The organism is Streptomyces sp. NPDC052040, assembly GCF_044548405.1.
GTDB lineage: Bacteria > Actinomycetota > Actinomycetes > Streptomycetales > Streptomycetaceae > Streptomyces.
On sequence record NZ_JBIUBV010000017.1, the window covers coordinates 111,954 to 158,858 of the forward strand.

At 71.8% G+C, this 46,905-nt stretch carries 44 protein-coding genes and 1 rRNA gene (1 of these 45 cut by a window edge); 19 read left to right on the plus strand and 26 right to left on the minus strand.

Features of this window, described 5'->3' with window-relative positions:
- Both ACIHAA_RS27085 and ACIHAA_RS27090 read right to left on the minus strand, forming a co-directional pair.
- On the minus strand, window positions 1–1,066 hold the 5' portion of the coding sequence (locus tag ACIHAA_RS27085) for an LLM class flavin-dependent oxidoreductase (protein ID WP_399821559.1). The gene continues 35 nt to the left of window position 1, outside the view; only the first 1,066 of its 1,101 coding nucleotides appear in the window; its start codon is at window positions 1,064–1,066; the stop codon falls past the left edge of the window.
- Window positions 1,067–1,205: 139 nt separating this feature from the next.
- Complete coding sequence (locus tag ACIHAA_RS27090; RefSeq protein ID WP_399821562.1) at window positions 1,206–1,661, minus strand: hypothetical protein; 456 nt, start codon at window positions 1,659–1,661, stop codon at window positions 1,206–1,208.
- 204 nt (window positions 1,662–1,865) lie between these two features.
- On the opposite strand from ACIHAA_RS27090, the gene ACIHAA_RS27095 reads away from it, so the two are divergent.
- On the plus strand, window positions 1,866–2,201 hold the full coding sequence (locus ACIHAA_RS27095) for a YnfA family protein (protein WP_399821564.1): 336 nt from the start codon (window positions 1,866–1,868) through the stop codon (window positions 2,199–2,201).
- Window positions 2,202–2,374: 173 nt separating this feature from the next.
- Window positions 2,375–3,154 (plus strand): SDR family NAD(P)-dependent oxidoreductase, encoded by a 780-nt coding sequence (locus ACIHAA_RS27100; RefSeq protein WP_399821566.1) that lies wholly within the window; start codon window positions 2,375–2,377, stop codon window positions 3,152–3,154.
- Window positions 3,155–3,184: 30 nt separating this feature from the next.
- On the opposite strand, the gene ACIHAA_RS27105 is transcribed toward ACIHAA_RS27100, so the two are convergent.
- Window positions 3,185–4,378 carry an RtcB family protein gene (locus ACIHAA_RS27105; protein WP_399821568.1) on the minus strand — a complete coding sequence of 398 codons (1,194 nt, stop codon included), beginning with the start codon at window positions 4,376–4,378 and terminating at the stop codon, window positions 3,185–3,187.
- A 192-nt stretch (window positions 4,379–4,570) separates the two neighbouring features.
- Here ACIHAA_RS27105 and ACIHAA_RS27110 point away from each other — a divergent pair, with 192 nt between their 5' ends.
- The 5 genes from ACIHAA_RS27110 (at window position 4,571) to ACIHAA_RS27130 (ending at window position 9,506) form a co-directional block, all read left to right on the plus strand.
- Entirely contained in the window at window positions 4,571–5,458 is an 888-nt protein-coding gene (locus tag ACIHAA_RS27110; protein ID WP_399821570.1) for a DUF3558 domain-containing protein, read from the plus strand.
- Window positions 5,459–5,583: 125 nt separating this feature from the next.
- Entirely contained in the window at window positions 5,584–6,531 is a 948-nt protein-coding gene (locus tag ACIHAA_RS27115; RefSeq protein WP_399821572.1) for a DUF3558 domain-containing protein, read from the plus strand.
- A gap of 181 nt (window positions 6,532–6,712) precedes the next feature.
- Window positions 6,713–8,020 (plus strand): DUF2637 domain-containing protein, encoded by a 1,308-nt coding sequence (locus tag ACIHAA_RS27120; RefSeq protein ID WP_399821574.1) that lies wholly within the window; start codon window positions 6,713–6,715, stop codon window positions 8,018–8,020.
- A 131-nt stretch (window positions 8,021–8,151) separates the two neighbouring features.
- On the plus strand, window positions 8,152–9,324 hold the full coding sequence (locus ACIHAA_RS27125) for a hypothetical protein (protein ID WP_399821576.1): 1,173 nt from the start codon (window positions 8,152–8,154) through the stop codon (window positions 9,322–9,324).
- Window positions 9,321–9,506, plus strand: a complete 186-nt coding sequence (locus ACIHAA_RS27130; protein ID WP_399821578.1) for a hypothetical protein — start codon at window positions 9,321–9,323, stop codon at window positions 9,504–9,506. The genes ACIHAA_RS27125 and ACIHAA_RS27130 overlap by 4 nt, the downstream gene beginning before the upstream one ends.
- Before the next feature lie 54 nt (window positions 9,507–9,560).
- Here ACIHAA_RS27130 and ACIHAA_RS27135 read toward each other — a convergent pair whose 3' ends face one another.
- The 5 genes from ACIHAA_RS27135 to lysS all read right to left on the minus strand — a co-directional run bounded on the left by ACIHAA_RS27135 (window position 9,561) and on the right by lysS (window position 16,095).
- Window positions 9,561–10,592, minus strand: coding sequence for a serine hydrolase domain-containing protein (locus ACIHAA_RS27135; protein WP_399821580.1), 1,032 nt, complete (start codon window positions 10,590–10,592; stop codon window positions 9,561–9,563).
- Window positions 10,589–11,902 (minus strand): UDP-N-acetylglucosamine 1-carboxyvinyltransferase, encoded by a 1,314-nt coding sequence (locus ACIHAA_RS27140; RefSeq protein WP_399821582.1) that lies wholly within the window; start codon window positions 11,900–11,902, stop codon window positions 10,589–10,591. The genes ACIHAA_RS27135 and ACIHAA_RS27140 overlap by 4 nt, the downstream gene beginning before the upstream one ends.
- A gap of 2 nt (window positions 11,903–11,904) precedes the next feature.
- On the minus strand, window positions 11,905–12,645 hold the full coding sequence (locus ACIHAA_RS27145; RefSeq protein WP_399821584.1) for a hypothetical protein: 741 nt from the start codon (window positions 12,643–12,645) through the stop codon (window positions 11,905–11,907).
- Between the two features lie 222 nt (window positions 12,646–12,867).
- Complete coding sequence (locus ACIHAA_RS27150) at window positions 12,868–14,175, minus strand: helix-turn-helix domain-containing protein (RefSeq protein ID WP_399821586.1); 1,308 nt, start codon at window positions 14,173–14,175, stop codon at window positions 12,868–12,870.
- Between the two features lie 174 nt (window positions 14,176–14,349).
- The gene (gene lysS / locus ACIHAA_RS27155) at window positions 14,350–16,095 is read right to left on the minus strand and encodes a lysine--tRNA ligase (RefSeq protein WP_399821588.1); all 1,746 of its coding nucleotides are present in this window, start codon (window positions 16,093–16,095) and stop codon (window positions 14,350–14,352) included.
- 232 nt (window positions 16,096–16,327) lie between these two features.
- On the opposite strand from lysS, the gene argS reads away from it, so the two are divergent.
- Window positions 16,328–18,091, plus strand: coding sequence for an arginine--tRNA ligase (gene argS / locus ACIHAA_RS27160; RefSeq protein WP_399821590.1), 1,764 nt, complete (start codon window positions 16,328–16,330; stop codon window positions 18,089–18,091).
- 101 nt (window positions 18,092–18,192) lie between these two features.
- Here the strand turns inward: argS and ACIHAA_RS27165 are convergent, their stop codons facing one another.
- Window positions 18,193–19,776 (minus strand): helix-turn-helix domain-containing protein, encoded by a 1,584-nt coding sequence (locus tag ACIHAA_RS27165; protein WP_399821592.1) that lies wholly within the window; start codon window positions 19,774–19,776, stop codon window positions 18,193–18,195.
- Between the two features lie 210 nt (window positions 19,777–19,986).
- Between ACIHAA_RS27165 and ACIHAA_RS27170 the strand changes: the two genes are divergently transcribed.
- Window positions 19,987–20,712 (plus strand): DUF4232 domain-containing protein, encoded by a 726-nt coding sequence (locus ACIHAA_RS27170; protein ID WP_399821594.1) that lies wholly within the window; start codon window positions 19,987–19,989, stop codon window positions 20,710–20,712.
- On the opposite strand, the gene ACIHAA_RS27175 is transcribed toward ACIHAA_RS27170, so the two are convergent.
- Window positions 20,702–21,133 carry an ATP-binding protein gene (locus ACIHAA_RS27175; RefSeq protein WP_399821596.1) on the minus strand — a complete coding sequence of 144 codons (432 nt, stop codon included), beginning with the start codon at window positions 21,131–21,133 and terminating at the stop codon, window positions 20,702–20,704. The two genes, ACIHAA_RS27170 and ACIHAA_RS27175, sit on opposite strands and share 11 nt — an antisense overlap.
- Before the next feature lie 113 nt (window positions 21,134–21,246).
- On the opposite strand from ACIHAA_RS27175, the gene ACIHAA_RS27180 reads away from it, so the two are divergent.
- From ACIHAA_RS27180 to ACIHAA_RS27210, 7 genes are all read left to right on the plus strand, one after another.
- Window positions 21,247–22,074: a Scr1 family TA system antitoxin-like transcriptional regulator gene (locus ACIHAA_RS27180; protein ID WP_399821598.1), complete on the plus strand. Its 828-nt coding sequence runs from the start codon at window positions 21,247–21,249 to the stop codon at window positions 22,072–22,074.
- Window positions 22,071–22,310, plus strand: coding sequence for a DUF397 domain-containing protein (locus ACIHAA_RS27185; protein ID WP_399821600.1), 240 nt, complete (start codon window positions 22,071–22,073; stop codon window positions 22,308–22,310). The genes ACIHAA_RS27180 and ACIHAA_RS27185 overlap by 4 nt, the downstream gene beginning before the upstream one ends.
- A 35-nt stretch (window positions 22,311–22,345) precedes the next feature.
- Window positions 22,346–23,188 carry a DUF4253 domain-containing protein gene (locus ACIHAA_RS27190; protein ID WP_399821602.1) on the plus strand — a complete coding sequence of 281 codons (843 nt, stop codon included), beginning with the start codon at window positions 22,346–22,348 and terminating at the stop codon, window positions 23,186–23,188.
- Between the two features lie 196 nt (window positions 23,189–23,384).
- Entirely contained in the window at window positions 23,385–24,317 is a 933-nt protein-coding gene (locus ACIHAA_RS27195) for a phosphotransferase family protein (RefSeq protein WP_399821604.1), read from the plus strand.
- Window positions 24,318–24,553: 236 nt separating this feature from the next.
- Window positions 24,554–24,763, plus strand: coding sequence for a hypothetical protein (locus tag ACIHAA_RS27200; protein ID WP_399821606.1), 210 nt, complete (start codon window positions 24,554–24,556; stop codon window positions 24,761–24,763).
- Window positions 24,764–24,839: 76 nt separating this feature from the next.
- Window positions 24,840–26,531 (plus strand): Ig-like domain repeat protein, encoded by a 1,692-nt coding sequence (locus ACIHAA_RS27205; protein WP_399821608.1) that lies wholly within the window; start codon window positions 24,840–24,842, stop codon window positions 26,529–26,531.
- Between the two features lie 32 nt (window positions 26,532–26,563).
- The gene (locus ACIHAA_RS27210) at window positions 26,564–27,760 is read left to right on the plus strand and encodes an amidase family protein (RefSeq protein WP_399821610.1); all 1,197 of its coding nucleotides are present in this window, start codon (window positions 26,564–26,566) and stop codon (window positions 27,758–27,760) included.
- A gap of 24 nt (window positions 27,761–27,784) precedes the next feature.
- Here ACIHAA_RS27210 and hemB read toward each other — a convergent pair whose 3' ends face one another.
- From hemB to ACIHAA_RS27240, 6 genes are all read right to left on the minus strand, one after another.
- Window positions 27,785–28,777: a porphobilinogen synthase gene (gene hemB, locus ACIHAA_RS27215; RefSeq protein WP_399821612.1), complete on the minus strand. Its 993-nt coding sequence runs from the start codon at window positions 28,775–28,777 to the stop codon at window positions 27,785–27,787.
- Between the two features lie 167 nt (window positions 28,778–28,944).
- Window positions 28,945–30,651: a uroporphyrinogen-III synthase gene (locus ACIHAA_RS27220; RefSeq protein WP_399821614.1), complete on the minus strand. Its 1,707-nt coding sequence runs from the start codon at window positions 30,649–30,651 to the stop codon at window positions 28,945–28,947.
- A complete protein-coding gene (hemC, locus tag ACIHAA_RS27225; protein ID WP_399821616.1) occupies window positions 30,648–31,682 on the minus strand; it encodes a hydroxymethylbilane synthase in 1,035 nt (344 codons plus the stop codon). The genes ACIHAA_RS27220 and hemC overlap by 4 nt, the downstream gene beginning before the upstream one ends.
- On the minus strand, window positions 31,679–33,493 hold the full coding sequence (locus ACIHAA_RS27230) for a glutamyl-tRNA reductase (protein WP_399821618.1): 1,815 nt from the start codon (window positions 33,491–33,493) through the stop codon (window positions 31,679–31,681). Before ACIHAA_RS27230 ends, hemC begins: the two co-directional genes overlap by 4 nt.
- A complete protein-coding gene (locus tag ACIHAA_RS27235) occupies window positions 33,490–34,254 on the minus strand; it encodes a redox-sensing transcriptional repressor Rex (protein ID WP_399821620.1) in 765 nt (254 codons plus the stop codon). Before ACIHAA_RS27235 ends, ACIHAA_RS27230 begins: the two co-directional genes overlap by 4 nt.
- Before the next feature lie 288 nt (window positions 34,255–34,542).
- Complete coding sequence (locus ACIHAA_RS27240) at window positions 34,543–34,839, minus strand: glutaredoxin family protein (protein WP_399821622.1); 297 nt, start codon at window positions 34,837–34,839, stop codon at window positions 34,543–34,545.
- A 172-nt stretch (window positions 34,840–35,011) separates the two neighbouring features.
- Here ACIHAA_RS27240 and ACIHAA_RS27245 point away from each other — a divergent pair, with 172 nt between their 5' ends.
- The 3 genes from ACIHAA_RS27245 (at window position 35,012) to ACIHAA_RS27255 (ending at window position 38,748) form a co-directional block, all read left to right on the plus strand.
- Window positions 35,012–35,968 carry an HAD family hydrolase gene (locus ACIHAA_RS27245; protein WP_399821624.1) on the plus strand — a complete coding sequence of 319 codons (957 nt, stop codon included), beginning with the start codon at window positions 35,012–35,014 and terminating at the stop codon, window positions 35,966–35,968.
- A gap of 446 nt (window positions 35,969–36,414) precedes the next feature.
- A complete protein-coding gene (locus ACIHAA_RS27250; protein ID WP_399821626.1) occupies window positions 36,415–37,188 on the plus strand; it encodes an ECF subfamily RNA polymerase sigma factor, BldN family in 774 nt (257 codons plus the stop codon).
- Between the two features lie 336 nt (window positions 37,189–37,524).
- Window positions 37,525–38,748 carry a DUF5667 domain-containing protein gene (locus ACIHAA_RS27255; protein ID WP_399821628.1) on the plus strand — a complete coding sequence of 408 codons (1,224 nt, stop codon included), beginning with the start codon at window positions 37,525–37,527 and terminating at the stop codon, window positions 38,746–38,748.
- Window positions 38,749–38,820: 72 nt separating this feature from the next.
- Here ACIHAA_RS27255 and ACIHAA_RS27260 read toward each other — a convergent pair whose 3' ends face one another.
- The 10 genes from ACIHAA_RS27260 to rrf form a co-directional block, all read right to left on the minus strand.
- Window positions 38,821–39,867 (minus strand): lysophospholipid acyltransferase family protein, encoded by a 1,047-nt coding sequence (locus ACIHAA_RS27260; RefSeq protein WP_399821630.1) that lies wholly within the window; start codon window positions 39,865–39,867, stop codon window positions 38,821–38,823.
- Window positions 39,868–39,881: 14 nt separating this feature from the next.
- The gene (locus ACIHAA_RS27265) at window positions 39,882–40,943 is read right to left on the minus strand and encodes an NAD-dependent epimerase/dehydratase family protein (RefSeq protein ID WP_399821633.1); all 1,062 of its coding nucleotides are present in this window, start codon (window positions 40,941–40,943) and stop codon (window positions 39,882–39,884) included.
- 318 nt (window positions 40,944–41,261) lie between these two features.
- Window positions 41,262–41,360, minus strand: a complete 99-nt coding sequence (locus ACIHAA_RS27270; RefSeq protein WP_003948845.1) for a 30S ribosomal protein bS22 — start codon at window positions 41,358–41,360, stop codon at window positions 41,262–41,264.
- A 142-nt stretch (window positions 41,361–41,502) separates the two neighbouring features.
- Window positions 41,503–41,715, minus strand: a complete 213-nt coding sequence (locus tag ACIHAA_RS27275) for a helix-turn-helix domain-containing protein (RefSeq protein WP_004984898.1) — start codon at window positions 41,713–41,715, stop codon at window positions 41,503–41,505.
- 129 nt (window positions 41,716–41,844) lie between these two features.
- The gene (locus ACIHAA_RS27280) at window positions 41,845–42,660 is read right to left on the minus strand and encodes a phosphatase (protein ID WP_399821635.1); all 816 of its coding nucleotides are present in this window, start codon (window positions 42,658–42,660) and stop codon (window positions 41,845–41,847) included.
- A 191-nt stretch (window positions 42,661–42,851) separates the two neighbouring features.
- Window positions 42,852–44,024 (minus strand): acetoin utilization protein AcuC, encoded by a 1,173-nt coding sequence (locus ACIHAA_RS27285; protein ID WP_399821637.1) that lies wholly within the window; start codon window positions 44,022–44,024, stop codon window positions 42,852–42,854.
- On the minus strand, window positions 43,975–45,186 hold the full coding sequence (locus ACIHAA_RS27290; protein ID WP_399821639.1) for an MFS transporter: 1,212 nt from the start codon (window positions 45,184–45,186) through the stop codon (window positions 43,975–43,977). The genes ACIHAA_RS27285 and ACIHAA_RS27290 overlap by 50 nt, the downstream gene beginning before the upstream one ends.
- An 85-nt stretch (window positions 45,187–45,271) precedes the next feature.
- A complete protein-coding gene (locus ACIHAA_RS27295; RefSeq protein ID WP_399821641.1) occupies window positions 45,272–46,000 on the minus strand; it encodes a VC0807 family protein in 729 nt (242 codons plus the stop codon).
- Between the two features lie 93 nt (window positions 46,001–46,093).
- Entirely contained in the window at window positions 46,094–46,750 is a 657-nt protein-coding gene (locus ACIHAA_RS27300; RefSeq protein WP_399821643.1) for an HAD family hydrolase, read from the minus strand.
- A gap of 62 nt (window positions 46,751–46,812) precedes the next feature.
- Window positions 46,813–46,905: ribosomal RNA gene (gene rrf, locus ACIHAA_RS27305) — 5S ribosomal RNA — on the minus strand; the annotation flags it as partial.

Sequence of the window (46,905 nt, forward strand, 5' to 3'; positions counted from 1 at the left end):
CCTTGTCTCCCCCGGACTGGTGGGTCGGCGCCTCCGGTACGTCCGCCGGGCGGCCGACGGCGAACTCCTTGCGCAGCACGGGTACGACCTCCTCGCCCAGCAGATCGAGCTGTTCGAGCACGGTCTTCAGCGGCAGCCCCGCGTGGTCCATCAGGAACAACTGGCGCTGGTAGTCACCGGCGTACTCACGGAAGCCCAACGTCTTCTCGATGACCTGCTGCGGGGAGCCGACCGTCAGCGGGGTCTGCTCGGTGAAGTCCTCCAGGGACGGCCCGTGGCCGTACACCGGCGCGTTGTCGAAGTACGGCCGGAACTCCCGCACCGCGTCCTGCGAGTTCTTCCGCATGAACGCCTGTCCGCCCAGGCCGACGATCGCCTGCTCCGGGGTGCCGTGCCCGTAGTGGGCGTACCGCTTCCGGTAGAACTCGACCATCCGCTTGGTGTGGTCGGCCGGCCAGAAGATGTTGTTGTGGAAGAAGCCGTCACCGTAGTACGCGGCCTGCTCGGCTATCTCGGGCGAACGGATCGAGCCGTGCCAGACGAACGGCGGGACCCCGTCCAGCGGACGCGGGGTGGAGGTGAAGCCCTGGAGCGGGGTGCGGAACGTGCCCTCCCAGTCCACCACGTCCTCGCGCCACAGGCGGTGCAGCAGGGCGTAGTTCTCCACAGCGAGGTTGATGCCCTCGCGGATGTCCTTGCCGAACCAGGGGTAGACCGGGCCGGTGTTGCCGCGCCCCATCATCAGGTCCATCCGGCCGTCCGCGAGGTGCTGAAGCATCGCGTAGTCCTCGGCGATCTTCACCGGGTCATTGGTGGTGATCAGGGTGGTCGAGGTGGAGAGGATCAGCTTCTCCGTCCTCGCGGCGATGTATCCGAGCATCGTGGTCGGCGAGGACGGCACGAACGGCGGGTTGTGGTGCTCACCGGTCGCGAAGACGTCGAGACCGACCTCCTCCGCCTTCAGCGCGATGGCGACCATGGCCTTGATCCGCTCGCGCTCGGTCGGGGTCCGGCCCGTGGTCGGGTCCGGGGTGACGTCGCCGACGCTGAAGATCCCGAACTGCATGTTCGCTCACACCCTCCGAATAGTTGACGATTCAACTATACCCCTGAACCGCACCACTGCCCCCGGTATTCCGAACCCCCCACCCCGCACCCCCTGACCCCTCACAGGCGGCGCCCCCGCCGCCGCCCGCGATCCCCGTTCAGAACGTGTACCGGTCCCCCGTCCCCAGAACCAGCACCTGCTGGGCGCTCGGGGTGCGGTCCGCGGCGCCACCGGACCCCACGGAGTCGATCTCCATCCGCACCCCGTCCGCCGAGGTGTCGGTCAGTTGCACACGCAGATGGATCTCCCTGCCCTGGGCCAGCGGGGCGACCGCCCCCGTGCGGCACAGCACGGTGGTCGTGTCATAGCGCGCACAGGCCGCGGGCAGCAGTTGCTCGTCCGCCAGCGGCTTGGACCAGCGCAGCCGCACGGCGGCGTCCTGGACCCGGGAAACTCCGTGGTTCCGCGGGGTGATCCGTACGTTGACCTCGCCGCGGCCCATGGTCACATAGCCGTGATAGGCGAGCCCGGCCTCGGCGGGCAGGGCGGTGGCGGGCAGCGCCGCGCCCACCACGACGGCGGCGCCCAGTGCGCCCGCAATCCACTTCCTCATGGTCACTTCCTCCACATCGGGCCCGACAACACCGCATGTATGCCACGTGCGGCCCGCCCCGGGCACCGCCGGGCAGGTGACCCGGCCGCTCTCCGCGGCGCGCCGTGCGAGGGTGCGGCCGCCCCGGGCGCTCCCCCGCGGCGCGCCCGGCGAGGTGCAGGTGCCCCGGCCGCTCTCCGCGGCGCGCCGTGCGAGGGTGGCCGCATGATGGTCCTCCGCTCCGCAGCCCTCTTCGTCGTCGCCGCGCTCTTCGAGATCGGCGGCGCCTGGCTCGTCTGGCAGGGTGCGCGCGAACACCGCGGCTGGCTGTGGATCGGCGCGGGCGTCATGGCGCTGGGCGTCTACGGCTTTGTCGCCACCCTCCAGCCGGACGCGAACTTCGGCCGGATCCTCGCCGCGTACGGCGGGATCTTCGTGGCCGGGTCGCTCGCCTGGGGCGCGGTGGCGGACGGCTACCGCCCGGACCGCTGGGACATCACCGGCGCGCTGATCTGCCTCACCGGAATGGCCGTCATCATGTGGGCACCACGAGGCCACTGAGAACGGCCGCCCCGCGAAGACACCGGGCACCCCGAACCACCAGCGGCCAGGCACCGGGCACGCCGGGCGCTCGGGACCCCCGTCCGCCCCGGGACCTATCCTGGGCGCACGCCGCCCGCGCCAGCGCGCGCGGTGGCGCGTACACCCCAGCCCGTCGTCCGAGGAGCCTCGCCATGACCGCCGCAGCACCCTCCGCCGCCTCCCGCATCGCCGTTGTCACGGGCGCGAGCAGCGGCATCGGCGCCGCGACGGCCCGTGGGCTCGCGGCCGCCGGGTACCGAGTGGTTCTCACCGCCCGCCGCAAGGACCGGATCGAGGCGCTCGCGAAGGAGCTGACGGCCGCGGGCCACTCGGCGACGGCCTACGCCCTGGACGTCACCGACCGGGCGGCGGTCAACGAGTTCGCCACGGCCTTCCGGACCATCGGCGTCCTGGTGAACAACGCGGGCGGCGCGCTCGGCGCGGACCCCGTCGCCACCGGGGACCCCGAGGACTGGCGCCGGATGTACGAGACGAATGTGCTGGGCACCCTCCATGTCACCCAGGCCCTGCTGCCCGCGCTGACCGCGAGCGGCGACGGCACCGTGGTCGTGGTCTCCTCCACCGCCGGGCACGGCACCTACGAGGGCGGCGCGGGCTATGTCGCCGCCAAGCACGCCGAGCACGTCCTCGCCGAGACCCTCCGCCTGGAGATCGTCGGCACTCCGGTACGGGTGATCGAGATCGCCCCCGGCATGGTGAAGACCGACGAGTTCGCGCTGACCCGCTTCGGCGGCGACACCGCGAAGGCGGCCAAGGTCTACGAGGGCGTCGCCGAACCCCTGTCGGCGGACGACGTGGCCGAGACGATCACCTGGGCGGTCACCCGCCCCAGCCACGTCAACATCGACCTCATGGTGGTCCGCCCCCGGGCCCAGGCCTCCAACACCAAGGTCCACCGGGACGCGCGCTGACCCCGGGCGCCCGGCCGGGCGCCCCCTTCGTCAGCCCTTCACACAGACGATCTGCTTCAGTCTGGCCACCACCTGCACCAGGTCGCCCTGCTGCTCGATGACCTGCTCGATGGGCTTGTACGCGCCGGGGATCTCGTCCACGACACCGGAGTCCTTGCGGCACTCCACCCCGCGCGTCTGCTCCTCCAGGTCCTTCGCGGTGAAGCGGCGCTTCGCCGCGTTCCGGCTCATACGGCGGCCCGCGCCGTGCGACGCCGAGTTGAACGACTTCTCGTTGCCGAGGCCCTTCACGATGTACGAGCCGGTGCCCATGGAACCCGGGATGATGCCGTACTCCCCGGTCCTGGCGCTGATCGCGCCCTTGCGGGTGACCAGCAGGTCCATCCCCTCGTAGCGCTCCTCGCTCACATAGTTGTGGTGGCAGGAGATCTCGGTCTCGAAGGACGGCCGGGCCTTCTTGAACTCCCGGCGGACGACGTCCTTCAGGAGCGCCATCATCAGCATCCGGTTGTAGCGCGCGTACTCCTGCGCCCAGTACAGGTCGTGGCGGTAGGCCGCCATCTGCGGGGTGTCCGCGACGAAGACCGCCAGGTCGCGGTCGATCAGCCCCTGGTTGTGCGGAAGCTTCTGGGCCACACCTATGTGGTGTTCGGCCAGTTCCTTGCCGATGTTCCGGGAACCGGAGTGCAGCATCAGCCAGATCGATCCGTCGTCATCGGTGCACACTTCGACGAAGTGGTTTCCGGATCCAAGCGTTCCCATCTGCTTTTCGGCACGCTCGTGACGGAATCTGACCGCCTCGGCCACCCCCTCGAACCGCCCCCAGAACTCCCCCCACCCCGCCGTCGCCGTCCCGTGGAAGTGGACGGGGTCGACCGGGCTGTCGTGCATTCCGCGGCCCACCGGGATGGCCTGCTCGATCTTCGAGCGGAGGCGGGAGAGGTCGCCGGGGAGGTCGTTGGCGGTCAGGGAGGTCTTGACCGCCGACATTCCGCAGCCGATGTCCACGCCCACCGCCGCCGGGCACACCGCGCCCCGCATCGCGATCACCGAGCCGACCGTGGCGCCCTTGCCGAAGTGGACGTCCGGCATCACCGCGAGGCCCTGGATCCACGGCAGCGTCGCCACGTTCCGGAGCTGCTGCATCGCGGCGCCCTCGACCGTCGACGGGTCCGTCCACATACGGATCGGGACGGCGGCACCCGGCACCTCTACGTACGACATATCAATCACTTTCCCCCGGAAAAGTACATAAGTCACTCATCGCAAAACCGGCGCCAAGGTCGACGTAACGGACAACGGACCGGCGTCCACGGCAGTGCGTGCGATAGACATTGTCTCCAGGGAGCCGCCCCGCGCGGCAAACGATTAAGCAGCGGACCCCGCGTCCGCAGAACCGTCGAGAGGAGCCTCACCGTGCTGCGGAAGGCGTATGTACCGGGCGCCGCGGTGCTCCTCGCAGCTCTGCTGGCCGCCTGCTCCTCGGGCTCCGGGGGCGGTGGCGCGGCCGAGGACTCCAAGGCGGGTGACTCCACCGCGAGCGCCGCGGCCGAGCCCGGCAAGTACCGCACCCTCGCCGACGCCTGCGGCGCGGTGAGCCGCGCCTCCCTCGACTCGCTGCTGCCGGGCATCCGGCAGATAGCGGACCAGGAGCAGCGCGACAACGCCTACCAGGGCGACGCCGCGCTGACGTACAACAACGACCGGCGTTCCGGCTGCCGCTGGAAGGCCGAGTCGACGACGGCGACGGACCATCTGTTCGTCGACTTCGAGCGGGTGGTGTCGTACGACGGCTCGGTCAGCGACGACGACCGCGCCCATGAGGTGTACGACACCAAGCAGCAGGCCGCGAACCTGCCCGCGAGCCCCTCCGCCCCGGCCTCCGGTTCCGCTTCCGGTTCGGGCTCGCCCTCCGCGACCCCGAGCGGCGGCGCCTCCCCGCACGCGGGCGGCCCCCCGTCCGCCTCCACCTCCCCGTCCTCGTCCGCCTCGGGAAGCCCTTCCGGCTCAGGAAGCCCCTCCGGTTCGGGAAGCCCCTCCGGTTCTGGGAGCCCGTCCTCCGACGCGAGCGACGCCGATCTCCAGCCCCGTACCCTCGACGGCCTCGGTGACGAGGCGTTCCTCGACGACCAGCTGAGCACCTCCCAGCAGCGCACGGTGACTGTGGTGTTCCGCACGTCCAATGTGATCGTGACCATCGAGTACGACGAGCAGCCGGCCGCCGCCGGAACGGCCCCGAGCAGCGAGGACATGCAGGACAAGGCCCAGAAACTGGCCCACCGGCTGGCCGGTTCCCTCGGCTGAGCGACCCCCCTCGTCCGCCCCGGGAGGGGAACCGGACCCCGCACCGCATGCGTCCCCACCGCGTACCGTGGCCCCTCGGACCCGATCCGACCGCACGATCCACGAGCGTCATGAGTGAAGGAACCATGCACCGACCTGCACAGCGAGACCAGCACGAACAGGCCGATCAGGGCGTCCAGCACGTTCGGGACGCCCGCGACGGCCTCCTGACCGGTACGCGGCTGCGCCGCCTCCTCGTCTGCGCGGCGGCCGTCCCCGCGGTACTCGTCGCCGCGGGCTGCTCCTCGGACTCCGGTTCGGGCTCGGACAGTGCCACCAAGCCGGGGACGCAGCAGCAGAGCACCGCAGGCGCCACGCCCTCGGGCAGCGCCTCGGCCGACGCGGTGCAGCCGGCCGCGTACGGGACGCTGCCGAAGGCATGCGACGCCCTGTCCGCCAAGACCCTGGGCGATCTCGTGCCGAAGGGGGCCAAGTCCGGCAAGCAGGGCAGCTCGGACAGCACCGGGTCCCGGGCGAGCTGCTCGTGGAGCAGCCTGGAGAACAACGGCGTCAAGGGCTCCCAGTTCCGCTGGCTGAACGTCTCCCTGCTGCGCTTCGCGTCGGACGCCGCGCGCGGTTCCGGTGACAAGCTCGCCCAGGAGTACTACGGCAAGCAGGTACAGGACGCGCAGTCCGTGCAGGGCGCGAAGAACATCAAGTCGGCGCCGCTGGCCGGGGCGGGCGACCAGGCGACGGCAGTGCGCTACGACCTGAAGAAGAAGGAAGGTTCCTTCCGCCAGGAGACGGTCGTGGCGCGGGTGGAGAACGTCGTCGTCACCCTCGACTACAACGGCGCCGGTCTGGCCGGTGACAAGACGCCGGACGCCGACGATCTGGCGAAGGCCGCGGAGAAGGCCGTCAAGGAGACGGTGACCTCGGTGGCCGCGGCCAACCACGACAGCGCCCGGGCGGGCTCGTCCCCGTCGCAGAGCGCGTCGAAGGGTGCCTCGCCGTCGGCGTCCCCGTCGAAGGGCGCGTCCGCGGGCCCCTCGAAGAGCGCGTCCCCGTCGGCCTCCTCCTCGAAGAAGAGCTGATCCGGGCCGTACGCCTGAACTGCGCCCCTATAAAGGGACATGGAGGGAGCCCGGTCCGCCCGCGGACCGGGCTCCGCCCACACCGGCCACGCGTTCGGCGCACGTATGTGCCACCCTGTTGCGCGCAACAACACGCAAGGGGAGGGGAGTACAGGTGACCGGGCCACTCCAGTTGACACGTATGCACCGGATTCTGATCGGTGTGGTCGTCACCGGGGCCGTCATCATCGCCGGGATCGGCTTCGCGGGCTCGTACGCGGCCGTCCGCGCCCTGGCCATCAAGAAGGGCTTCGGGAACTTCAGTTATGTGTTCCCGGTCGGCATCGACGCGGGCATCTGTGTGCTGCTCGCCATGGATCTGCTGCTGACCTGGATCCGTATCCCCTTCCCGCTGCTGCGCCAGACGGCGTGGCTGCTGACGGCGGCGACCATCGCCTTCAACGGCGCGGCGGCCTGGCCGGACCCGCTGGGTGTGGGCATGCACGCGGTGATCCCCGTGCTGTTCGTGGTCGCGGTGGAGGCGGCGCGGCATGCGATCGGCCGGATCGCGGACATCACGGCGGACAAGCACATGGAGGGCGTCCGGCTGACCCGCTGGATGCTCTCCCCGGTGCCCACGTTCCTGCTGTGGCGCCGGATGAAGCTGTGGGAACTGCGCTCCTACGACCAGGTCATCAAGCTGGAGCAGGAACGTCTTGTCTACCAGGCCCGGCTGCGGTCCCGCTTCGGCCGCGCCTGGCGCCGCAAGGCTCCGGTGGAGTCGCTGATGCCGCTGCGGCTCGCCCGCTACGGCGTGCCGCTGGCGCAGACGGCCCCGGCGGGGCTCGCGGCGGCCGGGGTAGAACCGGCGCTGCTGCCCCCGGCGCCCCAGCTCCCGGCGGCCGCCGCACAGCCGGACCCGCGTGCCGCCGTGGAGTCCCGGACCCCGGCCCAGGCCCCACCCGGCGAGCAGCGCCCCCAGCCGACGGCCGACCGGGGTCCCGCGCCCCAGCAGGCCTACGCCCCGGACCCCGAGGAGAGCCCCTGGTTCACCTCCCCCGCGCAGGGGGAGTACCACGGCGGCTACGACCCCTCGTTCGAACCGGAGCCTTCCTACGAGCCCGAGGAAGAGCACTGGCAGTGGTACGAGGAGCAGCAGCCCCAGCAGTACCAGCACCCGTCCCCGGACCAGCCGCAGCAGCACCAGGGCCCGGCCCCGCAGCAGCCGCAGGGCCCCTCGCCGGAGGACACCGGCAGCTTCCCGATCCCCGTCACCGCCCGCCGCACCCGCGAGCTGGGCGAGGGCGGCGGCTCCCCGGAGCCGGACGAGGAGGCGTACTACCAGGTCTTCAAGCAGTCGATCAACGGCAGCTACCCGACCCCGCGCGAGTTCAGCGACAACGTCGACGCCGAGTTCCGCATCACCCTCCCCCCGGAGGAGGCCAAGCGCATGGTGCACCGCTTCACCAACCGCCACACGGCCCAGCTGGAGGAGGACCACATCGCGTAGGCGGCGACTGACGCCCGCTGCGCGCATGTGACGCACATCACCCCGGACCGGCCGAAGTTCTTTGCCGGTCCGGGCTCCTGTCGCGACTGAGAAGAGAAAGCCTTCTTCGACAGTCACCGAGGAGCCTGTCCGTGCCCAGCAAGTGTGCGAGCAAGAAGTACCTGTCCGCGTCCCTGGCGCTGACGATCAACGCTTTGGCCGGACTGCTCGCGGCCCTGTGGTCATCGTCCCGGCCCGGGATCGATTCCAGGGACGGCGGAAGGCTGGACGACTGGCCGACGCTGTGTCCGCGCCTCCCGTCGTTGAGGAGGAAGCGGAAGCCGACGCACAGGGAACAACTGCTGCCGGGCGGTGGCCTCTTCCTGTGCGCCATGCCCCCAGCCGTCGAACCTCTGCCGCGACCTGCGTCGCACGGTGTGCCCCAGCCCCGGGAGAAGCAGCCCCTGCCTGTCCGCCGGCCCGGCCTCACCGTGCGGCGCTCCGCCCGGACGACACAACTGGTCACCGTTCGAGTGCTGAATCCCAGCCAGGGCGACGAACTGGCCACCCTCTTCATCGGCGGACCCGACACCTCGACCCCGCCAGCCGTGACGGTGTACCGCGACGGCACCGTCGATACCCACCGGCCCACCCTGTACCCGCCATGTGCCACACCGGAGCAGCGTTCGGAGTTGAACCTGCACTTCGACAGGGTGGTCGAGCAGTCCCGGGCTGTGCGGGCGCTGGAGGCACGGCAGGCGGCGCTGGCCGGTCACGGCGACCTGGTGAAAGCCTTTGCGACAGATGTGCTGGGACTGTCGCGCCACGCCCGCTGGCAGGAAGCGGTCTCCACCGCCCTGCTCGGTGACTGGATCCAGCCGCTCTTCGCGGGACAGCGTCTCGATGACATCGCCGTGGCACGACTGCGCACGGATGCCCACACCACACACCGGCACCTGCTGCCCGTGTGGCGTCGCCGGACCCGGCACGGCCGGGTCCTCCTGCTGGAGACTCCCCTCGGCGACGGCCTCACCCTGCACGATCTCGCATGCGGAATCATGAACGCGGAGGACGCTCCTTTCGCCTACGAGCCGGATGACGCGCGGCTCGCCGCTCTCATCAGAGCTCTGCGGCCCGCGGAGCGGGTTGCCGCCCTGGCCTGGGCAGATCCCGATGTGCGCAACTGGACCGAGGCTGCCCGGCTGGCGGGCGCCGACGACCCCGCCGTCTTCGGCGAACGGGTCCGGCGCAAGTGCCGCCGTCTGGCAGCGGAACTCGATCGCCGCCGTGCCCTGACCATGGGCGCCGAAAGCAGGCGGGCATGACCCTCCTGCGCTCCGCGCTCCCCGAGTTCCTCGGCAGCCTCGCCGCGTCCCTGGTCCTGGCGGCAGCTTCCAGAGCGCTTCACGGTCTCCGCAAGCGACGCCGCCGCACAGCCGACGACGAGAGCGCACCGGACCAGCCAAGCGCCACGCCCACCACCGGGCAGCCGTCGGGCAGCCGATGAACCGACCCCGTTGCCGGATGCCTCACGAGGCCGGGGACCACGACTGGTTCCTTCCTACGGCTCGGCGGTGACCGCCTTGAGCGCGAGGGTGCGCAGGGGGGCGAGGCGGATGCGGTTGTCCTGGTGGTGGTAGACGGCATTGGTGCAGATGGCCAGGTAGCGGCCGGTGTGCGGGGCGAGGTAGAGGCTGGTTCCGGTGAAGCCGTGGTGGTAGGCGATCCGTCCCTTGTCGGCGAGGATCCAGGCCAGGCCACGGTCCAGGCCGGGTTCGATCGCTGCCTGCGGGGCCATGCTCTGGGTCAGCCAGCGGCCCAGAGGCGTGCCCTCGCGATACCCGCTCAGCAGGGCCTGCGCGTAGGTGGCCAGGTCGGCGGCGGTGGTGAAGACACCGGCGTGCCCGGCAACGCCACCGAGCAGGGCGGCGTTGTCGTCGTGCGGCAGGCCCCACAGGTGCGGGACTCCGGCCAGGCGCTGCTCGGTCGGGGCCACCCGGTTCGAGCGGCCGACGGGTCCGTAGACGGTGCTGGCCATTCCGAGCGAGCACCACAGCTCGGCGGCCAAGTCGTCCAGTCGGCGGCCGGTGACCCGGGCGAGGAGGAGCCCGGCGAGGATGAAGCCCCGGTTGATGTAGCGGTGGCTGGTGCCGGGCTCGGCGATCAGCGGTTCGCCGCAGAGGAGACGCGCCAGATCCTCGGTGCGGCCGCGGTACTGGTCGAGCCGGGTCTCGGCGCCCAGGCCGGTGGTGTGGGCGAGGACCTGCCGCATTGTCACCCGCCCGCCGGGGGCCTCGGCGGGGACCGTGGGCAGGAAGGTACGGACGGGGGTGTCCAGATCGATCCCGGTGGTACCGATCAGCGGCCAGGTGGCCAGCACCTTGGTCAGCGAGGCCACGTCGTAGAGCGTCTGCGGCCCTGGGCGGCCGTCGCCGCACTCGGGGGCGACAACGCCGGAGGCCGTGAAGCCGGGCTCGCCGTCCATGGTGCCGTAGGCGATGACACCGCCGGGGACCGTGCCGTCGGCTGTCATCAGGTCCAGGCAGTCGCACAGTTCGGTGAGCACGGCGGGCTTCCAGGGAGGGACGGTCACAGCATCTCCTGATCGAGTGTCAGCCTGGCACCCAGCGCGGCCAGTTTGGGCAGGAGACCGCCGTAGCCGCGGCGCAGGTGGTACATGCCTCGGATCGTAGAGGTGCCCTCGGCCGCCAGAGCGGCGATCAGTAGCGCGGTGGCAGCCCGGATGTCCTCACCGACCACGTCGGCGGCACGGAGCGGAGAGGGGCCGTGGACGGTGATCGTGGTGCGGTCGGGATGGACCACAGCTCCGAAGGCCCGCAGCGGGCCGGTATGAGTATGCCGCTCGGGGTAGATCCTCTCCTCGATCCGCGAGGTGCCCGGGGCCTGGGTGAGGAAGGCGGTCAGCTGCGGCTGCATGTCCGTCGGGAAGCCGGGGTGAGGGCCGGTGGCCATCTGCACCGCACGTGGTCCGGCCGGGCAGCGGACGAGCGTGCCCCCGTTCACCGGGGTGAGTTCGATCCCGGCGTCGGCGAAGACGGCCAGCAGTCCGGCGGGGAACCCGCTGGTCGGGAAGTTGTCCAGCCGGACGGCGCCGCGGGTGATCGCCGCGGCGAGGGCGAGGGCGGCGGCCTCCAGCCGGTCGGGCGGTACCTGGAAGGCGCCGCCCGTGATGCGATCGGTGCCGGTGACGTGAAGTGCGGTCGTGCCTTCCCAGGCGGTGCCGACCCCGCCGGCCGCCAGCAGGCCCGCGGTGACCAGGACCTCGGGCTCGATGCTCGGGTTGACGATGGTGGAGGTCCCACGAACGCGTGCAGCCAGCAGCATCCCGGTGACGGTGGCGCCCAGGCTCGGACCCCGTAAGGGGGTGGCGGCATCGCTGGTGAACGGCGCCCGGTCCCGGTCGGCGATGCGGGCCTCCACCTGGGTCCCGGTGACGGCGACGGTGGCACCGGCGGCCTCCATCGCCGCCAGATGGCGGTCGATGGGGCGGCGGCAGAAGGCGTCTCCGCCGGGGATGGGGAAACTGACCCGCCCTGCCCGGGCCAGCAGAGCGGCAGCCAGCACGGCGGTGGTGCGGATGCGGCGGCCGAGCTGCTCGGGGATGACGGGGTGCGGGACAGCGGCCGGGGTGGTCTCGAAGCGGTCGCCGACGCCCTCGGCCGGGGTGCCGGTGCGGTTGAGGATCTCCGCACAGACCACGGTGTCCAGGATCTCCGGCACACCGGTCAGGGTCAGCGGCTCGTCGGCCAGCAGGGCGGCGGCGTACAGGTGCAGAGCGATGTTCTTGCTGCCCTGCACCCGGGCGGTGCCGGTGAGGCGGATACCGCCGGTGACGCGGAGAAGGCGATCGTCGGTGCGGGACAGCAGAGAAAGCTGGTTCATGGTCACCTTCCTTGGCTTCCGGCGGGAAAGAAGCCCCCGACCTGGGTCTTGGGGTACAGCACGGTGTGAGCGCCGATGAGGGTGGCGGGCTGGAGCACGGTGCCGGCCGGGACGACGACGCCGTCGCCGATGACCGCGCCGAACTTGGTCTGGCCGGTGGCAATGCGGTGGCCGTCGAGGTGGGCGTTGATCTCCTCGGTGGCCGGCTCGCGCACTGGGCCACTGGTGACGCGGAGGCTGGTGGTGGAGACGAAGGCGCCGATGTTGACGCCCAGGCCAAGGACGGAGTCGCCGACGAAGCTGGCGTGCTTCATGAAGGCGTCGCCGATCAGCAGGCTGCGGGTGACCTCGGCACCGAAACCGATCCGGCAGCCGGGCCCGATGACGGTGTTGTCCCGTACCCGGGCTCCGGCCTCGATCACTGCGCCCGGGCAGACGAGGACGGGCCCGGTGCCGTACGCGCCGTCGGCGATGACGGCCCCGGCCGCCACGATCACTTCACCGTGTACGGTCGCGCCGGGCTCGATGGTGCCGTCGGAGGGCGGCAGGGCGAAGCCGTCCCGACCGGCGAGGAGGTCGGCCACTGCCTTCTTCAGCCCGAAGACGGTCGGGCAGCGGCCGAGCAGGTGGAGCATGACGGGCTCGGTGACCCGCTGGGTGTCGATGTAGTACTCGGGGGTGGTGCGGTAGTCGGCGTGCGCCGACTCCGCACTCATCGTCAGGGACTCGGGGAGTCGGTCCATGGCTGGTCTCCTCTCGGATGAGCGAGTGAAGAGGTGGCGGCGGGTGCGCGGGCAGGTCCGGGCGGTGGTGGCGGCAGCCGCCTTGAGGTACGCAGCGGCTCAGGGCATGGCGTGACCGGGCCGAAGGGCGTTGGGGTGGGGACGGGGAGGACAGCCCCAGTGAAAGGCCCTGGCGGAGATCGGATCCGTAATCGGACTACGGGCCCGTAAGCCGGTTACGGCTCAGCCGAGTTGGACACCGGCCCGAGCGGCGAAGTCGCGCACGCCCGGCAGGGAACGGTCGTGCCGGAGCAGGCCGGTGGTGATCTCGCGGACCGATCCGCGGCGGATCTCCTGCGGGGCGGCCTGCTCGGCGGCCAGCAGGGCGCGGTACACCTGCCCGGACTTGCCCCACTGGTCGTAGGCGCGTGCCACGTCGATGAAGAACCGGGCCTGCCGCTCGGCCGTCGGCAGCGCGGCCGGGTTGATCGTGCGGGCCAGGTCGATTGCCTGCCCGGCGTCGCCGAGCTCGTAGTGCACCGACAAACGGTGCAGGGCGATGTCCCGCATGCCGTCGGCACGGTCGGCGGCGCGGGCGGTGTCGGCACCCTCGCTGATCAGGGAGTGCGCATAGCCGCGGTCGCCGAGCTTCGCCGCCGTGTACGCGGCGGTGGCGTAGAGGCCGGCCTGCGCAGCGAGGCGGGCTCGCTCCGGGACGCTGCCGTCACGTTGCAGCTCGTGTGCGGCCCGCACGGCGATGTCGGCGGCCCGGCTCAGGTGCCCCTGGCGACGCCAGGCGCTGGAGACCATGCGCTGGGCCTCGGCGATCACCAGGCCGTCGCCACCGGCCCGGGCGGCGGTCAGGGCGCGGTCCGAGGTGATGGCGACGAGCCCGTTGTTTCCGATCTTGATGCACAGCCGGGCCGCGACGCTGTAGAGCGCAGCCAGCGCACGGGCGGACTCCTCCGGTGTGCCGACGCTCTGAGCGGCAGCGATCCACCCCGGCAGCGCCTGGCCGAGGGCGTCGTAGCGGGCGGCCCGGAACTCCTGACGCGCCGTCGCGATCGACGCTCCGACGCTCGCGACGGTGGGCTCACGCTGTCCAGGGACCGCGGCTGCCCCGTTCAGCACCAGGTCCTCCAGCGGAGCCAGGGGTGCCGGGCTCGCGTCGGCGGGCTGACCGCCGATGACCGGGGCGAAGACGGCGGCGGCCGCAGCGGCCAGGAGTTCACGGCGTCGCACCTCGTCGTCAACCTCCTCGGCAGCCCGAATGGCCGTCAGCCTAGCCGAGCTGACCCTGCGTCGAGGCGAGGCGGACGGGGCTGTGGCGGGTTGCGGATGGGCGAGCAGATCGTCCAGCGTCGTGCCGAGCACCCTGGCGAGCAGGGACAGCATCTCGACCTTCCGTACGGGGATGACATCGCGCTCGACCCCGGACACCCAGTCCTCGGTTCGGTCGACCTCGGCGGCGAGGTCACGCTGGTACCAGCCCTTGCGCCCGCGCAGCTTGGCGATGAACTCGCCGAAGGTGGCGCTCTCGCCCCCGCCCACCCCGCACCCCCACTGATCGTATCCGGGCAGACACAACGAGCAACCTTAGCGAGCCGCGAGGACCGGTTGCAGTGACCCGTCGTCAGGAAAGCGGGTGGGTTGGCTCAAGCGCGCAAAAAAGGGGGGGCGCCCGGTGTTCACCGGGCGCCCCCCTTTGCTGCAACTCCTGCGCCGCTACTCGCCCAGCAGCCTGCGGACCCGGTCCTGGCCCACTGCCAGGAGCAGGGTGGGGAGGCGGGGGCCGGTGTCGCGGCCTACCAGCAGGTGGTAGAGGAGCGCGAAGAAGGTCCGCTGGGCGGTCTTGATCTCCGGCGGCAGCTCCTTGGGGGTGGCGTCCGCGGAGAACCCGGCCTGGACCTTGGGCACGCCGTAGACGAGGTGGGTGAGGCCGTCCAGCGACCAGTTCTCCGCCAGGCCGTCGCGCAGCAGCCGCAGCGACTGCTGCCCCTGCTCGTCGAGGGACTTCAGCAGCTCGGCGTCCGGCTCCTCGCGGACGATGGTGCGCTGGTCGGCGGGGACCTGGGTGTTGATCCAGGCCTCGGCCCTGTCGTACCGCGGGCGGGCCTCGTCGAGCGAGGTGAGCGGGTTGGCCGGGTCGAGGTCGGACAGGATGCGCAGCGCCTGGTCCGTGTGGCCCGCGGTGATGTCGGCGACGGAGGCCAGGGTGCGGTAGGGCAGCGGGCGCGGGGTGCGCGGCAGTTCACCGGCGGCGGTGCCCGCGGCCCGGGTGTGCGCGGCCACGTCCGCCGGGAGGGCCGACCCGTCGGCGACCTTGGCCTCCAGCTTGTCCCACTCGTCGTAGAGCCGCTGGATCTCCTGGTCGAAGGCGATCTTGAAGGACTGGTTGGGCCTGCGGCGGGCGTAGAGCCAGCGCAGCAGCTGCGGTTCCATGATCTGGAGCGCGTCGGAGGGGGTCGGGACCCCGCCCTTGCTGCTGGACATCTTGGCCATGCCGCTGATGCCGACGAAGGCGTACATCGGGCCGATGGGCTGCTTGCCGCCGAAGATGCCGACGATCTGGCCGCCGACCTGGAAGCTGGAGCCCGGCGAGGAGTGGTCGACACCGGAGGGCTCGAAGATCACGCCCTCGTGGGCCCAGCGCATCGGCCAGTCGACCTTCCAGACCAGCTTGCCGCGGTTGAACTCGGAGAGCCGGACCGTCTCGGCGAAGCCGCAGTCCGCACAGGTGTACGTCAGCTCGGTGGTGGCGTCGTCGTAGCCGGTGACGGTGGTGAAGTCCTTGCCGCACCCGCCGCAGTACGGCTTGTACGGGAAGTACCCGGCGGAACCGGAGCTGCCGTCGTCCTCGGCGGCGGCGCCGGAGCCCTCCTCGGCCTCCAGCTCGGCCTCGTCGACGGCCTTCTGCTGCGGCTTCTTCCCGGCGGCCTTCGGCTTGGTCCGGTACTGGGCGAGGATCGCGTCGATCTCCCCGCGGTGCTTCATCGCGAACAGGACCTGCTCGCGGTAGGCACCGGAGGTGTACTGCTCCGTCTGGCTGATGCCGTCGTACTCGACGCCCAGCTCCGCCAGCGCCTCGACCATCGCGGCCTTGAAGTGCTCCGCCCAGTTCGCGTGCGCCGAGCCCTTCGGGGCGGGCACGGAGGTCAGCGGCTTGCCGATGTGCTCGGCCCAGGTCTCGTCGACGCCCGGCACACCGAAGGGCACCTTGCGGTAGCGGTCGTAGTCGTCCCAGGACAGCACGTGCCGCACCGTGTGCCCGCGCCGCCGGACCTCGTCGGCGACGAGGTGGGGCGTCATGACCTCACGGAGGTTGCCCAGGTGGATGGGCCCGGAGGGGGAGAGTCCGGATGCGACGACAACCGGTTTGCCCGGGGCCCGGCGCTCCGACTCCTCGATGACCTCATCCGCGAAACGGGAGACCCAGTCGGTGGTCTCGGTGCTCTGAGCCACGATCGGCACGTCCTCTTTCAGTCCGGCGTTTTCCTCGGGACCAGCCGCACGGTCACACGGCTGACCGGACCATTGTCCCTGTCGTACGCGCATCCGTGAAAACGCCTTTTCAACCTCTTACCTGCGTGTCACCCGGAACCCGGCACCGAAGGGCGCCGTCCACACCCGGAAAAACCGCTTTACCCCCCGTGGGATACTGGCCGCATCCATCCGCACGCACGAGGAGAACGGCACCCACCTCATGGCCTCGGTCACGTCCCTCACCGCCTCTGTCCACCAGCATCTCGCGAACGCCCTGACGGCCACCCTGCCGGAGGCCGCCGCCGCGGACCCGCTGCTGCGACGAAGCGACCGGGCGGACTACCAGGCGAACGGGATCCTGGCGCTCGCGAAGAAGGCCAAGGCAAATCCGCGGGAGCTGGCCGCCCAGGTCGTCTCCCAGGTCGTCACCGGTGACCTGATCGAGGACATCGAGGTCTCCGGACCCGGCTTCCTCAACATCACGGTCACCGACCGGGCGATCACCCGGAACCTGGCCGCGCGCGCCGCCGACCCGGAGGGCCGCCTCGGCGTGCCCTGCGCCCAGCAGCCGGGCACCACGGTCATCGACTACGCCCAGCCGAATGTGGCGAAGGAGATGCACGTCGGCCATCTGCGCTCCGCGGTGATCGGCGACTCCGTGGCGAAGCTGCTGGAGTTCACCGGCGAGACGGTGGTCCGGCGCCACCACATCGGCGACTGGGGCACCCAGTTCGGCATGCTCATCCAGTATCTGGACGAGCACCCGCACGAGCTGGACCACAAGGACGCCGAGGTCACCGGCGAGGAGGCGATGTCGAATCTCGACCGCCTCTACAAGGCCGCGCGCAGGCTCTTCGACTCCGACGAGGAGTTCAAGACCCGGGCCCGGCGCCGGGTGGTCGACCTCCAGGCGGGCGACCCGCGCACGCTGGCCATGTGGCAGAAGTTCGTGGACGAGTCGAAGATCTACTTCTTCTCCGTCTTCGAGAAGCTGGACATGGAGATCCAGGACCCCGACATCGTCGGCGAGTCCGGGTACAACGACATGCTCCAGGAGACGTGCCGCCTGCTGGAGGAGTCCGGCGTCGCGGTCCGGTCCGAGGGCGCCCTGTGCGTGTTCTTCGACGACATCAAGGGCCCGGACGGCAATCCGGTCCCGCTGATCGTGCAGAAGTCCGACGGCGGTTTCGGCTACGCGGCGACGGACCTGTCCGCGATCCGGGACCGTGTCTTCAACCTGAAGGCGGACTCGATCATCTACGTCGTGGACGCGCGCCAGTCGCTCCACTTCAAGATGGTCTTCGAGACCGCGCGCCGGGCCGGGTGGCTGAACGACGGCGTCAAGGCGTACCAGCTGGCCTTCGGCACGGTCCTCGGCAAGGACGGCAAGCCCTTCAAGACCCGTGAGGGCGAGACGGTCCGGCTGGTCGACCTCCTCGACGAGGCGGTCGAGCGCGCCTCGGCCGTCGTGCGGGAGAAGGCGCAGGACCTGTCGGAGGCGGAGATCGCCGAGCGGGGTACCCAGGTGGGCATCGGCGCGGTGAAGTACGCGGACCTGTCGACGTCGGCGAACCGGGACTACAAGTTCGACCTGGACCAGATGGTCTCGCTGAACGGCGACACCTCCGTGTACCTCCAGTACGCGTACGCCCGGATCCGGTCGATCCTGCGCAAGGCGGGCGAGGTGCGCCCGGCCGCGCACCCGGAGCTGGCGCTGGCGGACGCCGAGCGGGCCCTCGGCCTGCACGCGGACCAGTTCGCGGAGGCGGTCGCGGAGGCGGCGGCGGAGTACGCCCCGCACAAGCTGGCCGCGTATCTCTACCAGCTGGCCTCGCTCTACACCTCGTTCTACGACAAGTGCCCGGTCCTGAAGGCCGAGACGCCCGAGCAGGTGGAGAACCGCCTCTTCCTGTGCGACGTCACGGCCCGCACCCTCCAGGAGGGCATGGCCCTGCTGGGCATCAGGACGCCCGAGCGGCTCTGACGCCCGCGCGCAGACGGAAGCGGCCCCCGCCGGAGTTGTCCGGCGGGGGCCGCTTCCGTGGTCCGGACGGCTTCGCTCCCGCTGTCCGGGCGGGACCCGGTTCAGCCCGGCTGGTGGGTCTCCCACTGGGTGTTGCCGATCGGGAAGTCATAGCTCGGCCGTCCGGTGCTGCCGCTGGTGCGGAAGGGCTTGCCCTGGTCGTCGAGGCGGATGGTGCCGTGCCGTGCCCCGCTGGACCACTCCAGCTCCAGGTACCAGTGGATGTCGTGCGCGGCGGTCCGAGCCCGGATCTGGAAGACCTCCGGGTCGGACTCGCTCACCTTGAAGGGGAAGCCGTGCTGGGCCCGGGCGGGCGCCAGCGCCGGGCGGCCCGCGTCCAGGTCCAGGTCGAAGCCCTCGGTGTCCACACCGCCGCCGCAGCCCGCCCCCATGCCGTAGTCGTTCCAGGCCAGGGGCGCGTCCGAGGAGACCACCCGGACCTTCAGATCGTTCAGGACCACGGTCGAGGCGCCGGTGCCCTGCACGGTGAGCACCACGTACTGCCCGCCCGAGGAGACCGCGCCGAGCGCCGACACCCAGCCCGGGGCGTCCTGTTCGGTGGGCGGCGGGGGGACCTGCCCCGGCGGACGGTTGATCAGATAGTGCTGGCTGCACGGGTCTTCGAAGGCGTACGGGCGGGTGAGGACCGTCACCGGTACGGCGGTGCCGGTGTCTCCCTGGTCCCCCGTGCCGGATCCGGACCCGGCACCGGCACCGGCGCCCGGAGCCGCGGACCCGTCACCCGGACCGGGGCTCCGGGACGCACCGGTCGCCCGGTCCGCGCCCTTGCCGCTGCCCTTGCCGGACCGGGAGGCCGAGGGCGAGGGCGAGCGGGTGTCCGTCGGGCTCGTACGGAATCCGCGGTCCGCGGGCGACGACACTCCCACCGGGCCCTTGGCCTGGTCCCCGCCGGGGGCGAAGGGCGCCCAGGCGAGCACGGCGGCGCCCAGCAGCACAACGGCACCGACCGGAACGAACACCGCGGGCCGGAGACGGCGCCGCGAGCCCGCCCGCGCGGGAGCGGCGGACTGCGTGGCGGCCGCGTGCGCGCTGGCCGCGTGGGCGGTGGCCGCCTGCGCGCTGGCCGCCGACGGAGCGTCCGCCTGCGGAAGGCCCGTCCGCGGAACGCCCGTCCGCGATGCGGCTACGCCCGGAACGTCCGCCTGCGGAACATCCGCCCCCAAGTCACCCGCCCGCGACGCATCCGCCAGCGATGCATCCGCCCGCGACGCATCCGTAGGCGGAGCAGCCGCCCGCGGAGCAGCCACGGCCGGAACGTCCGCTTCCGGTGGGGCGCCCGCCCCTGCCTCCGGAGCGGCGGCCGGGCGCGCCTCCCCGTCCGCCACGGCGCCCGCCCGGCCCTTCCGCTCCCGCTCCCGTTCGCGCTCCTGCCCCCGCACCGCGTCCGCCAGCACCCAGCGGCGGTGCAGCTCGACCAGTTCCTCCGGTGACGCCTTGCAGAGACGGGCCAGCCGCTCCACGGGCGCGTAATCCGTCGGCACCGCATCCCCGTTGCAGTACCGGTGCAGCGTCGACGTACTCATATGGAGCCGCTTGGCCAGCGTCCCGTAGCTCAGCCCGGACCGGTCCTTCAGCTCCCTCAGCAGCCGCCCGAACGCAGCCGCCGCATCCGCCCCCGACACCATTCCTCCGCTCCCCCGTTCCCGCCCGGCGTTCCAGGGACCCTGTGTTGTCCCAGCTCAGAGCCATTGCGGTCATTCCAGCGTCCCGAACGGCGCGCCGGTCGTGGCGGCTGGGACGGATCACCCCGCAGGCTTCTGCCATCCAAGCACGCCGCCCCCGCCGACCGGCCGGGCGGCCCGCTCCGATCCGATCCGCAAACGGGGTTTCACGCCATGCGCACCTTCCGCACCGCCCACTCCCGCACCGTGCTGCTCGCCGTGACGGCACTCGTCGGCACCCTGGCCCTGACGGCCTGCCAGGACGGCACCGGCACCAAGGACGAGGGCCGGGCCTCCGCACCGGCCGCGACGACCACCACCCAGGCCTCCGACGCCGCCTCCGCCGCCGGGTCCGGGTCCTCGGCCGCGCAGGGCACGGGGACGGCGTCCCACAGCGGCACGACGTCCGGAAAGGGCTCCTCGGGCCACAGCTCCGGTTCCGCTTCCGGTGCGGGCGGCACGACGTCCACCACCCCCGTGCTCTGCAACGGCGCCAACACCAGCATCAAGGCCGAACTGGTGTCCCGCCCCGTCGACCACATGCTGCTCACCGTCACGAACACCGGCTCGCGGACGTGCGACCTGACGTACTACCCGACTCTGCGCTTCGACGAGATGCAGTGGGCGCCCGGCGCGTTCGAGGAGAGCAAGCCGCAGGCCGTGGTCACGCTCGCCCCCGGCCAGTCCGGTTACGCGGGCGTGCGCCTCTCCGCCGCGGACAGCAGCGGAGAGAACGGAACCACGGGCCACCGTCTGAGCGTCCTCTTCCAGGGACGCACCCCGCGCAGCGACGGCGGCCCGACCGCCACCGTGAAGCTGCCGGCCAAGGGCGTGTACTACGACAGCAAGCTGACCGCCACCTACTGGCAGGCCGGCGCGACCGACGCCCTCACCTGGTGACGCTCCTGGGCGGTGTTGTGGCGAACTCGCACCACACCACTTTGCCGGGGTCCCGCTCGTCGACACCCCACTTGTCGGCGAGCGCGGCGACCAGCAGCAGCCCGCGCCCGCCCTCGTCGCCCACGGGAGCCTGGTCGACGAGGCGCGGGACTCCCCCGCCGCTGTCATGCACCTCGACCCGCAGCACGGCGCCGTCGTAGCGCAGGAACAGCCGGAACTGACGGCCCGGCGGCACCCCGTGGACCAGTGCGTTGGTCGTCAGCTCGCTGACGCACAGCAGTACGTCGTCGCCGCGCTCGGCCCCCGCGAAGCCCCAGCCGGTCAGCGTCTCCTGGGTGAACCGCCGGGCGGCGGGGACGGCCCGGCGCTCACGCCGGAAGAACCTCTCGCGCAGGGGCGGGAGTTGAATCGATTCGTTCACGGGACAAGCGTTGCGCAGCGTGACTACCGTAGATCACCGCGTGAGCCCGTACAAATTATTTGTACGGGTTCGTTCGGGGTCGCGTACGGGCACGTCGGGGGAGTTGGTCCAGCATGAACTCCAGGAAGTCTCCACGGAAGAAGAACCTCTCGGCCATGAAGATGCTGGGAGCCCAGCTGGCCGCTGCCCGCCACGCGGCGGGCCTGACCCAGCGGGCCCTCGCCGAGCGCCTGAAGATCGACGAGGAGACCATCGCGTCGATCGAACAGGGAAGGCGTCCGCTGAAGCCGGATCTGGCCGCGTTACTGGACGAAGTCCTGGACACCAAGGGCCTGCTGTCCGCCGGGGTGGCCAACCTGCCGGAGATCGACCAGTTCCCGATGTGGGCCGAGTTGTACGTCCACCACGAGCGCGAGGCCATCGCCCTCTCGTGGTACGACGCACTGGTCGTGCCGGGCCTCCTTCAGACGGAGGCGTACGCGCGTGCGCTGCTGAGCGGGCGCGTCCCGGCCTACGACCCGGACGAACTGGACACGAGGATCGCGGCCCGCGTCGGCCGCCGCGAGATCCTCCACCAGAAGGTTTCGCCGACGCTCAGCTTCGTGGTCTGGGAGCCCGCGCTGCGCATGCCGATCGGAGGACGCGAGACGCATCTCGATCAGCTGCGGTTCCTGCGCGAGCACTCCGAACTCCCGGGTCTGGCCTTGCAGGTCCTGCCCCTGAACCGCCCGGCGCACGCGGGTACGGCTGGACCGTTCACCCTCCTGGAAACACCCGACCACCAGCACCTGGCGTACACCGAATCCCAACGCGGCAGCCAGTGGGTGTCCGACCCCAACGAGGTGTCCATCCTCGCCCGCAAATATGCGATGCTGCGGACGCAGGCTCTCACCACCGAGGACTCCAGAGGCCTGCTCGACCGCCTGCTAGGAGAGCAATGAGCACCGCACTTCAGTGGTTCAAGTCGTCCTACAGCAGCAGCGAAGGCGGCGCGTGCCTCGAAGTCGCCTACACCTGGCGCAAGTCCAGCTACAGCAGCGACGAAGGCGGCCAGTGCGTGGAGGTCGCCACCTGCCCCCACACCATCCACGTCCGGGACTCCAAGAACCCGGCGGGACCGGCCTTCACCGTCTCGCCCGAGGCATGGTCCGCGTTCACCGACTACGCGGCCCGCTAAGGGCGTTGTCAGTGGCTGCGCCTACAGTCACTGGCATGGCGACACTTCCCAATCCGCTGCCCCGGCTGGCGGCCGATCCGAGCGGACGCGCGCTCGGGCTTGAACTCCCTCCGGGGAGCCTGATCGACGCGACGGACGAAGGCCCGGCACAGGAGCCGCTGCTGTGGCACGCCGGGCGCACCGCGTCCTCGGGCAACTGGGCGCGGCTCGGTGTGCCCGCCGCGCGGGTGGGACTCCTTCCGGTGCTCGTCGACATCGGCGGGGAGGAGGGCGGACCCCGGGAGTGGCTGCTGACACCCGGGCGGATGTCGTATCCCGGGGACCACGACGGCGAGGAGGTGCTCGCCGAGCTGTGGGAGGACTGCACGGCCGACGGGCCAGACGAGGACGACGGGGACGACGAGCTGGCGGAGATCCTCGCGCCGCACGGCATCGAGTGGCCCGGGACGGCCGGGGCGCACCGGCTGGAGGCCGACCCCGACAGCCGGGCCGCCGAGATCGCGGACCGGCTGCTGGACGACGGCTCCTGGTTCAAGGAGCCGCGTCTCGCCCTGGTCCCGGCGCGCCGCTCCGCCGACCTGCCCGCGGCCATGGGCTGGACCGGCCCGCTGAGCTACGAGAGCGACACGGGCGTGCTCTGCTCCGTGCTCCGCTCCTGGGAGGACCGCTTCGGCATACGGGTCGTCGCGCTCACCCATGACCTGCTGGTCCTGTCCGTCGCGGCGCCGCCCGCCACTCAGGCGGAGGCGGAGGCGGTGGCCGCCGAGCACTTCGCCTTCTGCCCGGACACGATCATGCAGGGCGACCACGAGACCCTGAGGGCCTACGCCGAGCACGAGGTCCTGGGACAGCGCGTGTGGTCCTTCTGGTGGGACTGACACCGGGCCCGGACCTAGGACTGGGCCCGGGCCGCCCGCCCCGGCGCGGCACGGCGTCCTCTCGCACGCCGTAACCGAACGTGCGGGGCGGGCCGCTCGAAAACGCCGTGTTCGGGCCCGTTGGGGCCCCCGGGGCGCTCCGCGGCAATTCCGGTTAGCCCTGCGGAGCACCCCGGCGGGCCCTAGCATGCGGCGCATGCTGCCCACCGTGGACTCGTACGAGGAGCTGGAGGCCATCGTCTCGGACGAGACGGTGCTGCGTCCGGCGGCTCTGGACCTGTGCAACCAAATGGGCCTCGTGGGGCTCGCGTTGCGGCGCTTCGACGAGGGCACCCTGCCGGTGTACGCGCTCGGCGGCGACCTGGTGCTGAAGCTGTATCCGCGGTATGCGACGGCCGAGGCGATACGCGAGGCCCGGGTGCTGAACCATCTGTGGGGGCAGCTCCCCCTGCCCACGCCCCGGCTGATCGCCACCGACGACTATGTGAACGGCTGGCGGTTCGTGCTGATGTCCCGGCTGCCGGGGCGCAGCGTCGCCGAGGCATGGCCGGGGCTGACGGCGGCGGACCGGGACCGGATCGTGTCGGAGTCGGCCGAGGCGCTGGCCGCGCTGCACGCGATGGCGTGGAATCCGCTGACCGACATCGTGGGGCCCACGGACTGGACCTCGTTCCTGCGCCGCCGCCGCGCGGAGGCGCCCGAGCGGCACCGCGGTACCGGGGTGGCCGAGCCCTGGCTGAGCCGCATCCCCGCCTACCTGGACTCGGTGCCGCTGCCGGTCTCCACGGAACGGTCGCTGCTGCACACCGAGTTCATGCTCGACCATCTGACCATCGACATGCGGGGCGGCCGCAGACTGACCGGCCTGTTCGACTTCGAACCGGCGCTGATCGGCGACCCGGCCTACGACTTCGCGGGCGTCGGCCTGTTCGTCAGCCGGGCCGACCCCCGCCAACTGCGCCGCTTCTACGAGGCCTACGGGCGCGCCCCGCACGACCCGGACCAGCTCCTCGCCTACGCGCTGCTGCACGTCTACAGCGACCTGCCGCTCTCCTTCCAGGAACTCCCGATGCCGATCGAACCCCGGTTCGAGGCGCTCGCCGAGCTGTGGTTCGGCACCAAGGGCTGACGGACTGCGGGGCGGGCGGGCCGTGGGAAGCGGCGTCCGCGTCCCGCGAACACCGCCCAGGGGATGGCGTTTTCGCAGCTCAGGGGCGCTGACGGGATCCCGGCGTCCCAGAAGACGGCACCCGGTGTGGCATCCGGGCTGCCGGTGTGGCCAAGCTGGGGACCAAGGCCCCGCTCCCCTCGACCGGCCGAGCGGCGGCCCCACCCCCCCAGCTCGTCCGTCGAAGGGCCCGCCCCATGTCCGTGCCTCCCGCCGTCCGTACCCGTCTGCTCGCCGCCGCCGCGGTCGCGGTCGCCGCGCTCGCGCTCACCGGCTGCCGGGACGGCCAGGGCGTACGGGACGAGGGCCCCTCCACCTCGGACGCCATGTCCCTGCACCACACCGGAAGCCCCACGGCGGCCCCCCGCCCCGGTTGTCCACAGGGTCAGCGCGTGCAGGGGATGTGACATAGCCTCAGCGATGACCGATCACGGCCCGTGGGGAACGGGCCGGACACAGTGTGAGACCGGGGGGCACACCACCATGCGTGTTCGTCACGCCCATGCTCGAGCCGCCGCCAGAGGAGCGGCCGCGCTCGCCGTCCTGCTCGGTTCCGTCTGCCTCGCCGGGGCGGACGCCGGGACCGCCGCCGCGGACAGCGGAGCGACACTGCCCATCTCGGCGGACTGGCCGCGGGGCGAGATGGTGGTGGACGGCGTCCACCACCACGTCTTCGTCAGCGACCCGAAGAGCAACTCCGTCGTCGTCGCCGACTACACGGGCAGGACCGTCGGACGGATCACCGGCGAGACCAGCGGCACCGGAATGGCGCTGAGCCAGGACTCGTCCACGCTCTATGTCGCCCTGCCCGACGCCGACGCGATCTCCGCCGTCAGCACGGTGACGCTCAAGGAGACCGCCCGCCACTCCACCGGCGCGCACACCGGCCCGCTCGACCTGGCTCTCACCGGCGGGAAGCTCTGGTTCGGCTACGGCCGGTACGCCCAGGGCGGCGGCAACATCGGCTCCCTCGACCTCTCCGGTGCCGAGCCGGTCGTCACCCTGGACCAGTCGGGCGGGGTGCCCTGGGAGTCGGCGCCCCGGCTCACCACCGCCCCCGGCGGTGACCGGGGCGTCCTCGTCGCGGGGAGCAAGGACGCATCCCCGGAGGAACTCGCCGTCTACGACGTCTCCTCCGGCACGGCGCTGAAGCGCGCCTACCGCAAGCAGATCATGCCCGAGAGCCTCGGCGGCCAGGCGGACCTGGCCGTCTCGCCGGACGGACAGGAGATCGTCACCGCGGACGGCGTCGACGACTTCGTGACGACCCTCCGCCCCGACCTCTTCGGCGGCAAGAACACCAGGACCCTCGCTATCCAGGGCAAGACCGACGCCGTCGAGTACGCGCCGAACGGCGCCCTGGCCGTGGGGGTCTGGTCCGGCACGGGCGTGGACACCTATGTCTACCTGCCGGGGGAGAACCTCGCGATCCGGTCCATCAGCACCGGCCTGTACAACTCCGTGGAGCCGCACGGACTGGCCTGGGCCCCCGACGGCAGCAAGCTGTTCCTCCTCACCAGCGACGGCGCGAGCGGGAAGAACCTCGTGCTGCGGTCGTTCGACGACGCCGCCAAAGCGGTGACCAGGCTGAGCGTCAGCGGGCCCGCGAAGGCGCCGCTGGACCGGAAGCTGACCCTGACCGGCACATTCGGTCTCGTCCTGCCCTGGCTCCCCGACTCCCTGCCCATCGAAGTGACACGGACCGACCTCGCCTCCCCCAAGGGCATGTCGCTCGGCACCCGCACGGCGTGGCTGTCGCCCGACCGCGTGTTCACAATGGAGGACACCCCGGGAGCGGGCGGAAAGGTCACCTACACGCTCCGCTACCCCGGCGACGCCACGCACGCCCCCGCGACCGCCACCGCCACGGTCGAGGTCCCGCGGAACAGGACGACCCTGACCCTGGGCGCCGGCAGCGGGACCGTCCCCAAGGGGAAGAACGCCACACTGACCGCCAAGCTCGGCACCACAGGCAAGGAGCGCAAGGTCTCGGTCTACGCGCAACCTGCGGGCGGTGCGAAGAAGCTGATACGGACGGCCACGGTGGACCGCACCGGCAAGCTCGTCGTCACCTTCAAGGTCACCAAGAACACGACCTTCACCGCGGTCTTCGGCGGCGACACACGCACCGAGCCCGCACAGGCCACGTACACCATCAGAGTCCGCACACGCTGAGCCGCACGGCCCGGGTGCCCGAAGGGGCGGCGATGGCACAGGAGACGGGGGGACCCGACGGCCACTCCGGGCTGTCGGCCCGGCGGATCGCCGCGCTGGTGGGTGCCGGGGAGGTGACGGCCCGGGAGACGGTACGGGCGGCCCTGGACCGGATCGCCCGGCGCGACGGCTCGGTCCGGGCCTTCACCGAGGTGTGGCCCGAGCGGGCCGCGGCCCGGGCCGCCGAGGTCGACCGCCGGGTCCGGGCGGGCGAACGGCTGCCGCTGGCCGGGGTGCCGCTCGGCGTCAAGGCCACCGAGGGGCTCGGCGCCCGGGGGACCCTCCGGCTGCTGGCCGCGGGCTGCGTCCCGGTCGGCGCCACCGCCACCCCCGGCCCGGGCACCGCCTGGCGGACCTGGGGCGCCACCGCCCGCGGCCCCACGCTCAACCCCCTTGATCCGCAATGGAGTCCCGGCGGCTCCTCGGCGGGCTCGGCCGCCGCGGTGGCGTGCGGGATGGTGCCGCTGGCCACCGGGAGCGACGGCGCCGGATCGGTGCGGATCCCGGCGGCCTGGTGCGAAATCATCGGTCTGAAGCCCACCAACGGTCTCGTCCCCGCCCGCGACCGCGCCGGGCTGAACGTGCCCGGCACGCTGGCCCGTACCGCCGGGGACGCCGCCGCCTGCCTCGACGCCCTCGCGGGCACCGCACTGCTGCCCGGCCTCGCGCCGCCCCGGCGGCCGCTGCGTACGGCCTGGTCGTCCACGCTGGGCTTCGCGGACACGGTTCCGCGGATCGCGGACACCGCCCGCGCGTTCCTGGACGCCCTGGCCGCCGTCGGTGCCGTCGCCCCGGAGGACACCCCCGTGCGGCTGCCCGACCCCGCGCCCTGCTGGACCGCCCTGCGCGGCGGCGGGAGGGACGGCACGGCCCCGGTGGACGCGGGCGCCGCCCGGGCCGCGTTGCGGCAGGCGCTGGACGGCGTCTTCGCCTCGTACGAACTGCTCGCCACGCCGACGACGCCCAACCCCCCGCACGGCCACCAGGGGCCCGGGGAGGTGCTGAGCACCGCCCTGACATGGGCGTTCAACATCACCGGGCACCCCGCCGTCAGCATCCCGGCGGGGCGCACCGGTACGGGTGAACCCGTCGGCCTCCACCTCGTCGCCCCGCCGGGCCGGGAGGCCGACCTGCTGTCCGTGGCCGTTGCCGCGGCGACCCTCCCGCGGCCCGGACGCCGTAGCGGCTAGCGGCTAGCGGCTAGCGGCTAGCGGCTAGCGCAGCATCCGTGCGGCCTCGACGGCCCAGTACGTCAGGATGGTGCGGGCACCGGCCCGCTTGATGCCGGTCAGCGTCTCCAGGATGGCCCGCTCCCGGTCGATCCAGCCCTTCTCGGCGGCGGCCTCGACCATCGAGTACTCGCCGGAGATCTGGTACGCGGCCACCGGCACGTCCACCGCGTCCGCGACCCGCGCCAGGATGTCGAGGTAGGGGCCGGCCGGCTTGACCATCACCATGTCGGCGCCCTCCTCCAGGTCGAGGGCCAGCTCCCGCAGGGACTCGCGCCAGTTGGCGGGGTCCTGCTGGTAGGTCTTCCGGTCGCCCTGGAGCGAGGAGCCGACGGCCTCCCGGAAGGGGCCGAAGAAGGTGGAGGAGTACTTGACGGTGTAGGCGAGGACGGCGACGTCCTCCCGCCCGATCTGGTCCAGGGCGTCCCGGACGACCCCGATCTGACCGTCCATCATGCCGCTGGGGCCCACCACATGGGCGCCCGCGTCGGCCTGGACCTGGGCCATCTCGGCGTACCGCTCCAGGGTGGCGTCGTTGTCGACCCGGCCCGCCGCGTCCAGCACCCCGCAGTGCCCGTGGTCGGTGAACTCGTCCAGGCACAGGTCCGACATGACGAGCAGCTCGTCGCCGACCTCGGCCCGCACATCCCGCAGCGCGACCTGGAGAATCCCCTCCGGGTCGGTCCCGGCGGTGCCGAGCCCGTCCTTCTTGGACTCCTCCGGCACGCCGAAGAGCATGATCCCGGAGATCCCGGCCGCCACGGCCTCCGCCGCCGCCTTCTTCAGGCTGTCCCGGGTGTGCTGGACCACGCCGGGCATGGCCCCGATCGGGACCGGCTCCGAGACGCCCTCCCGCACGAACGCGGGCAGGATGAAGTCCGCGGGATGCAGACGGGTCTCGGCGACCATGCGCCGCATGACAGGCGTCGTCCGCAGACGACGGGGACGCGAACCGGGGAAGGAACCGTACTTCGTCATGGCTTCCACGCTACGCCCGGCCGGTCGCCCCTTTTGCCGACGCCCTGTCGACCCCACCACCACGACCCGCCGCCCATGGACGCACCGCGGCGGAGCGCCCCGGGTGGGGGTGCTCCGCCGTGGTGTCAGGAGGCTGTGCTCAGGTGGCCGTGTTCAGGTTGCCGTGCTCAGGAGGTGGAGCGGCGGCGGCGGGCGCCCGGGCGGCGCTCGCTCGGCCGGGTGACCGGGTCACCGGCCTCCAGGGCGGCCGCGCGGCGCTTCAGGCCGAAGTCCGCCAGGGCCTCCGCCAGCTTGTGCACCGACGGTTCCGGGGCCATCACGTCCACCCGCAGGCCGTGCTCCTCCGCGGTCTTCGCGGTGGCGGGGCCGATACAGGCGATCACCGTCACGTTGTGCGGCTTGCCCGCGATGCCCACCAGGTTCCGCACCGTGGAGGACGAGGTGAACAGGACCGCGTCGAAGCCGCCGCCCTTGATCGCCTCGCGGGTGTCGGCCGGCGGGGGCGAGGCGCGGACCGTGCGGTAGGCGGTGACGTCGTCGACCTCCCAGCCCAGCTCGATCAGGCCCGCCACCAGGGTCTCCGTGGCGATGTCCGCCCGCGGCAGGAACACCCGGTCGATCGGGTCGAACACCGGGTCGTACGGCGGCCAGTCCTCCAGCAGCCCGGCGGCGGACTGCTCCCCGCTCGGCACCAGGTCCGGCTTCACACCGAAGTCGACCAGCGCCTTCGCCGTCTGCTCGCCCACCGCGGCCACCTTGATGCCCGCGAAGGCCCGCGCGTCGAGGCCGTACTCCTCGAACTTCTCCCGGACCGCCTTCACCGCGTTGACCGAGGTGAACGCGATCCACTCGTAGCGGCCCGTCACCAGGCCCTTGACCGCCCGCTCCATCTGCTGGGGCGTGCGCGGCGGCTCGACGGCGATCGTCGGCACCTCGTGCGGCACGGCCCCGTAGGACCGCAGCTGGTCGGAGAGCGACGCCGCCTGCTCCTTCGTCCGCGGGACGAGAACCCGCCAGCCGAACAGCGGCTTGTTCTCGAACCAGGACAGCTGGTCGCGCTGGGCGGCGGCGGAACGCTCACCGACCACGGCTATGACCGGCCGCCCGCCCTCCGGCGAGGGCAGCACCTTCGCCTGCTTCAGGGTCTGCGCGATCGAACCGAGCGTGGCGGTCCAGGTGCGCTGCCGGGTGGTCGTACCGGCGACGGTCACCGTCAGCGGGGTGTCCGGCTTGCGGCCCGCGGCCACCAGCTCCCCGGCGGCCGCGGCCACCGAGTCCAGCGTGGTGGAGACCACGACCGTGCCGTCGGAGGCGCCGACCTCGGTCCAGCAGCGGTCCGAGGCGCTGCGCGCGTCCACGAACCGGACGTCCGTGCCCTGTGCGTCCCGCAGCGGCACACCCGCGTAGGCGGGCACGCCCACGGCGGTCGCGACACCGGGCACGACCTCGAACGGAACGCCCTCGGCGGCGCACGCGAGCATCTCCTCGGCCGCGTACGCGTCCAGGCCCGGGTCCCCGGTCACCGCACGGACGACCCGCTTGCCGCCCCGCGCGGCCTCCATGACAAGATGTGCCGCATCCCTCAACACAGGGACACCAGCGGCTGCTGACTCACCGTCAACGGCCCCCGGGTGAGCCTTGCCCGAGCCCGGATACGGCCCCGCGAAGGGGTCCGGACCCGTGGTCAGGACGGCGGCACCCGCTCGGGCGTGCGTGCGCACCACGTCGAGCACGTCGTGCTCGCCGACGAGGACGTCCGCGTTCGCCAGCGCCTCCACGGCGCGCAGGGTGAGAAGTCCCGGATCCCCGGGTCCGGCACCGAGGAAGGTGACGTGCCCGTGGTCAAGGCCGGCGGGAAGGGTGGTGGGGCTCAATGTGCTCGCTCCCCCATCAGACCGGCCGCGCCCTTGGCAAGCATCTCGGCTGCGAGTTCGCGACCGAGCGCCATTGCCTGGTCGTGCGTCTCGGGCACGGGACCGGTGGTGGACAGCTGCACCAGCGTGCTGCCGTCGGCCGTGCCGACGACACCCCGCAGGCGCATTTCCTTGACAATCTGCCTGTCGGCCCGGTGGTCCCCACGCTCCAGCGGAGCCGAGAGCGGGGGAACGTCGGCCAGCGCGCCCACAGGGGCACTGCAACCGGCTTCCAGGGCGGCGAGCAGGGACCGCTCGGCGGTCACGGCGGCCCGGGTGAGCGGGTCGTCGAGCTGCCCGAGCGCGGCGATCAGGTCCGCGTTGTCCGCGGTGCACTCGATCGCCAGGGCCCCCTGGCCGGGGGCGGGCAAAACGGTGTCGACCGGCAGGAAGTCGGTGACTTCGTCGATCCGGCCGATCCGGTTCAGGCCGGCCGCCGCGAGAACCACGGCGTCCAGCTCACCACTGCGGACGTATCCGATCCGGGTGTCGACATTGCCCCGGACCGGGACCGTCTCTATGTCCAGTCCGTGGCTGCGCGCGAACGCGTTCAGCTGCGCCATGCGGCGGGGCGCGCCGGTGCCTATACGGGCACCGCGGGGCAGGTCGGCGAACTTCAGGGCGTCCCGGGCCACGATCACGTCCCGGGGGTCCTCGCGCTCGGGCACCGCGGCCAGCACCAGGTCCTCGGGCTGCGCGGTCGGCAGGTCCTTCAGCGAGTGCACCGCGAAGTCCACCTGGCCGCGCAGCAGCGCGTCGCGCAGCGCCGTCACGAAGACGCCGGTGCCGCCGATCTGGGCGAGGTGCTCGCGCGAGACATCGCCGTACGTGGTGATCTCCACCAGCTCCACGGGCCGCCCCGTGACACGGCGCACGGCGTCCGCGACCAGCCCGGACTGGGCCATCGCCAGCTTGCTGCGCCTGGTGCCGAGCCTGAGCACCGCCCCTTCTTCTCGGGGGGCGCGCCCCTTCGGCTCACGTGGCTCACTCATGCTCGCCCTCGGTTCTCGGCGTTCTCGGTGTGGGTGGCGTATTCGGCGTCCCCGGCCTGCCGGGTGTCCTCCCCCGCCCGGGAGACGGCCACGACCGTCTCGGGGTCCAGGTCGAACAGGGTGCGCAGCGCGTCCGCGTACCCGGCGCCGCCGGGTTCGGCCGCCAGCTGCTTGACCCGTACGGTCGGCGCGTGCAGCAGCTTGTCGACGACGCGCCGCACGGTCTGGGTGATCTCCGCGCGGTGCTTGCCGTCCAGGCCCGGCAGCCGCCCCTCCAGGCGGGTGATCTCGCTCGCGACCACATCGGCGGCCATGGAGCGCAGGGCCACCACGGTCGGCGTGATGTGCGCGGCGCGCAGGGCGGCGCCGAACGCGGCGACCTCGTCGGAGACGAGCGCCCGCACCTGGTCCACATCGGCGGCCATGGGCGCGTCGGCGGAGGCCTCGGCGAGGGACTCGATGTCGACCAGCAGGGCGCCGGGCAGCCGGTGCACGGCCGCGTCGACATCGCGGGGCATCGCCAGATCGAGCAGGGACAGCACGGGTTCGGGCCGGGGCGCGGGCACGACCGCCTCGGGGCGGCGGCGCTCCGGGATCCGGCCCACGGTGGCCACGGTCGCGGCGAGCGCCGTGATCACCTCGGCATCGGCCTCCGGGTCCAGGACCACGGCTCCGGCCGGGCGGGCGGCGCGCTCCTCGGCGCCCTTGTCCACCCAGGCCGCGTGCTGCTCCAGCTCGGCGGCGCCCATCCCGGCCACCGCCGCCTCGCCCAGCACGGAGAACCCGGCGGTGGCCTGTACGGCGGTGAGGTCGAGCGGGCAGCCCTCGTCCGCGTCGGCTCCGGCGGCCCCCAGGCCGTCGCGCGCGGGCTCCGGACCGCTCATGTCCTGGACGCCCGCGGGGCCGGTGTCGCCGGTGCGGGGCCCGGGGGTGGCGGGCGCGGGGCGCGGCGCGGCCAGGGGGCCCGGCATCCGTCCCTCCAGGGCCTCGGCGACGGCCCGGGCGGTCAGCACCAGTCCGGTGGCGCCGGTGCAGGAGACCGCGACATCGGCACGTGTCAGCTCGTCCGGGACCGATTCCATCGGTACCGCACGGGCGGGCACGTCCGTGTCTCCGGCCTCCGTCAGGATCCGCGCGAGGCGCTCGGCGCGCTCCGGGGTGCGGTTGGCGATCACGACCTCGGCGACCCCGGCGCGCGCGAGGGTCGCGGCGGCGAGCGAGGACATCGAACCGGCGCCGATCACCAGGGCGCGCTTGCCCGCGGCCCAGGCCCCGACCGGGGCACCGGCCGCCAGCTGCTCCAGGCCGAAGGTCACCAGCGACTGCCCGGCGCGGTCGATGCCGGTCTCGGAGTGGGCACGCTTGCCGACCCGCAGCGCCTGCTGGAACAGGTCGTTCAGCAGCCGTCCCGCGGTGTGCAGCTCCTGCGCGGCGGCCAGGGAGTCCTTGATCTGGCCGAGGATCTGGCCCTCGCCCACGACCATCGAGTCCAGGCCGCAGGCCACCGAGAACAGATGGTGGACGGCCCGGTCCTCGTAGTGCACATAGAGGTAGGGGGTCAGCTCGTCCAGGCCGACCCCGCTGTGCTGGGCGAGGAGGGTGGACAGCTCGGCGACACCGGCGTGGAACTTGTCCACATCGGCGTACAGCTCGATCCGGTTGCAGGTGGCGAGCACCGCGGCCTCGGCGGCCGGTTCGGCGGCGACCGTGTCCTGGCCCAGCTTGGCCTGGGCGTCCGCGGTCAGCGCGGCCCGCTCCAGGATGCTGACCGGAGCGCTGCGGTGGCTCAGCCCGACGACGAGGAGACTCATGCCGGCATCACGGCGGGGACGTCCCCGTCAGGCCCCTGCTCGGCGGAACCCTTGGCTGCGGCGGCGGGCAGCCCGTCGGCGAGCGCCCCCATGGCCTCCTCGCCGGCCTTGCGCTGCTCGTGGAAGGCGAGGATCTGGAGTTCGATGGAGAGGTCGACCTTGCGCACGTCCACCCCGTCCGGGACGGACAGCACGGTCGGCGCGAAGTTCAGGATGGAGCTCACGCCCGCGCCCACGAGCCGGTCGCAGACCTGCTGGGCGGCGCCCGCGGGGGTGGCGATGACCCCGATGGAGACCCCGTTGTCCTGGATGATCTTCTCCAGGTCGTCGGTGTGCTTGACGGGGATGCCCGCGACGGGCTTTCCGGCCATTGCCGGATCGGCGTCGATGAGGGCGGCGACCCGGAAACCCCGGGACGCGAACCCGCCGTAGTTGGCCAGCGCCGCGCCGAGATTGCCGATACCGACGATCACAACCGGCCAGTCCTGGGTGAGGCCCAGCTCGCGGGAGATCTGGTACACGAGATACTCGACGTCGTAGCCCACACCCCGGGTGCCGTAGGAGCCGAGGTAGGAGAAGTCCTTGCGCAGCTTGGCGGAGTTGACTCCGGCGGCGGCGGCCAGCTCCTCGGAGGAGACCGTGGGAACCGAGCGCTCCGACAGTGCGGTCAGCGCGCGGAGGTACAGCGGAAGCCGGGCGACGGTGGCCTCGGGAATTCCTCGGCTGCGGGTCGCCGGTCGGTGAGTTCGGCCAGTTGCCACGGTGCTCCTGCGGGTAGCGCGGGGCTTCAGGCGGTCACACGTCCCCAGACCGCCCCGTCGAATGCAGGCTATGTCTTTGTGAACGCGTGCACAAAGATGGTGTCCGATTTGCCCGGCCAACGTGACCGGGGTCACGCGCCTTCGGTGCAGCGCCGGGGAACCGCCGTACGACTCGGGCCGTTCCTTATCTCCTGGGGGCAAAGTCGCCCACTCTCCTCGACATTCCTCGCCCCCGAGACCAATCGCCGACGATCCTAAGCGACTCTCCGGCCAACTTGGACTGATCGGTCAGTTTGCGGTGAGGGCTTTGCGCAGTCGTTCCTCGTTCACCCGCCAGAAGGTGTGCTGGGCGCCGTCGACCAGGACCACCGGGATCTGCTCCCAGTACCGGCGGTGCAGCTCCGCGTCCTCGGTGATGTCCTTCTGCTCCCAGGGGACCCCGAGTTCTCCGCAGACCTTCTCCACGACGGTCTGCGCGTCGTCGCACAGATGGCAGCCGGGCTTGCGGACGAGGGTCACGAGGCGGTCCCGGGGATCGCGGCCCTGCGCGTCCTTCCGCCGAAAAATGGGACTCATGTCGGCCATTCTCACCCCGCGGGCCGCGCGCGCGAGTCCCGGACGCCACCGTGGTACACCGGGGCCGCGGCACCGCCACGCCGGTGAGCGGCCGCTTCTTTAACGGCGCCGTCGCGGAGAGTTCACAGCCTCCCAACCTCTCGACTCCGGAACCACCGAACAAACTGGCTATGCTCGCGTCATGGCCGCTCTCGGATGGCTCACTCCCCGTAGGCGCTCCGCCACGGCGCGGAGCGTGTTGGCAGGCGAGGCCTCTGCGGAGGCAGCGCGCAAGACCTCGCAGGACGCCGTCGCCCAGGACGTCTCCGCCGAGGACGCCCCCGGCCAGGACGGCTCCGCGCAGGAGCCAGAGTTCCCGGTCCTCGGCGACGAGAAGGCCGCCGCATTCTTCGACCTGGACAACACCGTGATGCAGGGCGCCGCCCTGTTCCACTTCGGACGGGGCCTGTACAAGCGGAAGTTCTTCGAGACCCGCGACCTGGCGAAGTTCGCCTGGCAGCAGGCGTGGTTCCGACTGGCCGGGGTCGAGGACCCCGAGCACATGCAGGACGCCCGCGACTCGGCCCTGTCGATCGTGAAGGGCCACCGTGTCTCCGAGCTGATGTCGATCGGCGAGGAGATCTACGACGAGTACATGGCCGAGCGGATCTGGCCGGGCACCCGGGCGCTGGCCCAGGCGCACCTGGACGCGGGCCAGAAGGTGTGGCTGGTCACGGCCGCCCCGGTGGAGATCGCCACGGTGATCGCCCGCAGGCTGGGCCTGACCGGGGCCCTGGGCACGGTCGCGGAGTCCGTCGACGGCGTCTACACCGGCCGCCTGGTCGGCGAGCCGCTGCACGGCCCGGCCAAGGCGGAGGCGGTCCGCGCACTGGCGGCTGCGGAGGGCCTGGACCTGTCCCGCTGTGCCGCGTACAGCGACTCCCACAACGACATCCCGATGCTGTCGCTGGTGGGCCACCCCTACGCGATCAACCCGGACGCCAAGCTGCGCAAGCACGCCCGCGCCCAGGACTGGCGCCTGCGGGACTACCGCACCGCCCGCAAGGCCGCCAAGGTCGGCCTCCCGGCCGCGGCCGGGGTCGGCGCGGTGGCGGGCGGCACGGCCGCGGCCATCGCCCTGCACCGCCGCCGCCGCTAGCGGCACCGGACCCGCGCCCCGGAGCACCCTCGGCCGCATCACCCTGCGTAACCGCCGCCGTTCGCCGCACGTTCGCCGAGCGCCTGCCGGGCGGACGCGGTCGGTCACGGCCTCGTGGAGACCGGTCCGGCCCCGTGGAAGGGCCGTATTCGCCGTGTCCTACCCCACACCCCTCCCCACCACTCCCCCCGCCCGCACCCGGCCACAACACGCCCCTTGGCCAGACAGAAGTCGAACCGAATCAATCAACAAACGGTCACTGTGCGGTACTTGAGTGGGCATCAATCGGTTACAGAAGCAACGTAATCGATGATTTGAGCAACTGGGTGTAGCGCCGCCTGTACTAAGCGTTATTCTCCTCAGACGCAAACCGGTACCCCTCCGTCGCTACGACGGGTGAACGGTCCCGTACTGCACGTGATGGAAGCTCTGCCTCTGGGAGTCCCGTGTACCCACACGTCGGGGTTGACGCCTCGGGCCTGGCTACGCTGCGCGCAACGGTCAACGACCTGTTGCGCGGCTTCGTCCCCACCGCGTACGCCGTCCCCGCCTTCGCCACCGCCGCACCGCTCGGCCCGTGCTACGCACTGGCCGACGGCAGCGCCGCGGTCGGCGGCAGACGGGGCCGTTCCGGTTCGGCGGCCACAGCCCGCCGGCCCGCCGCGGACAGCGACAGCGCCCGCATGATGGACCTCGTGGAGCGCGCCCAGGCCGGAGAGGCCGAGGCTTTCGGGCGCCTCTACGACCAGTACAGCGACACCGTGTACCGCTACATCTACTACCGGGTGGGAGGCCGGGCGACCGCCGAGGACCTCACCAGTGAGACCTTTCTGCGCGCCCTGCGCCGGATCGGCACCTTCACCTGGCAGGGACGCGACTTCGGTGCCTGGCTCGTCACCATCGCGCGGAACCTGGTCGCCGACCACTTCAAGTCGAGCCGCTTCCGGCTGGAGGTCACCACCGGCGAGATGCTCGACGCCAACGAGGTCGAGCGCTCCCCGGAGGACTCGGTCCTGGAGTCCCTCTCCAACGCCGCCCTCCTCGACGCCGTACGACGGCTCAACCCCCAGCAGCAGGAGTGCGTCACGCTCCGCTTCCTCCAGGGGCTGTCCGTCGCCGAGACCGCCCGGGTGATGGGCAAGAACGAGGGCGCCATCAAGACCCTCCAGTACCGGGCCGTGCGCACCCTCGCCCGGCTCCTGCCCGAAGACGCCCGCTGACCACCGCAGACCGCCGGGCCCCGAGGGCGTGAGCCCCCGGGAGTCCGCCGAGCCGCCCCTCCGCCGCCCCCCACCGAGCAGCCCCGACCGTGTCCGCCACCCCACGGCACACACCGGGTCACGGTCAACTCACCTTCCGTGCTGGCCTGTTGAGTTCGCGGTCCGATCATCCGTCGTCCGTAACCCAAGTGCCGAGCCGCTCGTTGTGCGGGACACAGGCTCCCTGTGGTCACCCCTGGCCGCCCCCGATCACCCGATCGTGTGCAAGCGGCGAGGTTGTGCAACCCTCAGGACCCCCTGGGGAGTCGACCGTGATGACGAGAGGAGGTGCCGCCAGTGATCGCGAACGTATCGGCACACCGGCGGGCGAACGCCTTCGCCCAGGCCCTGGAGGAGCAGTCCGACGACCGGGGCACGGCGGCCGGGCAGCCCGACGGATCGGCCCCGGCTGCCGCGGAACGGACCGAGTACGCCCGGCTGCTGGCCCTCACGACGGGCCTCGGCGAGCTGCCACGGCCCGTACTGGACCCCGAGGTCAAGGTCGTGCAGCGCGCACGGCTGGTGGCCGCGATGGAGGCCATGCTCCAGAAGGAGGCCCAGGGCGAGGCCACGGACACGTCCGTGCCGGGGCAGCGCGACCACCGGGCACGGGGCTCCCACCGGGCCCGCCCACTGGGCAAACTGCGTCCGCGCAGCAGGCTCACCAAGGGCCTCGCCGCGGGCGGACTCAGCGTCGGCGTGGCGGCCGCCTCCTTCGGAGGTGTGGCCGCCGCCAGCTCCGACGCCCTGCCCGGCGACTCCCTGTACGGCCTCAAACGCGGCATCGAGGACGTCAGACTCGGCATGGCCGAGGGCGACACCGACCGCGGACAGCTTTACCTCGACCAGGCCTCCACCCGATTGAACGAGGCACGGCGGCTGATGGAGCGCGACCGCGCGGGCCATCTCGACCACGAGTCCATCGGCGAGGTTCGGCGCACCCTGTCCGGCGTCCAGCACGACGCCTCCGAGGGTCACCGCCTGCTGCACGAGGCCTATGAGCGGGACGGCTCCCTCGCCCCCATCCAGGCCCTCTCCGCCTTCTCCCAGTCCCACCGCGTGGCCTGGGGCGCCCTCCGCGACCGGCTGCCGGTCCAGCTCGGCGACATCAGCCAGCAGGTCTCGTCGGTGTTCGACGCCATAGACCAAGAGGTCGCCCCGCTCCGGTCGCTGCTGCCGGGCGTCCCGCCCCGGAGCGGCTCCGGCACCCGCCCGGGCACCGCTGCGCCTCCCACGGGCTCCGCGGGCACGGGCCGCACGGCCCCCAGCACCCCCCAGGGATCCGCGGGCAGCAGCCACTCCGGCAGCGGCACACCCCAGCCGTCCGCCTCCCAGAGCGGCAGCGAAGGACTGCTCGGCGGCAGCACCGGCGGCCTGCTGGACCCGCCGAAGGAGTCCACCGGCAGCTCGCCCTCGACGAGCAGGACCCCCTCGACGGAACCGCATGTGACCCTGCCCCCGCTGCTCCCGGGCCTGCTCCCCGGCCTCGGCATCGACAGCGACGGCAACGAGAACGGCTAACACCCCGAGGGTCCCTACGAGGACGGGGGCGCCCCATCAGGAGCGCCCCCGTTGTCGTATCGGCAAGCCGGGTCAGAAGAAGACCGACCGGCGCTGCACCAGCAGCTTGTACAGGGTGTGCTGGATCTGTTCCCTGACCTGGTCCGTCAGATTGAACATCAGCATCGGGTCCTCGGCGGCCTCCGGCGGATAGCCGTCGGTGCGGATCGGCTCACCGAACTGGATGGTCCACTTCGTCGGCAGCGGCACCGCGCCCAGCGGCCCCAGCCACGGGAAGGTCGGCGTGATCGGGAAGTACGGGAACCCCAGCAGCCGGGCCAGGGTCTTCGCATTGCCGATCATCGGATAGATCTCCTCGGCCCCGACGATGGAGCACGGCACGATCGGCGCCCCCTGGCGCAGAGCGGTGGAGACAAAGCCGCCGCGGCCGAACCGCTGGAGCTTGTAGCGCTCGCCGAAGGGCTTGCCGATGCCCTTGAAGCCCTCCGGCATCACCCCCACCAGCTCGCCCTGCGCAAGCAGCCGTTCGGCGTCCTCGGCACAGGCGAGGGTGTGACCGAGCTTGCGGGCCAGCTCGTTGACCACCGGCAGCACAAAGACCAGATCGGCCGCCAGCAGCCGCAGATGGCGGTCCGCCGGGTGGTTGTCGTGCACGGCGACCTGCATCATCAGGCCGTCCAGCGGCAGCGTCCCGGAGTGGTTGGCGACGATCAGCGCCCCGCCCTTCGACGGGATGTTCTCGATGCCCTTCACCTCGACCCGGAAGTACTTCTCGTACACCGGCCGCAGCAGCGACATCAGGACCTGGTCGGTCAGCTCCTCGTCGTAGCCGAAGTCGTCGACCTCGTAGTCGCCCGTCAGCCTGCGCCGCAGAAACGCCAGCCCCCCGGCAAGTCGCCGCTCCAGGCCCCCGTCCCGGGGCCGCGGGTCCGTCAGCTGCTCCCCGGCCGCGGGAGCGTCATCGCCCGGCTCCGCGGCACCGGGCAGGGGCTGCACCTCCCGGACCGCTCCGGGCTCGCCCGGGCGGCGGGCCGCCGCGTTCCGGCGCCGCTGCGGCCGCTGCACGGCAGGCCCCCGGGACCGGTCGTCGTCGAACGGAATGACCTTGGCGTCCGCCATCGTTGCTGCGCTCCTCAGTTGGCGCTGTGCGTCGGGAGGTGGCCACCGCCCAGTGCGGGCAGTGCGGCGATCCGGTCCACGGCCCCCGCGAGGGCCTCCGGCGGCAGCAGCCCGGGCCCCCGGCTGCGCGCGAAGTCCGCGAACGTCTCGGCGGTCGTGTACTGGGGCTGGTACCCGAGTGTCTCGCGCATCTGGTCCGTGGCCACCACCCGCCCATGGGTGAGCAGCCGGATCTGTTCGGGCGAGAAGTCCGTCATGCCCAGGGTGCGCATCGCCGAGCCGACCCAGGTGACGGCGGGCAGCAGCAGCGGCGCGGTGGGACGACCCAGCCGCCGCGCGCACTGCGACAGCAGCAGCACACCGTCCCCGGCCACGTTGAAGGTGCCGCTGTTGAGCGTGCCGCGCTGCGGCTCGTGCGAGCCGATCCGCAGCACCTCGATCACATCGTCCTCGTGCACGAACTGGAGCCGCGGATCGTAGCCGAGGACGGTGGGCAGCACCGGCAGCGAGAAGTACGAGGCGAGCGGCGAATCGGCGTTCGGACCGAGGATGTTGGCGAACCGCAGCACACAGACGGCCACATCGGGGCGGCGCCGGGCGAAGCCGCGCACATACCCCTCGACCTCGACGGTGTCCTTGGCGAAGCCTCCGCTGGGCAGCGACTTGGCCGACGTCGTCTCGGTGAAGACGGCCGGATCGCGCGACGCCGACCCGTACACATTGGTGCTGGACTTCACCACCAGCCGTCTGACCGCCGGGGACTTCTGGCAGGCACCCAGCAGCTGCATGGTGCCGATGACATTGGTCTCCTTGACCGTGGCCCGGCTGCCGCTGCCGAGCGGGGTCCCCGTCACGTCCAGGTGGACGACGGTGTCCACGGAGTGCTCGGCCAGCAACCGGGCGATGGTGGGCTGGCGGATGTCGGCCCGGACGAAGTCGGCGCCGCCGAGATGGTGCTCGGGCGGCACCACGTCCACCGCGATCACCCGGTCGACCTCCGGGTCACGCTGAATCCGTCGTACGAACCGGCCCCCGAGCCGGCGGGCCACTCCGGTCACGAGCACGACCTTGCCCAAGATCAGCGCCTCTCTTCCGTCCCGTCCACTCGTGGACGGGAGCCTGCCCTCAGCCTGCCGCGTTCCCCGTGTGCGGCCAACTTAGCCGGTCGATGTTGCGCTGTGATGACCGCCTGATGCACGAAGTGACGACACCCCCGTACGTACGACCAGACCCAGCCATTCGGCCCCCACGGACCTCTGCACAGCGGACCGATGGCCGGAGGCGACGACGGCCGGAAAGGCGCGGAAACGCCAAGGGCCCCCCACCGGTGGTGGGGGGCCACTACGCGCAGACGCGCACAGAAGCAGAGTCGCCGCCCCTCGCGGGGCCGCGCCCTACTTCTTGTTGCGACGCTGAACGCGCGTGCGCTTGAGCAGCTTGCGGTGCTTCTTCTTCGCCATCCGCTTGCGCCGCTTCTTGATAACAGAGCCCACGACTACCCTCGCTCACTTCTCATCACTCGGTGCTGGGCGCCATGGGCCCATACGACCTACGAGGGGCTAGCCTACCCGCCCGAGCGCTGAGGTCGTAATCGAGGTGCCCGGGGAGGCCCAAGCGGGCCCCGCCGGGCCGCCGTCAGGCCGTCTCGACCCCCACATAGCTCTCGCGGAGGTACTCGTGAACCGCTTGCTCCGGCACCCGGAAAGACCTTCCCACCCGGATCGCCGGCAGATGACCGCTGTGCACCAGCCGGTACACGGTCATCTTCGACACACGCATCACCGAGGCGACTTCCGCCACGGTCAGAAACTGAACCTCGTTCAGAGGCCTCTCGCCAGCAGCAGCCATGACACACCTGAACCTTCCGCACTCGACGGCCACCGGCTTCCCCTTCCGGTGACTCTTCGTCGTTGCGTGCTCACTCCCCAGACTAGGTGCGGGTGATGCAAGTGGGGAAGAGGGGATGCCATCCGCGGCCTACTGTGACAGACACGCTCGATTGAGTACATAGCGAGTAAGCGGTCGGTAGTAATCGGACCGCACAGCGTCATCGAGCGGCACCACGACGGACACCCGCCCCTCCGCCTCCCCGACGAACAGCGCGGGGTCGTCCGTGTCGGCCAGGCCGATCGTCTCGAACCCCAGCTGACCTGCCCCGCAGACCCAGCCGTGGTCCCCGATCACCAGATGCGGCAGCGGGCCGCCGGACTCCGCCGCGGCGGCCAGCGCGAGTCGCACCGGCAGCGGTGAGTGCGAATGTGCGCCCGGCTCACAACCGGCTCCCCCGCCCCCTGCTTTCCGCACGAACGCGACCCCCCGTACGTAGTCGAGGGTGTACGTGCGTAGGCCGAACCGGGTCAATATGTCGACAGAGCGACCCTGCGCCGGGGTGAGGACGGCACATCCCGCCGCCGACAGGGCATGGGCGAGAGCGGCGTAGAAACCGGTCAGCCGGTGCGGATGTCCGGTGCCCAGCAGCACCGCCTCCCCGCGCCGCGCGGCCGTCGCGAGCCGGTCGGCGAAGGCCTCCAGACCCGTCAGGGTGCGCTCCGGGTCAATCACATCATGGCCGGAGGTATGACAAGGATCGGCCGAAACCCCGCACTTGTCTGCCATTAACTCGATCAGATCCCGCGCCCCCCATGTCCATTCCGGATCGAGTCCGATCAGAACGCGGGGGTCCCGCGCGGCGAAAAGCCGATAGCTGCGCAGACTGTCCTCGCGCGAGGTGGCCACGGTCCCGGCCAGCCCGGCGGCCAGCAGATGCGCACGCAGCGCTCCGGTGCTCAACACGCGGGCGATACTGGCCCACTCGCCCGCCCCGCATGACCGGAACGCGGGAAACACCCCACCGTCGGCCCAATGGTGCGACCCTCTCCGGCGGATCGCGCGGCTCGCTCCGGCCGTCGCGCGGCTCTCTCTCCGGCGGCCGCGCGGCCCGCAGCCTTCAAGCCCGTTCCGGCGATCGCGCAGCCCGCAGCCCGCTACGGCAGCAGACCGCGCAGCGGATACACCGCCCTGCGGGTCGCGAGCACCGCCTGGTCCAGCCGGTCCGCCGGGTCGTACCCCGACTCCCAGTCCGCGTACCCGACCGGCCACCGCCCGTCCGTCATCCGGCCCGGCGCCAACTGCCGGGTACGGGCGAAGACCTGCTGCCGCCAGCTGTCCGGGATCACGGTCTCCGGCTCGATCGGCCGCCCCGCCGCCACGGCGACCAGATGCGTCCAGGACCGCGGTACGACCTCCACCACCGCGTAGCCTCCGCCGCCCAGCGCGACCCAGCGCCCCTCGGCGTACTCGTGCGCCAGGTCGTGGCACGCCAGCTGCACGGACCGCTGCGCGTCCAGCGACACCGCGAGATGGGCGAGCGGATCCTCGAAGTGGGTGTCCGCGCCGTGCTGGGTGACCAGCACCTGCGGCCGGAAGTCGGCGAGCAGCTCCGGTACGACTGCGTGGAAGGCCCGTACCCACCCCGCGTCGCCCGTACCGGCCGGCAGCGCCACATTCACCGCGCTGCCCTCGGCACCGGCCCCGCCCGTCTCCTGCGGCCACCCCGTCTGCGGGAAGAGGGTCTGCGGGTGCTCGTGCAGCGAGACGGTGAGGACCCGGGGGTCGTCCCAGAACGCGGCCTGCACCCCGTCGCCGTGGTGGACGTCCACGTCCACGTACGCGACCCGCTCGGCGCCCAGCTCCAGCAGCCGGGCGACGGCGAGGGCCGCGTCGTTGTAGATGCAGAACCCGGAGGCACCACCGGGCATCGCATGGTGCAGCCCTCCGGCGAAATTCACCGCGTGCAGCGCGTCCCCCCGCCACACCGCCTCGGCGGCCCCGACCGACTGCCCTGCGATCAGCGCGGACACCTCGTGCATCCCGGCGAACGCGGGATCGTCCAGGGTGCCGAGACCGTACGCCCCGTCGGCCGACCGCGGGTCCGCGGACGCGGCCTTCACCGCCGCCACATAGTCCTCGCGGTGCACCAGCCTGAGCGTGGAGTCGCCCGCCGGCTTCGCCGCGACCACCTCGATGTCCTTCTCCAGCCCGAAGGCGTCGACCAGCTTCCTGGTCAGCGCGAGCCGGACCGGATCCATCGGATGGTCCGGGCCGAAGTCATAGCCCGTTACCGCCTCGTCCCACATCAGCTGTGCTCGGCCGCTCATGCCCGCCACCGTATCGGTCCGCCGGAGGCGCGAACGAGCGGGCATACCCCAGCGTCACCAGCACCAACACCATCGGAACCAGCATGGCCCCGCGATAGCTCCAGGCGTCCCCGAGCGCACCCACCAAGGGCGAACCGACCAGAAAACCGACATAGTTGAAGATGTTCAGGCGCGCCACCGCCGCGTCCGAGGCGCCGGGGAAGAGCCGCCCGGCCGCCGCGAAGGTCTGGGGCACCAGCACACACAGCCCCAGACCCAGCAGAGTGAACCCGAGCATCCCCACCCAGGGACCGGGCGCCCCCGCCACCACCGCGAACCCGAGCGCCGCCACCAGCGCGCCCAGCCGTACGACCGCCGCGGCCCCGAACCGCCGCACCCCGAGGTCCCCGATCGCCCGCCCCAGCAGCGTGGTCACCATGTACACGTTGTACGGCACGGTCGCCAGCTGCTCCGAGCTGCCGAGGGTGTCCTGAAGGTATTTGGCACTCCAGTTGGAGACGGTCGAGTCCCCGATGTACGCGAAGGTCATCACCAGGCACAGCGGCAGCAGCAGCCGGAAGACCACCGCCCCGGACCCGCCCGGCTCCTCCTGTCCGGCCGCCCCCGCCCCGTCGACGTACCACCGGCTCCCCACGAGCGTGGCCGACAACAGCACGGCCACCACGGGCAGATACGACACCCACAGCGTGAGCCCCCAGTGCGCGCCCGCCCAGGCCAGCGAGGCACCGAGGATCCCGCCGAGGCTGTACGCGGCATGGAAGCCGAGCATGATGCTGCGCCCGTAGGCCCGTTGGAGGCTGACCCCGAGCATGTTCATCGAGGCGTCGAGCGCCCCCACCGTCAGGCCGAACACCCCCAGTGCGAGGGCCAGTCCGGCCATTCCGTCGGCGCCCCCGGCACCGAGCAGGGCCAGCAGTACCAGGGGCTGCGACCAGCGCAGCACCCGGCTGGGCCGTACCCGCCTGACCAGCTGTTCGGTGGTCACACTGCCGACACCGGCGAGGACCGGCACCGCGGCGAGGAAGGCGGGCAGCAGCGCGTCGGAGATCCCGTACCGGTCCTGGATGGCCGGAATCCGGGTGACCAGCAGGGCGAAGGTGGCGCCCTGGGCGAAGAACCCAAACGCCAGAGAGGCCCTGCCGCGCCGCAGCACATCTGTCATGGCGGCGAGCGTAGGGCTCCTGGTCACGGCTGGATAGATCCAGCCGAAGGTGATTTCTGTTCAGCTTTCCGGGTCCGGCGGGGGCTCAGCGGGCGAGGGCGGGGGCCGTGGCGGGAGCGTTCGCCGGGGTTCCCTCCCCGGCGAACGTCCTCGCGCCCGCCTCCACTTCGGCCATGAGCAGGCGTGCCATGGGAGCGGCCGCGAGGGCGCTGCTCACCCGGAAGGCCACGACCATCGCGACGGCGAGGACGACGTTGCCGAGCCAGACCATGGTGTCCACCGGCAGCGTGTACACGCCCACGATCCGCGCCACGCACTCGCCGAGCAGCACGACGCCCCAGACGACGGAGAAGACCCGCTCGTACCGCCGGAAGGCCGGGGACCCGGTGAGCAGCCGCTCCCAGGCGGCCTCCCGCTCCGCCTGCCCCTTCACCAGCCACGGCTTCATACCGGCCGTCATCATCGGCTTCCCGAGGGCCACCGAGACCAGGATGCCGATGCCGATGGCGCTGCTGGCGGCGCTGTCCTTGGCGAGCATCAGCCGCGGGTCGCCGGAGACCAGGCTGAGCAGCAGCCCGACGATGTTCACGAACAGGATGAGTCCGGCGAGGGCGTTGACCTTCCGCTCCCGAAGGACGCTCCAGACGGTCCGCGCGGCGGGCACCACGCTGCTGAGCGCGAGGGCCATGAGGGTGCTGGTCCCGAACCCGTCCTTGACGAGGTAGTAGGAACCGACCGGCACCGCTACGTCCATGATCAGCGGCGCGACGTTCTTCGTCTTGCTCTGGCGCTGGGGAACCGTGTTCGTCGTCATGCCCTCAGCTTCGTGGAAACGGGGGGTCCGCCAGTAGAAACGATCGTCCGGAGGTCGGCATGACAAATGTCAGCGCCGGCCCGGTGGTTCGGGTCATCCGCGCCCTCGTTCCAGCAGGCCGGGCAGTTCCTCCATGCCGGAGAAGAGCCGGGTGGCTCCGGTGAGCCGGTCGGCGGGTGTCATGGCGGTGTAGCCGTAGACGTCCATCCCGGCGGCCACCGCGGCCTGCACTCCGAGGGGGCTGTCCTCGACGACCGCGCACCGCCCGGACTCCACCCCCATCCGCTCGGCCGCGTAGAGGAAGAGATCGGGTGCCGGCTTCCCCCGCCCCACGTCCTGCGAGCTGAAGACGCGGTCCTCCTCGAACCACCGGTCGAGCCCGGTCGCCCGGTGTCCCACCCGGATCCGCTCATGGCTCCCGGACGAGGCCACACAGTAGGGAATCCCGTCGGCGCGGAGCCGCTCCAGTACGTCCACGGCCCCGGGCACGGGCTTCAGCTCCCGTTCGAACGCGGCGAAGACACGGGCGTGGAAGACATCGTCGAAGTCGTCGGGCAGCCGCTGTCCCGTCCGTTCGAGCACCAGGTCATGGATGCGATGCATCGCCGACCCCATGTAGTCCCGGATGGAGTCCTCGTATGTGGTGGGGTGCCCCAACTCGGTGAGGTAGGCGGCCAGATGCCGATTGGAGAGGGGCTCGCTGTCGACCAGCACGCCGTCGTTGTCAAAGATGATCAAGTCATAATGCATGACCCGACCTTAAACGCAGAAAACCCCCGTGCCTGAGGGCACGGGGGTTTCCCACACAATTTGTTCGGCGGCGTCCTACTCTCCCACAGGGTCCCCCCTGCAGTACCATCGGCGCTGTAAGGCTTAGCTTCCGGGTTCGGAATGTAACCGGGCGT

What these genes read in the sequence shown, in the direction of transcription:
- ACIHAA_RS27140 (WP_399821582.1), bottom strand. Translation starts at nt 11,902, where the DNA reads ATGAACCAGCTTTCTCTGCTGTCCCGCACCGACGATCGCCTTCTCCGC.
- ACIHAA_RS27275 (WP_004984898.1), bottom strand. Translation starts at nt 41,715, where the DNA reads ATGGCTGCTGCTGGCGAGAGGCCTCTGAACGAGGTTCAGTTTCTGACC.
- ACIHAA_RS27260 (WP_399821630.1), bottom strand. Translation starts at nt 39,867, where the DNA reads ATGGCGGACGCCAAGGTCATTCCGTTCGACGACGACCGGTCCCGGGGG.
- ACIHAA_RS27290 (WP_399821639.1), bottom strand. Translation starts at nt 45,186, where the DNA reads ATGACAGATGTGCTGCGGCGCGGCAGGGCCTCTCTGGCGTTTGGGTTC.
- ACIHAA_RS27210 (WP_399821610.1), top strand. Translation starts at nt 26,564, where the DNA reads ATGGCACAGGAGACGGGGGGACCCGACGGCCACTCCGGGCTGTCGGCC.
- ACIHAA_RS27190 (WP_399821602.1), top strand. Translation starts at nt 22,346, where the DNA reads ATGGCGACACTTCCCAATCCGCTGCCCCGGCTGGCGGCCGATCCGAGC.
- ACIHAA_RS27300 (WP_399821643.1), bottom strand. Translation starts at nt 46,750, where the DNA reads ATGCATTATGACTTGATCATCTTTGACAACGACGGCGTGCTGGTCGAC.
- ACIHAA_RS27180 (WP_399821598.1), top strand. Translation starts at nt 21,247, where the DNA reads ATGAACTCCAGGAAGTCTCCACGGAAGAAGAACCTCTCGGCCATGAAG.
- ACIHAA_RS27095 (WP_399821564.1), top strand. Translation starts at nt 1,866, where the DNA reads ATGATGGTCCTCCGCTCCGCAGCCCTCTTCGTCGTCGCCGCGCTCTTC.
- ACIHAA_RS27115 (WP_399821572.1), top strand. Translation starts at nt 5,584, where the DNA reads ATGCACCGACCTGCACAGCGAGACCAGCACGAACAGGCCGATCAGGGC.
- ACIHAA_RS27145 (WP_399821584.1), bottom strand. Translation starts at nt 12,645, where the DNA reads ATGGACCGACTCCCCGAGTCCCTGACGATGAGTGCGGAGTCGGCGCAC.
- ACIHAA_RS27285 (WP_399821637.1), bottom strand. Translation starts at nt 44,024, where the DNA reads ATGAGCGGCCGAGCACAGCTGATGTGGGACGAGGCGGTAACGGGCTAT.
- argS (WP_399821590.1), top strand. Translation starts at nt 16,328, where the DNA reads ATGGCCTCGGTCACGTCCCTCACCGCCTCTGTCCACCAGCATCTCGCG.
- ACIHAA_RS27230 (WP_399821618.1), bottom strand. Translation starts at nt 33,493, where the DNA reads ATGAGTCTCCTCGTCGTCGGGCTGAGCCACCGCAGCGCTCCGGTCAGC.
- ACIHAA_RS27245 (WP_399821624.1), top strand. Translation starts at nt 35,012, where the DNA reads ATGGCCGCTCTCGGATGGCTCACTCCCCGTAGGCGCTCCGCCACGGCG.
- ACIHAA_RS27205 (WP_399821608.1), top strand. Translation starts at nt 24,840, where the DNA reads ATGCGTGTTCGTCACGCCCATGCTCGAGCCGCCGCCAGAGGAGCGGCC.
- ACIHAA_RS27240 (WP_399821622.1), bottom strand. Translation starts at nt 34,839, where the DNA reads ATGGCCGACATGAGTCCCATTTTTCGGCGGAAGGACGCGCAGGGCCGC.
- ACIHAA_RS27165 (WP_399821592.1), bottom strand. Translation starts at nt 19,776, where the DNA reads ATGGTGTCGGGGGCGGATGCGGCGGCTGCGTTCGGGCGGCTGCTGAGG.
- ACIHAA_RS27170 (WP_399821594.1), top strand. Translation starts at nt 19,987, where the DNA reads ATGCGCACCTTCCGCACCGCCCACTCCCGCACCGTGCTGCTCGCCGTG.
- ACIHAA_RS27130 (WP_399821578.1), top strand. Translation starts at nt 9,321, where the DNA reads ATGACCCTCCTGCGCTCCGCGCTCCCCGAGTTCCTCGGCAGCCTCGCC.
- ACIHAA_RS27195 (WP_399821604.1), top strand. Translation starts at nt 23,385, where the DNA reads ATGCTGCCCACCGTGGACTCGTACGAGGAGCTGGAGGCCATCGTCTCG.
- ACIHAA_RS27100 (WP_399821566.1), top strand. Translation starts at nt 2,375, where the DNA reads ATGACCGCCGCAGCACCCTCCGCCGCCTCCCGCATCGCCGTTGTCACG.
- ACIHAA_RS27295 (WP_399821641.1), bottom strand. Translation starts at nt 46,000, where the DNA reads ATGACGACGAACACGGTTCCCCAGCGCCAGAGCAAGACGAAGAACGTC.
- ACIHAA_RS27090 (WP_399821562.1), bottom strand. Translation starts at nt 1,661, where the DNA reads ATGAGGAAGTGGATTGCGGGCGCACTGGGCGCCGCCGTCGTGGTGGGC.
- hemB (WP_399821612.1), bottom strand. Translation starts at nt 28,777, where the DNA reads ATGACGAAGTACGGTTCCTTCCCCGGTTCGCGTCCCCGTCGTCTGCGG.
- ACIHAA_RS27120 (WP_399821574.1), top strand. Translation starts at nt 6,713, where the DNA reads ATGCACCGGATTCTGATCGGTGTGGTCGTCACCGGGGCCGTCATCATC.
- ACIHAA_RS27105 (WP_399821568.1), bottom strand. Translation starts at nt 4,378, where the DNA reads ATGTCGTACGTAGAGGTGCCGGGTGCCGCCGTCCCGATCCGTATGTGG.
- hemC (WP_399821616.1), bottom strand. Translation starts at nt 31,682, where the DNA reads ATGAGTGAGCCACGTGAGCCGAAGGGGCGCGCCCCCCGAGAAGAAGGG.
- ACIHAA_RS27200 (WP_399821606.1), top strand. Translation starts at nt 24,554, where the DNA reads ATGTCCGTGCCTCCCGCCGTCCGTACCCGTCTGCTCGCCGCCGCCGCG.
- ACIHAA_RS27185 (WP_399821600.1), top strand. Translation starts at nt 22,071, where the DNA reads ATGAGCACCGCACTTCAGTGGTTCAAGTCGTCCTACAGCAGCAGCGAA.